Here is a 45,666-nt window from a genome sequence, read left to right on the forward strand (position 1 = left end):
CCGATGGTACTGCATGGGGGACCGTGTGGGAGAGTAGGACGCCGCCGGACTTACATATGTGGGGCCGTTTCGACTGTGGTCGGGACGGCCCCACATGTTTTTCCAGGGACGTTCCCGCCCCGGTCCGGAGCCCGCCACCGATACGGTGACCGGCACCGCCGGGCACACCCCGTACTGTGGACGTCGTCCAGTGGCGGGCGCGCCCTGGCCAGAAAGCAGACCCGCCGGGGTAGGCGGAACGAAGGGGAACGGCCGTTCATGGCGAGGGAAGACAGAGCGAACGACGACGGCCGATCCGGGCCAGCGGCCGGAGGCCGGCGGCAGCGCTCCGACCGGTCACAGCAGACCGAACGCGGTCCGTGGCGAGGCGGCGGGTCCGCGTCGGGCCGAGGTGCTGGCGCCCGCGGTTCGGGGTCGTCCCGTGGCAGCTGGTCCGGTGACTCCACCGGCGCGCCTGGCCGGTTCCGCGCCGGTCAGGGTGCCTCTGGTGCCGGCACACGTGGGGGTCAGCAGCGCGATGGTCGGCCGCGCCAGGTGCGCGGCGACGGAGCGGACGCGGCGAGCTCGACCTCGTTTCGGCGTTCCGGTGCCAGGCCCGTGGCCGGCCGGCCCGAGCGCTCCCCGTCCCGTGGCGCGGAGGACTCCGGCGGGCGCGCGGTGACAGCCGAGGCCGCCTGGCGGGCGCGCCAGGTCGGACGCACCGACGGCGCGGACGCGCCGCGTGGCAGCGGCGCGGCCCGCGGCGGCCCGCGTCCCTTCCGTGATCGCTCCGAGCGGCCCGAGCGGCCACGCCGAGACAGCAGCCCGGCGCGGAGTTCGACATCGCGCGACGAGGTCCATCCCCGGCGGGACCCGGGCGGTCGCTTCGGCGGCGCTGGGCACGGCGACCGGGACCGGACGCAACGTGGCGGGAGTTCGCAGGGCCGGGGTGGCCCTGCGGGCGGCTATCGACAGCAGAGCGGTCCGCGTCGTCAGCCTGGCGCTGATGCCCGGGGCGGGTTCGCGGGTGGCAGGGACCGTCCGCGTCCGGCCAGCGATCTTCGCCGACCGGATCGTCCCAGCCGGCCCGACTACCGCACAGGCACGCCACGCCCGGCGGGCGAGCCCGACAGGCGCCAAGCCCCCGGGATCGGACCGAGGCGCGAGCCCACCGTCGGCGAGCCGCGCCGCGCTGACCGTGACGACGCGTCGAGAAGCGCTCGCGCGACTCCGGTGGAGCGCGACGTGCCGACGGCGTCACGTCCGGCCGATGCTCGGCGGACGCGGGACGGTCGGACCTCGCGGGAACCGCAGGCCGGACCGGGCCGGGTCGATCGTGATCGCGCCCCGACCGATCGTGGCGTCGCGCCGCGAGCACAGGGGCGTCCGGGAGCGTCAACGGGATCCGGAGATCGCGGGCGCCCCGACCATGGGAAGCGGCCGGATCGACCTGGCCGCCCGCAGCGGGGCGACCGCCCGGCCGGCCCCGGCGCCCGGGCAGGGCGTCCGGAGCGCACGGACCGCCCGGAGCGGGCCGTGGGTGGCAGCCGGCGGCCGCGGGTGCAGACACCGCCGCTTCCCGACGAGGCACGTGCCGACCTGCTTGACCACGACGTACGACGGTCGCTGCGAGGCCTGCCATCCTCGATGGCGGACACGATCGCGCGCCATCTCGTCGCCACCGCGCTGCTGCTCGACGACGACCCCGCGGCCGCTCTCGCGCACGCACGGGCCGCGGCCGACCGGGTGCCGCGCCTGCCCGCGGTGCGGGAGGCCGTCGGCATCGCCGCCTATCACGCGGCCGAGTACAGCACCGCTCTGGTCGAGCTGCGCGCCGCGCGGCGCATGGACGGCTCCGCGCACAACCTGCCGCTGATGGCCGACAGCGAGCGCGGGCTCGGCCGGCCCGAGCGTGCCGTCGCCTACCTGCGTGATCCACAGATCGAGGAACTCGATCCGGAGACCCGCGCCGAGCTGCTGATCGTCGTCTCCGGCGCGCGGCGGGATCTCAATCAGCCCGAGGCGGCCGTCGTCCTGCTGCGTGATCTCGCCACCGCGAAGGGATCGCCGGAGCCATGGACGGCGAGACTCTGGTACGCCTACGCCGAGGCGCTGCTCGCCGCGGGGCGTCCCGAGCAGGCGGCGCACTGGTTCACCTCCACCGCGGCGATCGACGAGGGCGAGACCGACGCCGCGGCCCGCGCCTACCTCATCACCACCGGCGAGCCCATGCCGGCGGAGGACGACGAGGACACCGAGACGGGTCCGACCAGCTAGTCCAGCGGGCGCAGCAGGAGTCCCGTACGGGGTTTGGGCGTGAACAGGGTCGATTTGCGAGGCATGCGTTCTCCGGCCTCGGCGACCGCGGTGACGTCCGTGACCGGTGTCGGGTTGAGCAGCAGGGCCGTGCCGCCGCCCGCCGCCGCGGCGGCGATCGCGGCCGCGGCGTCGTGGTGGTAGCCGACGACCTCCACGGTGTCGGCCAGGCCCCAGACGTCGACGATCAAAGCCAGGTGGGCGACGGTGACGTCGAGGCGGCGGAAGGCCGCCGAGCGCTGCGCTGGCAGGCTGCGGGCGAGCAGCTCCGGTGACGGCTCGCTGAGCAGGTAGGCGGAGACCCCGTCGGTGACGGCGAACGCGTGCCCGTCCCTTCCCGCGTCGGCGAGCATCTCGAGCAGCCGCCGCGGGTCGACGGCCGCGCTCGAGGCCCGACCGATGCCGGTGGCGATCCCGATACCCGGGGTTCTGACCGGCGCGCCGGCGCCGGACGCCTCGACCCTCGCCGTGTCGGGACCTGCGAGGTGGCGGACGCTGAAGGCGGCGGCGGCCCGGCGTACGGCGTCGTCAAGGCGCAGGCCCGCCACCGCTCGATGTATCGCGTGCACGCGCGGGCCGGAGACGGTGGCGTCGACGAGGAACGCGAGCCCGAAGTCCCAGGGGCCCGGGCCGTCGCCCGCGGCGTGCCGCTCCGCCTGGTACTGCCGGTAGGTGGCGTAACGATGATGGCCGTCGGCGATGACGGCGTGCCGGGGCAGCAGGTCGGCGGCGACGGTCGCGAGGACCGCGGGATCGTCGATCGTCCACAGCCGATGGGTGACCCCGTCGTCGGTGGTCGTCTCCACCCGTGCCGGTGTCGTGACGAGCTCGGCGACGACCCGGCTCGTCTCGCCGCCGCCGGCATAGAGCAGGAAGATCGGCTCGAGGTTCGCCCGGGTCGCCCGGGTCAGCGCCAACCGGTCCGTGACCGGCCCGGTCATGGTGTTCTCGTGCGGCAGGATGATGCCCGCCTCGGGGTCGGCGAGTGCGACGGCGCCGATCAGGCCGCGCTGCACATGGCCGTCCTGCTCCTCCTCGCAGACGTGGAGCGACGCCGTCTCGTCGCGGAGCAGCACACCGGTGTCGAGCCATTCCCGCAGGAGGCGATCGGCACTGTCGTAGTCGTCGCCGGGCAGGATCAGCCGCACCACGTTGTGTTCGTCGCGCTGCCACAGGCTGGCCCGTTCGGCGTCGTCGATGACGTCGTAGGGCGGGGAGGTCCGTGCGGCGAGCGCCGCCCCGGACACCGGGAAGCGGGCCGCCCGCACGGGGGCCAGGACAAGGCCGGCCGGTACCGGGACGGGCGTGTCGGCGTTCTCCATGCGCGCATCGTAGGACCGGATCGCGCTCGCCCGGCCGACCCGACGCGATGACCGGCCCACCGGGCACGCCGTCTCGGCCCCATGGTGGTCCCGGCGCGCCGCGTCGCCGCCGTCCAGGCAGCTGCGGGCGGACTGCTCACGCACCGTATGGGCGTGCCTGGGACCGGCGGTGGCGCGCCGCGCCGCGCCGAAAGTGATCATTATCCGATAAGGGAGCCTCCGACAGGCCGTTGCGGCGACACTGGTACAGGCGGTCCGGTGGTCCCCCGGTGAGAGGAGCGGTTACCCAGAGCGATACGGCCCGCCGGGCCGAGGCGGAGCGCGGCACCGGGACTGATGTCACCGGCGGCGTTGTTGGCGACAGGTGTTCGGCCATGTCCTGGAGGTGAAGATGGCTGACGAGACCGGCCGCCCGGCGGAGACTCCGGACGGGGGCCACACGGTTCAGCCTGAGCCCGCGCGGACGGGTCCCGCCGGCGAGGTCTACGACTGGTACACGCGTGGCATGGCTCTGCTCGGCCATGGGAACGCCAACGCCGCCGTGCAGCTGCTCGCGCACGCGGTCGCGGCCGAGCCCGCGTCGCCAAGCGTGCGGGAGGCGCTGGGACGGGCCCAGTTCACCGCCGGCCAGTACCTGGCTGCCCGGGAGACGTTCGCCTGGATCGTCGACCGCCATCCCACCGATGACTACGCGCAGTTCGGGCTCGGCCTGTCCGCGCGCAAGATCGGCGATCTGCGCGCGGCGGTCGAGCATCTCGCCCTGGCGGTCGCGATGCGTCCGGACATCCGCCATTACGGTGTCGCCCTGCGCGGTGCCCGTGCGGCGCTGGCCCGAGCATGAACCTGCCTGACGCCGGCCTGGTGGCGCGCCCACGCGCCGCCGCCGGCGCCGAACCCCTGCGCGGCACCGACGGCCCGCTCGCCGCGTTGTTCGACGTCGCCCTGATGGATCTTGACGGGGTCGTCAACCGCGGGGGTTCGGCTGTGCCGCACGCCGCGGACGCCATCGCCGCGGCCGGCCGGCGCGGTCTGCGCACGATCTACGTGACGAACAACGCCCTGCGCCCGCCGGCCGAGGTCGCCGCGCGGCTGACCGGCTTCGGGGTGCCGGCGACGGCCGAGGACGTTGTCACCTCGGCACAGGCCGCGGCGCACGTGCTTGCCGCGCGTCTGCCGGCCGGCGCGCGGGTTCTGGTCCTGGGCGGACGCGGGCTGCGCCAGGCGGTCGTCGAGGAGGGGCTGACGCCGGTCGACAGCGCCGACGACGAGCCGGCCGCGGTCGTCCAGGGCTTCGATCCGGAGCTGACGTACGCTCGGATCGCCGAGGCGGCCTACGCGATCCGGGCCGGCGCCTGGTGGGTGCTGAGCAACGCCGACCGCACCGTGCCGTCCGAGCGGGGCATCGCGCCGGGGAACGGGTCGATCGCGGCGCTGCTGCGATCCGCCACCGATCGTGATCCTCTTGTCACCGGCAAGCCTGAGGTGGCGATGCACCAGGAGTCGATGCGCCGCAGCGGCGCCCGCCAGCCGATCATCGTCGGCGACCGGCTCGACACCGACATCGAGGCCGGCACGCGCTCGGGCACTCCGACCCTGCTCGTCCTCACCGGTGTCACCACCCTTTCGGACCTGCTCGCCGCGTCGCCCCCGCACCGGCCGACCTACCTGGCAGCCGACCTGCGTGGCCTGCTGCGTCCCGCGCCGGCCGCGGGCCGCGTTCCAGCGGCCGGCCCGCATGCCGCGTGCTGTGGGCCCTGGCTCGCCCGGGTCGAGGACGGCGTGCTGAGCTGGTCGCCCGTCACCCCGGCCGGGGGCACGCAGGCCGGGCCAGAACCGCCGGCGGACGACCTTGACCTCGACGCCGCTCGCGCTGCCTGCACCGCGGCCTGGGCCGCCGCCGACGACGGCGCCGCCGTGCACACGATCGCCGCGCAGCGCCCCGCGTGCTGCTCCGACCTGGCAGCTCCGGCCAGCCGTCGCTGACGTTGCGGTGCGCGGCCTCAGAGCAGGGAACGCACGCGCAGCAGGTCACGGACGCTCGCGTCGACCACGAGTCGACCGCTGCGCCAGGCGGTGAGCACCGACAGTCGGCCCTCGGTGAGGGCGACGAGGTCGTCGCTGGCGACGGTCAGCACGATCTGCGCGTCGTCGCGGGGGCCCTCGCCGAGGTCGCGCAGGCAGCCGTCGCGCAGCTCGCCGTGGAAGGCGGTTCCGAGATCGGGGACGCGGCAGACGATGCGCCGGTCCGGGGCGCGCGGCGGGCGCCCCTGCGCGGCGAGCACGTCCAGCCTGGTGGCGATGGCCTGGAGTGCGGCCAGGCACTGCGACCTGTCGGCCATCGGCGGATCTGGCCTCCTTCCGGTCATTTCGGATCGTTTCAGTAATTCTCGTTCGTTTCGGTCGGTTGTGGACGTTCCCGCGAGGTGGGCTCTCCCATGGTGCCTCCCCGTACCCGCACCGCGCAGCGACGAGGTCCGGTCCGGTCATGTCCAGGGCGCCGCGGGCGCGGGCGGTCCATGAGATACGTCGCACGGGGCGCGTCACGCCGGACCGTCGCATCATCGACGGAAAGTACGGGAGGCTGACAGAGTGAGCACCGACAACCTGCCCGCCGAGATCCGGGACGCCCTGACCCGGCTGGACGCCCTCGATGTCCTGCCGACGTCCGCGCACGTGGAGGTCTTCGAGGAGATGAACCGTCGACTGGCCGACGCCCTCGCCGACCTGGACGGCTCCGGCTCCACCGCCGTGCCGGCCGCTGGTGCTGGCGGGCCGCGGCCCGGGCCCGGCGCGGCCCGCCCGACCCGCTGAGCCGGGCGGGAAGATGGCGTCCCGGCGCGTACGTCTGGACAGCGAGCTGGTCCGGCGCGGTCTGGCGCGCTCCCGAGAACAGGCCGTCGACGCGATCAGCGCCGGACGGGTGCTGGTCGGCGGTATACCGGCGACGAAGGCGGCGACGGTCGTCGACGGTTCGACCTCGATTGCCCTGGCCGCCGGGGACGACCCCGGCTGGGCATCCCGCGGCGCGCACAAGCTCCTCGGCGCCTTCGCGGCGTTCGGCGTTCCCCCGTTGCCGGGGGCCACGGAACCCGACGGCGACACCGCCGAGCCGACCGCCGAGCCGGAGGAACGCGGGCAGGTGAGGCTTTCCGTGGCCGGGCGGCGCTGTCTCGACGTCGGCGCCTCCACCGGCGGATTCACGGACGTGTTGCTGCGCCATGGCGCCGCGTCCGTCGTCGCGGTCGATGTCGGATATGGCCAGTTGCTGTGGCGGTTGCGGTCGGATCCGCGGGTGCGGGTACTGGACCGGGTCAACGCCCGCGCACTGACCCCGGAGGAGGTCGGCGATCCCGCCGAGCTGGTCGTCGGCGACCTGTCGTTCATCTCGCTGGCGCTGGTGCTGCCGGCGCTGCGTGCCTGCGCGGCGCCGGACGCCGATTTCGTGCTGCTGGTCAAGCCGCAGTTCGAGGTCGGCCGGGAGCGGCTGGGCGCCGGCGGTGTCGTCCGTGACCCGGCCCTGCACGCGCAGACCGTGCGCGACGTCGCCGCTTCGGCGGCCGTGCTGGGCCTTGGCACGCGGGGGGTGACGGCGAGTCCGCTGCCGGGTCCGGCAGGAAACGTCGAGTACCTGCTGTGGCTCGCCGCGGGCGCGCCGCCCCTCGACGAGGCCGCGCTCGCCCGGGCGATCGAGGACGGCCCGGCGGGTTCGAGGGACGGCGCGGGCGCCGCGGCCGCCCCCGGGCATCGTGCCGGCCGGTCGAGGTGACGGGCATGACACGGGAGATCCTTGTCGTCACCCATCCGCGCCGATCGGTGGTGCGCGAGAGCGCGCGGCGCGTGCTCGAGGGTCTGGCCGCCGCGGGAATCGCACCGCGGGTGCTGCGCGACGAGGCCGACATGCTTGAGCTCACCGGCGCCACCGTCGTCACGAACGATGACGACGCGGCGGTCGGGGTGGAGCTGGTGATGGTCCTCGGCGGGGACGGCAGCCTGCTGCGGGGCGCCGAGTTCGCGCGCACCGCCGACGTCCCGCTGCTCGGCGTCAACCTCGGGCATGTCGGATTTCTGGCCGAGGCCGAGCCGGACGCGCTGGAATCCACCATCGACCACGTTGTCCGCAAGGACTACACGGTGGAGGATCGGATGACCGTGGACGTGACGGTCCGCCGCCGCGGTGAGATCACCTACACCGGGTGGGCACTCAACGAGATGTCGCTGGAGAAGGCCGAGCGGGCCCGGATGCTCGAGTGTGTCCTGGAGATCGATGGCCGACCGCTGTCCCGGTGGGGGTGCGACGGCGTGATCTGCTCGACGCCCACGGGGTCGACGGCCTACGCGTTCTCCGCTGGCGGGCCGGTGATGTGGCCGGGGGTGGAGGCCCTGCTCGTCGCGCCCATCAGCGCGCACGCCCTGTTCGCCCGGCCACTGGTGCTCGCCCCGAGCTCGACCGTCGCCGTGGAGGTCGTGGAGCCCGTGCCGGGGATCCTGTACTGCGATGGCCGGCGGCTCGCCGAGGTGCCGCCCGAGTCGCGGGTGGAAGCGGCTCGGGGCGCCCGCCCGGTCCGGCTCGCGGTGGTGCGCCCGCTGCCGTTCACCGACCGGCTCGTCGCCAAGTTCGGCCTGCCGGTCGCGGGATGGCGGGGACGCAACGGGCGCTGAGCCATGGCGGTGCCGCGGGTTGTCGGGTCGGACGATGTCGGGGAATGGTGTGGTGCGGCTAGAGTTCGGGGCGTGCTCGAGGAGATTCGCATCCGCGGCCTCGGGGTCATCGACGACGCTGCCCTCGACCTCGCGGCCGGCCTCACCGTGGTCAGCGGCGAGACCGGCGCCGGCAAGACCATGATCGTGCAGGGGCTCGGCCTGCTCACGGGGGGCCGGGCCGACTACGGCCTTGTCCGGCCAGGCGTCGAGCGGGCGTTCGTCGAGGGGCGGCTGGTCATCCCGGCCGACTCCGCGGTCGCCGCCCGGGTCCGCGACGTCGGCGGTGACCTCGACGACGACCCTGGCGGCGCCGTGCTGGTCGTGGGCCGGACACTGACATCCGAGGGACGTTCCCGCGCGCAGGTGGCGGGCCGTTCGGTACCGGCGAGCGTGCTTGGGGAGATCGCCGAGGAGCTCATCGCGGTGCACGGCCAGTCCGAGGCGCAGCGGCTGCTGCGCCCGTCCACCCAACGGATGGCGCTGGACCGCTTCGCCGGCGACGCGGTCGCCGAGCCGCTGGCCCGTTACGGCGTCGTCCACGCCGACCTGCACCGGGTCAGCCGGGCACTCGCGGAGATCACCGAGCGTTCGCGAGAGCGCGAGCAGGAGGCCGAGCTGCTGCGCCTCGGCCTCGCCGAGGTGGAGCGGGTGGAGCCCTCCGCGGGTGAGGACGTCGCTCTCGATGCCGAGCTGTCCCGGCTGGAACATGCCGAGACCCTGGTCCGCGCCGCGCGCACGGCGCACGCGGCGCTGATGAGCGACCCGGCGTCCGGGTCCGACGACCCCGGCGCCGGCGATCTCGTCTCCGCCGCGCGTCGGGTGATCGCCGGCGACTCCGATCTCGACGCCGAACTCGCCGCGCTCGGTGCCCGACTCACCGAGGTCGGGATGCTCCTGACCGATGTCGCGGCCGACCTCGCCTCCTACGCCGAGGGTATCGACGCCGACCCTGTCCGCCTCGCCGACGCGCAGGAGCGCAAGGCCGCGCTGACGGCGCTCACCCGCGCGCACGGCACCGACATCGACGGCGTGCTGGCCTGGGCCGACCAGGCCGGCCGCCGCCTGCTCGAGATCGACGGCGCCGGCGACAGCGCCGAGACGCTCACCGCGCGCCGCGACGAGCTGACGGTCGAGCTCGCCCGGCTCGCCGCCGCGGTCAGCGCCGCCCGCACCGCGGCGGCGGAGCGCTTCGGCGCCGCGGTCGCCGCGGAGCTTGCCGGCCTCGCGATGCCCCGCGCCCGCGTGCAGGCCGCCGTCACCCAGCGGGACGACCCGGCCGGGCTGCCTGTCGGCGAGCGGGTCCTCGCCTTCGGCCCGTCCGGCGTCGACGAGGTGGAGCTGCGGCTCATTCCCCATCCCGGTGCTCCGGCGAGGCCCGTGCAGAAAGGTGCCTCCGGCGGTGAGCTGTCGCGGGTGATGCTCGCGATCGAGGTGGTCCTCGCCGCCGCCGACACCGGCTCGACCATGGTCTTCGACGAGGTCGACGCCGGCGTCGGCGGTCGCGCCGCCGTCGAGATCGGCCGCCGCCTGGCCCGGCTCGCCCGGACCCACCAGGTCATCTGCATCACCCACCTGCCGCAGGTCGCCGCGTTCGCCGACCGCCACCTCGTCGTGCACAAGGCTGACGACGGCTCGGTGACCCGCAGCGGCGTGATCACACTCGACGATGCCGGTCGGGTCCGCGAGCTGTCCCGCATGCTCGCGGGGCAGGAGGACAGCACACTCGCCCGCGGTCACGCCGAGGAGCTGCTGGCCGCGGCCGCGGCCGACAAGTCCCGTCCGTAGCCGCGTGCGGCTGGCGGCCAGGACGCCGGCCAGCGGGCGGATCACCAGCCAGAAGCGGGTCGCCAGCAGGATCACCGGGCTGATCTTCATACCGCGACGTTAGGCGGGTCGCCCGCTGTTGTCGAACGCGTGTTCCCATCCTGTGGATAACCGTGGTCATGGGTGTCAGGGCTGGTGATCGTCGTGTGGTCAGGGTGGCGTGGGCGATGGGTTCAGCCGGGCGTCGAGTGGACCGGCGCACTGCAGGTGGTGGATGGAGCCGTGGACCTCGGCGGCAGTCCCGAGTCCGTGCCCATCCCGGCCCCGGCACACACCAGCAGGGCCCCGGCGCCCGCGAGCAGCGTCGCCGCCCCATCGAGAGACTCCTCGGCCGTGGCCGTGGCCGCGACCGCCGCCCGGGCCTGGGCCAGGGCCGGTCACGATGTCCGGGCCTGCGGGACGGTGGTTTCCGAGCGGAGGATGACGAGGTGCTGGGTCGCGCGGGTCATCGCGACGTAGCGGTCGACCACACCCGCGACGCCGGGACCGAAGGACTCGGGATCGACGAGGACGACCAGGTCGAACTCGAGCCCCTTCGACAGGTCCGGGGTCAGACACCGGACGCGAGGCCGCTGCGGGAACGTGGCCTGGAACGCGGAGTCGCCGATCACGCAGACGGTTCCCTCCGGGTGGTCGGCCAGCCATGTGTCGAGGGTCGGCGCCAGCTCCGATACCGACCCGTACGCGACGGGGACGCCGGTGCCGCGGATGGAGGTCGGCACGTTGGCGTCCGGGAGGGCCGCCCGGATGACCGGCTCGGCCTGCTCCATGACCTCGCGGGGCGTCCGGTAGTTGATGGTCAGGGCGGCGAGGGTCACCCGGTCGAGTCCGATCCGCTCGAGTCGCTCCCGCCACGACTCCGGGAAGCCGCGCCTGGCCTGGGCACGATCCCCGACGATCGTGAAGCTCCGCGACGGGCAGCGAAGGAGCAGCATCTGCCACTGCGCGTCGGTCAGCTCCTGGGCCTCGTCGACGACGATGTGCGCGAACGGGCCGGCGAGCAGATCCGCGTCGGTGCCCGGCGACGCGGCCTCGTCGACCAGGGCGTCGCGCAGATCCCGTCCGTGCAGCATCGTGATCGCCCCCTCGCCGTCGTCGTCGGCCGCGAGCAGGTTGTCGACGACTCTGGTCATGTGGTCGCGTTCGGCGGCGAGCGCGGCGTCGCGCCGGCGCCTGCGCCGGGCGGCCCGCGGGTCACCCAGGCGCTGGCGGGCCGCGTCCAGCAGCGGCAGGTCGGCCTCCGTCCAGGCGTGCGTGTGCGGGCGGCGCAACACGCGCGCCTCCTCGGGGCTCAGCCAGGGCGCGCACCTGCGTAGATAGGCGGGAACCGACCACAGGTCGGCGACGAGATCCGCCGCCTCGATCATCGGCCAGGCCCTGTTCAGGGCCGTGATCAGCTGCCGGTTGCGCCGCAGGGACCGGTGGACCTCGTCCGCCGGGACGCCGTCGGCCTCGGTCGCATCACCGAGCCTGTCCGCGAGGATCATGATCAGTTCGTCGAGGATCTGGCCACGTGCCTCGTTGTGGGGGGTGCCGGGATCCGGTGCGCCGAACGCCTCGGCCCAGTCGTCGACGCTGAGCCGAAGATCGGACCAGTCAGTGGTGACCGTCATACCTTCGCCCGGCGGCTCCTCGTAGAACAGTACGGCCGCCTCGATCGCGCGCACCAGGTCCGCGGACGACTTCAGGCGGGCCACCTCCGCGTCGGGCTCCGGCACCGCCGTCGCCCCTTCGGCGACGAGGTCGCGCAGGGTACAGGTCCGCACGCTCTCCTCGCCGAGACTCGGCAGGACGTCCGCGACGTAGGCCAGGTACGGCTGATGCGGGCCGACGACCAGCACGCCGCCCCGACGGGGGCCGAGACGGGGGTCGGCGTGCAGCAGATACGCCGCGCGGTGCAGCGCGACGACCGTCTTGCCGGTGCCCGGGCCGCCGTCGACGACGAGCGCGCCGTCGGAGCCCGCGCGGATGATGGCGTCCTGGTCGGCCTGGATGGTCCCGAGTACGTCGCGCATCCGGGACGACCGGCTGGAGCCGAGGCTCGCGATGAACGCGGACTGGTCGTCGAGCGCGGCGTGTCCGTCGAATCCGTCCGGGGTGAACACCTCGTCCCAGTAGTCGCTGATCCGTCCGCGGGTCCAGCGGTAGCGGCGGCGGCTGGCCAGGCCCATCGGCCGGGCGTGCGTGGCGCCGAAGAACGGCTCCGCGGCCGGCGCCCGCCAGTCGAGCAGCAGTCGGTGGCCGTCGCTGTCGGTGAGACCGAGCCGTCCGATGTACACCGGCTCGGGGCGCTCGGAGTGGACGATGCGTCCCAGGCACAGGTCCAGGCCGAACCGGCGCAGGGCGCGCAGGCGGGCGGTCAGCCGATGGATCTCGAGATCGCGTTCCAACGCCTGCTGGCCGGCGCCGCCGGGTGCCCGGCGCACCACGTCGAGACGGTCGGACAGGTCGGCGATCGACTGCGCCAGGGTCCTCGCGAGGGCGGCGAAATACCGCTCGTCGTCGGCGATCAGCCCCGGGTCGGCCTTGGCGGCCAGCTGGGCGGGAAGGCGGAACGCGCTGGTGGTGAGATGGTTCACACGCACATCCTGGTGCGCCCGCGGCGCGGTGCGAGGCCCGCGCGGGACCCATATGTCGACGGCGACACGTGCACGTGGTGACTCCTGTTCCGCTGGCGACGACTCTGGTTGGCGATTCTGCGGCATGCCCCGGGTCTTGCCGCAAGCCCCAGGGTGCGCTATAAATTAGAAGCGGCGGGGAGCCAGATTTGGCCTGCCCCGGGATCCCACCGCTCCTGTGATCTTTTCTCCGGCGCTTCCTGTTGATGTCGTCTGTCGCGATCGGCTTCGTGATCATGTGGCGATGCTGTCGGAAGGTCCAGCCGTGCCTGGGTGGAAGCCCTGACGGCGACGCCGGTCGACGCCGACTCCCATCCTTCTCGTCGCGGGTGTGGTCGTGTCTCACCGCCATGTGGTGACGCTCGCGAATGTTTGAGGTCGTGTTCGTCGGCTCCGGCGGAGCGCCGCCAGTGGGCGTCATTGTCAGCGGCGATTCGGCGCGCTACTATCGAACATGTATTCGAGTCAGGAAGTGCGTGGCAGGGCGGTCGATGATGCGCGGTGCGAATGCCGTCGGCCGCGCCGAAGCTCCGACAGGAGAACGTGATGCTTTCGTATTCTGGGCGCCGGTGGGTAGGCTCGATGTATCCGGACATTTGTCGCGATGATGGGAAGGGCGAGCGGTCACCCGGCGCGGCCCGAACGGTGTCGTGGCCCGGCGGCGGTGGTGCCGGTGCTGATCGACAGGTGGTCGTCCGGTCCGTTGCGCGTGGCCGTCCGCATGGTGTCCAGACTCCCGGGCTGGCCTCGGGGAGTCGGCGAACCGACGATCGGACGGCAACGGACCACTCGGAAGCTGTTACCGTGAAGACCCGTGGAGGCGTCGGGTCCGGACCGGCGGCGTGACCACGGGAGTTTCGCGTGGGCCAGGTGCATGTCACCAAGCACATCTTCGTCACCGGCGGGGTTGCGTCGAGTCTCGGCAAGGGACTGACCGCCTCCAGCCTCGGTCGACTGCTCAAGGCGCGTGGTCTGCGTGTCACGATGCAGAAGCTCGACCCGTACCTCAATGTCGACCCGGGCACGATGAACCCGTTCCAGCACGGTGAGGTGTTCGTCACCGACGACGGGGCCGAGACCGACCTGGACATCGGTCACTACGAGCGGTTCCTCGACGTCAACCTCGACGCGAGCGCGAACGTGACGACCGGCCAGGTGTACTCGGCGGTCATCGCCCGCGAGCGCCGCGGCGACTACCTCGGCCAGACGGTCCAGGTCGTCCCGCACATCACCGACGAGATCAAGGATCGGATCCGCCGGCTCGCGGGCGACCACGTCGACGTCGTCATCACCGAGGTCGGTGGCACGGTCGGTGACATCGAGTCGCTGCCCTACCTGGAGGCGATCCGCCAGGTCCGCCACGAGGTCGGCAGGGACAACGCGCTGACCGTGCACGTCAGCCTGGTGCCGTATCTGGCGCCGTCCGGCGAGCTGAAGACCAAGCCGACGCAGCACTCCGTCGCCGCGCTGCGCAGCATCGGTCTGCAGCCCGACGCGGTGGTCTGCCGCTCCGACCGGCCGCTGCCGGACTCGCTGAAGAAGAAGATCGCGATGATGTGTGACGTCGACGACGAGGCCGTCGTCGGCGCGCCCGACGCGAGTTCGATCTACGACATCCCCCGGGTGCTGCACCGGGAGGGGCTCGACGCCTACGTGGTGCGCCGGCTCGGGCTGTCGTTCCGCGACGTCGACTGGACGGAGTGGGACACGCTGCTGCGCCGGGTTCACCAGCCGGCGAACACGGCGACCATCGGCATCGTCGGCAAGTACGTCGACCTGCCCGACGCGTACCTGTCGGTCACCGAGGCGCTGCGGGCCGGCGCGTTCGCCACGGACACCCGGGTCGAGCTGCGCTGGATCACCTCCGACGAGTGCGCCTCGCCGGAGCGGGCCGCGGCGCTGCTCGACGGCGTCGACGGGATCATCGTCCCAGGCGGGTTCGGGGTGCGGGGCATCGAGGGCAAGCTGTCGGCGCTGCGCCACGCCCGCGAGAGCCGGATCCCGACGCTCGGGATCTGCCTCGGCCTGCAGTGCATGGTCATCGAGGCGGCGCGGGACCTCGCCGGACTCGCCGGCGCGAACTCCACCGAGTTCGAGCCCGACACCCCCCATCCGGTGATCTCCACGATGGCCGATCAGCACGAGGTCGTCGCCGGCACCCGGGACATGGGCGGGACGATGCGCCTCGGCCTCTACACCTGCGCGCTCGGCCCGGGCACGGTCGCCCGGCGCGAGTACAACGCGCCGGAGGTCGCCGAGCGCCACCGGCATCGGTACGAGGTCAACAACGACTACCGCGACCGGCTCGCCGCCGCCGGCCTGGTGTTCTCCGGCACCTCGCCGGACGGCCGCCTCGTCGAGGTGGTGGAGCTGCCGGCGGACGTGCATCCCTACTACGTCGGTACCCAGGCGCATCCGGAGTTCCGCTCCCGGCCGACGCGGGCCCATCCGCTGTTCCGCGGCCTGGTCGCGGCCGCGCTCGTCCACGCCGACCGGCGACGCGGTGTGCTGCCGGTCGACCTGTCCGACGCGAGCACGGTCGCGGACGACACCCGCGGGGACGGCGGCGACGGGCACACCGTCGACCATGAGGCCGTGAGCGACGGCGCCAGGGCCGGCGGCAAGGCGCCGAAGAGCGCGCGGGGCAGGAACGGCTCCGCGGCCGGCGGAACGAGGGACGAGGCCCACCCGGGGCCGACCGCCAACGGCACCGCGGCCCTGGTGTCGCCGTGACCGCCGCGGGGCACCGCTACGAGGTCACCGAGAGTACGCTCGGCTACCAGGGACGGATCATCGCCGTGCGGCGGGATCTCGTCCGCATGCCGGACGGTGACGTCTCCCAGCGCGACGTCGTGGTGCACCCGGGGGCGGTCGGCGTGGTGGCGCTCGACGACGCCGGCCAGGTCGTCCTCGTGCACCAGTACCGCCATCCCGTCGGCGGGCCGCTGTGGGAGCTGCCCGCCGGCATCCTCGACGTGCCCGGAGAACCGGCGTCCGTCGCCGCCGCCCGCGAGCTCGCCGAGGAGGCGGCTCTGCGCGCCGGCCGGTATGACCTGCTCGTCGACGTGTGGTCGTCGCCTGGCATGACCAACGAGGCCTACCGCGTGTTCCTCGCCCGCGACCTGAGTGAGATCCCCGCGGCCGAGCGTTACGTTCCGGAGCACGAGGAGGCCGAGATGAGTGTCGCCCGGTTCGACCTCGACGAGGCCGTGGCGCGGGTGCTGCGCGGCGAGATCACCAACGCGATGGCGGTCGTCGGCCTGCTCGCGGCCGCCCGCGCCCGTGCCGACGACTTCGCCGGGCTGCGCCCGCTCGACGCCCCCTGGCCGGGCCGACCCGCTCACAACGGCTGAGCCGCGGCCCACGAGCCGGGCCCACGACAGCCGGGGCCGCCGGGCCTCCGTCAACCAATGACCCGGTCAGCCGGTCAGCCGGTGAGCTGGTCAGTCGTTGTGGACGAGGACGCCGGATGCCTCGTTGACGACGAGGGGCTGCGCGGCGGCCAGGTTCACCGCCTCGAGCGGGAACGCCTGCGCGACGCCCGGCAGTGTGAACGTGCCGTTCCAGGTGACCGTGAGCGTCACCTGGAACTGGCCCGGCCGTGCGTAGCCGTGGGTGACGTACGCGTCCGGATGGTCCCGCGGGGAGATCGCCGCATCGTACGGACGGCCCGGCGCGTCCGGACCGGTGGAGCCGTCACCGAAGTCCCAGTGGTAGTGGGGCACCGCGCTGATGGTCGCCACGACCGGCTGGTCGACGTTGAACGTGTAGGACGGCGGCGTCGGCGAGTACAGGATCGTGGCCAGGTTGGCGATACTGCGCCCGGACGGCGCGATGACGATCGAGGGCTTCGGCAGCAGCCTGTCCCGCAGGTAGGCGGCCAACTCGGCCTGCACCTGGGCGAGGGGGATGCCGGCCGCGTCGGGCAGCAGGTAGTTGTTGCATCCCGCCATCGTCTGGTCGAACTGGGCACGCTGCTCGGGGGTCATCGCCGGGTCGGGGCCGACGAGCTCGTACAGGTCGCAGACGGCGGCGGGGTCGTCCGGGCAGTTCTGCCCGCAGGAGGCCGCCCGGCCGCCGCTGCGGCCGGTGGCGCCCACGGGAACGCGCGCCAGCATCCCGTTGCGGTACTCGTACTGGTAGCCGTCGGCGGTGGCGCGGGTGTCGCAGCTGCCCCAGAGCACGCCCGCGCACGGCACGACGGTCCGGCCGTCGGGCGCCGCCGCCGCGGGGCGCGCCCCGCCGAGGCTCGCCAGGCCGAGGACGCCGACGAGCAGGATCGCGGCGGTGAGGACGGAGCCGAGTCGCCGTGCGGACGCGCTCATGCCGGCGCCGGGGCGTAGCGCAGGGTCTGGACCCGCCAGCCCCGCTGGGTGAGGGCGAGCTCGGCCGTGGCGGCCCGGGTGGGCACGCCCGGGGCGTCGCCGACGTGGCGCCCGGCGGCGTCGAGCAGGCCGACCGTGGTTGTCCGCAGGGTGAAGGTCACGGTGGCGACGAGGCCGACGCGGGGCTGCGCGGACACATCGGCGAGCCCGTAGGCGGGACCGTCGGCGTGCAGCCCGCGCTGCTGCAGGGAGCGGCTCACGCCGACGTCCAGGGCGCAGGTCTGGCAGCCGGCGAGTGCCGTCGCGCTGATCGCGGCGAGCCGGCCGCCTCGGGTGGCGTCGTTGATCTCACGGAAGTAGGCCTCGACGGTCGTGCGGGCGGCGGCCGGGGAGTCGTCCGCGCCGGGCACGCCGGCTTCGCCGGTGGCCGTCACATCGCCGCCGGACGTGCCGGGACGAGCGGGCAGCGGGGCGCCGCCGGCGCTGCCGCCGGAATCATCGCAGCCGGCGAGCACGCCCATCCCAGCCAGCATGGCGAGCCCAGCCAGCAGAGCGAGCCTGACCAGCAGGGCGAGCCTGACCAGCAGGGCGCGGCCCGGCGGGCCCGCGGGCCGTGCGGGGAGGCGTGACGATCCGGTGTCCGTCCGCCCGGTGTCCGTCCGCCCGGTGTCCGTCCGCCCGGTGTCCGTCCGCACAGGTCGCCAGAATAGCCATGAAAACGCGGCATGTGGATAGGGAGCCACCGACAACGGTGGGCAGGTCCTACTATTCGTTTGATGATGGAAGTGACCGGCGGCGGCGAGGCCTTCCGGATGCGCTCCTCCGGCGACGGGGGAGCGGACGGCGAGCCGGCCGGGCCGGCGGACACCCCGTGCCCGCCGGCGAACGTCGTCGCTCGCTATCTCCATCACCTCGAGGGCGAACGCGGACTCGCCCACAACTCGGTCCTCGCCTACCGTCGGGATCTTCGCCGCTACCTCGACCATCTGTCGGCGCACGGCCTGTGCTCGTTGGACGCGGTGGGCGAGGCGGAGGTTGCCGGTTTCGCCGCGGCGCTGCGTTCGGGTGACGACACGCACCAGCCGCTGGCCGCGGCCTCGGTGGCGCGCATGCTCGTGGCGGTGCGCTCGCTGCACCGCTTCGCCGCCGACGAGGGTGACGTCAGCGAGGACGTGTCGCGGCCGGTGCGCCCGCCCGCGCCGCCGCGCAGGCTGCCGAAGGCGCTCACCGTCGACCAGGTCGGCGCCGTGCTGGCGGCGGCGATCGCCGGGCCGGCGGCCTCGGCGGAGGCGGACGTGACGGAGGTCGCGCGCCGGCTGCGGGCCAGTGCGCTGCTGGAGCTGCTCTACGGCACCGGGGCGCGCATCTCCGAGGCCGTCGGGCTCGACGTGGACGACCTGGATCTGGACGGCGCCGCCGTCCGCCTGCACGGCAAGGGCGGGCGGGACCGGGTCGTCCCACTGGGCCGCTGCGCGGTCGAGGCGATCACGGACTACCTGCGGGCCGGTCGGCCGGCGCTCGCGGGGCCCCGCTCGGGGGCGGCGGTCTTCCTGTCGCGCCGCGGCAACCGGTTGTCCCGGCAGAGCGCCTGGACGGTGCTGCGCACGGCCGCCGCCGCGGCCGGCGTCGAGGGGGTGTCGCCGCACGTGCTGCGGCACTCGTTCGCCACTCACCTGCTCGATGGCGGGGCGGACGTTCGGGTGGTCCAGGAGCTGCTGGGCCACGCGTCCGTGAGCACGACCCAGATCTACACGCTGGTGACCGTCGACCGCCTGCGGGAGGTGTATGCGACGTCACACCCGCGCGCGCTCACCGCGCGGCCACCCGCGGCGCCGACACCGGGCGGCGGCTGGATCCCCGGCGCCCGGGCAGCGAGCGGGGACCATACCCGCCTGACGGAGTCATTCCCTCTGCGCTGAAGCCGGCGGCGACCGCCGGCGGGTCCGCTCAGGACGGTGTGTACGGCCCGAGGCTCGGCATGCCGTTGGACGGCGCCGACGTCGGCACTCCGCCGACTCCGCCGACTGCCTGCGTGCTGCGCTCGGCCAGTGTCTCGCCCACCTTGCGGGCGATCGCCTCCATCAGGCGCAGCGCCTGCGGCAGCGACAGGTTCAGCACCACTTCGCTGTCGTTCGTCATCGCGAAGCGAACCGATACGTCCGCCATTGCTCGACCTCTCTCGCCTGACTCGGAAGATCTGCTCGATGCGTGTGAAACCGAACGGTACGGCCCATCTGCGACCAATGCACGGCCGGGGTTGCCGGACGCACCCGAGGTCTCGCTGGACGTACTCGATCGCTCACCTATGGTCGCTGCCCATGGGCTGTAGCTGTCTGTCACGTGCGCTGCTCCTCTGCCGGTAGCGACGTGTGTGGGATCCCGCCGACCCGGTCGGAGGCGTGCCCGGCCGGAGGTGGATCAGTCGGACACGTAGCTGTCCCGTTGTTCATGCATAGTCCCTCATTGCCCTCGGCTGTCCGCGAGGGGGTAGGTGCATGGTGGGTCGTCACGCCAGAGGGTGAACAGCCCGGCTCCCACCGTCCGGGCCCCGTATGAGGTCAGATGTACGCGCGGTCACCGGATCGGGCGCCATGGCGTCGGGTCGGGCAGGATGACAGGGTGACCGCGACACAGCACGTCCCGCCGGACGTCCCCGCCCTGACGATTGGCATCCTCGGTGGTTCCGGGCCGCAGGGGGGAGGGCTCGGCCTGCGCCTGGCGGCAGCCGGGCATCTCGTGCTGATCGGTTCCCGGTCCACCGAGCGTGGCCAGGAGGCCGCCGCCAAGCTCGCCGGGCCCGGCAGGCGCATCGAGGGCGCCGACAACGCCACGGTCGCGGAGCGCGCCGACGTGATCATCGTCGCCGTGCCGTGGGAGGGCCACCGGGAGACCCTCGAGGCGCTGCGCGCCCCCCTGGCCGGGAAGATCGTCATCGACTGCGTGAACCCCATGGGCTTCGACAAGGGCGGCGCGTTCGGCCTGCAGGTACCCGAGGGCAGCGCCGCCCAGCAGGCCGCGGCGGTCCTGACGGACAGCACGGTCGTGGCCGCCTTCCACCACGTCTCGGCGGTACTGCTGGCCGACGAGTCGGTCGAGACCATCGACACCGACGTGCTCGTGCTCGGCGACGACCGGGCCGCCACCGACCTGGTCGCGGCGCTGGCCGAGCGGATTCCCGGCATGCGCGGCATCTACGCCGGCAAGCTGCGCAACGCCGGCCAGGTCGAGGCGTTGACCGCCAACCTGATCTCGATCAACCGCCGGTACAAGGCGCACGCCGGGCTACGTGTCACCGACGTGTGACCGGTACGGCATGTCACGGGACGACCTGGGGCTGCTCGTGGCGGTCCCCGCACGGGTGGAACGGGTCGTCTCGCTTGTGCCCAGCCTGACCGAGTCGGTCGAGGCGACCGCCCCCGGGCTGCTCGTGGGCGCCACCCGCTGGTGCACCCACCCGCCGGACCTCGCCCTCGCCCGGGTGGGCGGCACCAAGAACCCGGACCTCGACGCGATCGTCGCGCTCGAGCCCGACGTGGTGTGCGCGAACGCCGAGGAGAACCGGGCGGCCGACCTCGACGCCCTGCGCGCCGCGGGGCTCGCGGTGTGGGTGACCGCCCCCGTGACCGTCCCCCAGGCGCTCACCAGCCTGGACCGGATGCTCCGGCTGGCCTGCCGCCGCCCGCGGCCCCGCTGGCTGGACGAGGCCCAGGCCGTGTGGGCCTCGGCGGCACCTCCCGGCCCGCGGCGGCGTGCCCTGGTGCCGATCTGGCGCCGCCCGTGGATGGCCGTCGGCCGGGACACGTTCACCGGCGACGTGCTGCGCCGCCTCGGCGTGGACAACGTGCTCGCCGACTCGCCCGCGCGCTATCCGCGCTTCGACCCGGCGGATGTCGCGCCGCACGACCTGGTGGTGCTGCCCGACGAGCCGTACGCCTTCGGCCCGGATGACGGGCCGGAGGCGTTCCACGCGCCGGCGGTGTGCGTCAGCGGGCGCCTGCTGACCTGGTACGGACCGTCGCTGGTGACGGCCCGGGGGCAGTTGGCGGCGGCGCTGGCCCAGGTGTGAGATCGGCCGGCACGGCCGTGCCGGATGCTCGGGCTGGCCCCTCGTGGCCTTCGTGGCCTTCGTGGCCCGAGGGGTCAGCCGGTCATCCGATCAGTCGCCGAGCTCGAGTCAGTAGCTGTGCTCGACCGTCGGGTAGTGGCCGTCGCGCACCTCGTCGCGGTAGGCGCGAGCCGCGGTACCGAGGGCGGTGCGCAGGTCGGCGAAGCGGCGCACGAAGCGGGGCGTGCGACCGCCGCTGAGCCCGGCCATGTCCTGCCAGACCAGCACCTGGGCATCGCAGTCCACGCCGGCGCCGATCCCGACCGTGGCGATGCGCAGTTCCTTGGTGACCCGGGCGGCGAGATCCGCCGGCACCACCTCGAGCACGACGGCGAACGCTCCCGCCGCCTCGATCGCCCGCGCGTCGGCGAGAAGCACCTCGCCGGCCTCGTCACGTCCCTGGACCCGGTAGCCGCCCAGCGTGTGGATGCTCTGCGGGGTCAGGCCCAGATGCCCGATGACCGGGATACCCGCGCCGGTCAGCGCCTCGACCGCGGGGGCGACCCGCGCGCCGCCCTCCAGCTTCACCGCGTGCGCGCCAGCCTCCTTGAGGAAGCGGGTGGCCGTCTCCAGAGCCTGGACGGGCCCGGCCTGGTAGGAGCCGAAGGGCAGGTCGGCGACGACCATCGCGTGCGGCGCGCCGCGCACCACCGCGCGGACCAGCGGGATCAGTTCGTCGACCGTGACCGGCACGGTGGTGTCGTAGCCGTAGACGACATTGGCGGCCGAGTCGCCGACCAACAGGACGGGGATCTCGGCGTCGTCGAACACCGAGGCGGTGGTGAAGTCGTAGGCGGTGAGCATCGCCCACTTCTCACCCCGGCTCTTCGCGGCGGCGACGTCACGGACGGTGAATCGCGAGCGGCGCGGCTGGCGGGGTTCGGCCGGCGCGCCGTACAGCGTCGCCGCCGCGTCCGCGGGAGCCGTCGGGTGGGATGGGGCCGATGTCTCGGGGGAGTTGGTGCCTGACGACGTCATGAGCACTCCTGAGGGGTCCGTCCGGGCGCTGGGCGTCCCGGCGTGCTGTCCATGCTGCCACCGTGGCGCCACCCATGCCGGGCCGCGCCGTGGGCCCGCTGCGGCCGCGCGACCTGGCGGATGGACCCCTCCCCGGGGCGACCCGATCGCCCCACCTGGGCAACCACGGGGCACGACACTCCCGCTGCCATCGACAACGGATGCGTCTGCGGCCGGAGGCACGTATGCTGATCTTGAAATGCGACAGGAACGTGCGGCGCGAACAGGTGGCGGGTGGCCAATCCATGCGGATGCACCGGCATGGCGATGGGACGGGCAGGGCGAGCGGGCGGCGCGTTCCATGACGCTCCAGGACGCGCACCCGCCGCAGCCGCGCCGGCCGTCGGATCGCGCGCCGTCCGGCGTGCGCGGATCGCGGGCGCCCGGGCGGCCCCGCGATCCCCGCTGTGACGAGGCGATCCTCGACGCGGCGCTGCGGGAGCTGGCCACGGCCGGGTTCACCCGGCTGTCGATGGAGGCCGTGGCGGCCAGCGCCGGGGTCGGCAAGGCGACGGTCTACCGGCGCTGGCCGACGAAGGACGCCCTCATCGCCGACGCGCTGGACACGCTGGCCGACGACGTCGAGGCGGTGGAGACCGGCTCGCTGCGCGACGACCTGGTGGCCTGGCTCAACGCGCTGCGCCGGCGCAACATCCAGACGCTGGCCGGGCTGATCATGCCGAAGCTGGCCGCCGAGCGGTCCGCCCACCCGGAGCTGTTCGCCGCCTACTCCCAGCGGGTAGTGGAGCCGACCCGCCGGCACGCGGCCGAGCTGCTGCGGCGCGCCGTCGCCAGCGGGGAGCTCGCCGCCGACGTCGACGTCGACCTCGTCGTGGACATGCTCGTCGGCCCGGTCGTCTACCGGCAGTACATGAGCGGCGACCGGGAGGTGAGTGGCACCCGCATCGGCCGGATCGTCGACGTGCTTCTCGACGGCATCCGCGCCCGTGACGGCGCCGCCCGCGGCGGTGCGGGCGACCCGCCGGAGGGCGACCGTCAGGATGGCGATCCGGGCGAGGACGGTCCGGTCACGGATGGCGGCGCGGGCGAGGGCGGTTCCGGGGAGGACGGCCCAGGCGAGGGCGGGCCGCGCGCGGACGGCACGGTCGACGGTGCCGGGAGAGCCGGTGTCGCGTACCGGGTGGGCGGGCCGTACACCGTCGGTGGCCCCTACCCGGTCGGCGGGTTGTACCGGGTGGGCGATCCCTACCCGGTGGGCGGGCAGAGCGGCGCGGGTCTCTCGTCCGACAACGGCCGGGACGCCGCGGGCTCGTCACCCTGAGTACAAATCCGATGGGAGTCGCGCGCGGGCACGAGTAGCATCGCGGTCGGGCCAGGAAGGCCCGCCGTGGGGCCGCCCGCCGGCTGGCGACACGCCACCCGCGGGGCGAACCCCGCGCACGCGTCCTACCGCATACAGGAGACTCTCGGTGTCCGACGTCCGCGTTACCGTCCAGCATGACCAGCGCAGTGAGTCGCGGGTGGTGCCGACCGGGACGACGGCCGCCGAACTGTTCGCCGAGGACCGTGCCGTCATCGCCGCTCTCGTCGACGACCAGCAGCGTGATCTCGCACACGTCCTGGTCGACGGCGCCGTCGTCGAGCCGATCGCCGTCGACTCGCCGGCCGGCCGCGCGATCGTGCGCCACTCCGCCGCGCACGTCGTCGCGCAGGCGGTACAGGAGCTGTTCCCGGCGGCGAAGCTCGGCATCGGCCCGCCGATCGAGAACGGCTTCTACTACGACTTCGACGTCGAGACCCCGTTCACCCCGGACGACCTGAAGGCCATCGAGAAGAAGGCCCAGGCCATCATCAAGGCCGGGCAGCGTTTCTCCCGTCGGGTCGTCACCGACGAGCAGGCGCGCGCCGAGCTCGCCGACGAGCCGTACAAGCTCGAGCTCATCGGGCTGAAGTCGAGCGCCGGTGACGACGCGGAGGCCAGTGTCGAGGTCGGCGGCGGTGAGCTGACCATCTACGACAACCTCGACGCGAAGACCGGCGAGCAGTGCTGGAAGGACCTCTGTCGCGGCCCGCACGTGCCGAGCACCCGGTCCATCCCGGCGTTCGCCGTGCTGCGCTCGGCCGCCGCCTACTGGCGGGGGAGCGAGAAGAACCCGCAGCTGCAGCGCATCTACGGCACCGCCTGGGAGTCGCGCGAGGCGCTCAAGGACTATCAGACCCGCCTGGCGGAGGCCGAGCGGCGCGACCACCGCCGCCTCGGCGCCGAGCTCGACCTGTTCTCGTTCCCGACCGAGATCGGCCCGGGTCTGTCGGTGTTCCACCCCAAGGGCGGCGCCATTCGCACCGCCATGGAGGACTATTCCCGCCGCCGGCACATCGAGGCGGGGTATTCGTTCGTGAACACCCCGCACATCACCAAGTCGGATCTGTACGAGATCTCCGGGCACCTCGACTGGTTCGCCGACGGCATGTACCCGCCCATGCAGCTCGACGGCGGCACCGACTACTACCTCAAGCCGATGAACTGCCCGATGCACATCCTGATCTACCGGTCGCGCGGCCGGTCGTACCGGGAACTGCCACTGCGGCTGTTCGAGTTCGGCACCGTCTACCGGTATGAGAAGTCCGGCGTGGTGCACGGCCTGACCCGGGTGCGCGGGCTCACCCAGGACGACGCCCATCTGTTCTGTACCCGCGAACAGCTGCCCACCGAGCTCGACAGCACACTGACCTTCGTTCTCGGCCTGCTGCGCGACTACGGCCTCGACGACTTCTACCTGGAGCTGTCGACTCGTCCCGAGGGCAAGGCCGTCGGCACCGACGAGGAATGGGCCGAGGCGACCGACCTGCTACGTGAGGCCGCGCAGAAGCAGGACCTCGAGCTCGTCATGGACCCGGGCGGCGGCGCGTTCTACGGCCCGAAGATCTCCGTGCAGGCCCGTGACGCGATCGGCCGCACCTGGCAGCTGTCCACCATCCAGGTCGACTTCCAGCTGCCGCAGCGCTTCGACCTGGAGTACCAGGCCGCCGACGGCACCCGTCAGCGCCCGTTCATGATCCACCGGGCGCTGTTCGGGACGATCGAGCGCTTCCTCGCGATCCTGCTGGAGCACTACGCCGGCGCCCTGCCGCCGTGGCTCGCCCCCGTGCAGGTCGTCGGCATCCCGATCACCGACGAGCACGTCCCTTACCTGGACGACGTCGCGGCGCGCCTGGCCGCCCGCGGCATCCGGGTGGAGGTCGACGCCTCCGACGACCGGATGCAGAAGAAGATCCGCACCGCGCAGAAGCAGAAGGTCCCCTTCATGCTGCTGGCCGGCGACGACGACGTGGCCAAGGGCGCGGTCTCCTTCCGCTTCCGCGACGGCTCCCAGCGCAACGGCGTCCCCGTCGACGACGCCGTTACCGAGATCCTTGACGCCGTCGACCGCCGCCTGCAGGTCTGACCGCCGCCTGCAGGTCCGACAACGGTCCTGACTGGACGCCGCCCGCAGGGTTCACAGCGCCGTGGCGCCGGCCGTCAACCGAACCAGTGCGTGCCGGCTGCGGGCTGCCCAGTGCGGGGCGCCCAACCGCGTGGCGACCGCGACCGCCCGCTGGAAGTGGTTCACCGCGCTGGACGGCCAGCCACAGAACGCCGCCAGCTGGCCGAGTGTGTGATCGACGGGGCCGACGGCGACATGCCCGTGCACGAGCTCGGGAAGGTGACCGGCGTAGCCGGTCAGGCTGTCGTAGCAGGCGGCGGCCACGTTGCGGACGCCGAGCAGGACCGCGTTCTCGGCCCGGAAGACCATCCACAACAGCCAGTAGTAGTCCCGTCGTACGGGGATCTGGGGGGTCCAGCAGGCACGGGCCTCGGCGAGGCGGCCGGCTCCGATCAACAGGCGCGTGTAGGGCTCGGCGATGGCCTGGCCCAGCTGGTCGTAGACCGGCCGGGCCTCGTCGGCGAGCGTGCTCATCCGGGCCGCCGACCCGGATCCGCCGCGCGCATGCTCGACGCAGAAGCGCACCAGCAGGTCGAAGGTGTGGGAGTTCGGGTCGCCGACGGCCCGCAGCGCGGCCGAGATCCGAGCGTAGGCATGGTCCGCCTCGTCGAACCTGCCCGCGATCAGCGCCCGCAGAGCCTCGTACATCGCCAGGATGCCCAGGGCCAGCTCGAGCTGACCGCTCGTCGCATGCTCCACGGCTCGGTCGACGTGCCACTGCGCTCGTTCGAGTTCATGGCGGTCGAGGGCGGCCATGAACAGAATCTGGTGGCCCTGGGCCTGGTAGCCGGTCAGCCCCGCCGCGGTCGCGGTGGCGAGCTGCTCGCGGCCGACAGCCTCGAGGTCGGCACCCCCGTCCGGATCAAGGGTGGTCGCGATGTAACAGGCGTTCAGCGCGCGGCACAGCACCAGCGGGTCGTCCAGCCGGCGGGCGATGGCGGTGGCCTGTGAGCTGGCCAGCTGGGTACGGTCCGGATCGCTCGCGTCGACCTCGAACGCCAGGGTGGTCAGCAGGTGGCAGCGCAGGCGGTCGTCCTGCCCTGCTGGTCCGGCCAGCGCCCGCTCCAGGCCCGCGACCAGCGCCGCATCCACCTGCTGGTAGGCGTGCACCGTCCACAGCGCCGGGGCGTCGAAGGCCGCGTAGGCGCGTGCGATCTCACGCGGGTCGGCGGCTGCCCGCGCCGCCTCGACCGCGCGCAGCCGGGTGACCCTCGCCGCGATCACATTGCCGGCGTGCGCCTGCGCGGACACCAGGGAGCGGAGCAGGTCGAGGTGAAGCGCCTGGTTGGTCGTCCCTGGGGCGCCACTGGTGAGCTCGAGGACGGACAGGGCACGCGCCAGCAGGGCAGAGGCTTCCTGATAGGCGGCCAGCGACGACGCGACCCGGGCGGCCCGCCCCGCGAGGATGGCCGCCGCGCGGGCGGTCGAGGGGGTGGCCGCGGCGAGAGCGTGATGTGCCAGCGTGGCAGTGTCGGCGCCAGCACGGTGAAGCACCTCGGCCGCCCGGCCGTGCAGGTGGACCCGCCGCGCCAGCGAGATCTCCTCGTAAAGCACGTCGCGGACCATCGCGTGGGTGAACCGGACCTGACCGGGGCCCGGCTCGTACACCAGGCCCGACCGGAGCGCGGCCTCCACGGCGTCGATCACCGCTGGCACCGCGGTCGGTCCGAGCTCCGCCAGCACACCGACATCGGCATCCAGACCCAGGATCGCCACCGAGCTCAGCACCGTTCTGGTCCCGGGCATCAAGCTGGCCAGCCGAGCCCGAAGCACCTGGCGGACGCCGGCGGGGACCGTCCGGGTGGCCGCTTCGATGCCGTCGGCCCGGATGAGGCGGCCAAGCTCGGACACGAACAGCGGGTTGCCGCCGGTGCGGACGGCGATCGACTCGGCGACGTCCCCGCCGACCTCGCTTCCACTGGTGCGTTCCAGCACGGTGGCCACGTCGGCGGGCGAGAGCCCGGGCAGCTCGACCAGGTCACTGCGGGAACCGGCCAGCGCCCCCTGCGTGGCCCGCAACTCGGCGGTGATCTCCGTCGCGCGGTAGATCGCGAGGACGAGGACCGGACGTCCGATGAGCTCGGCGTGCAGGTAGCGCAGTAGCTGCAGCACCTCGCCGCGGTCCCGGTGGAGGTCGTCGAGGACGACCAGCTGTGGGCACCGCTCGATGGATCGGGCCACCAGGTCGCCGACCGCGCGAGCCGCCCAGAACAGGGCCTCGGGCACGGCGTCCGGCCCCTGGGCGTGGTGACGCGTGAGCGCGGCGAGCGGACCGCCGTCGGACGCCGCCGCGGCGGTGCCGGCCCCATCCGCCGCGGACGCGGTCAGACCCAGCAGCGTGCCCGCCACCTGCGCCCACGCCCATGCCGGCGGGGCCCCGTCGACCTCGGGGCAGCGCCCCCAGGCCACCTGCCATCCCCACTTCGCCAGGATCCGCGCGCCGGCCCGGGCGAACGTCGTCTTGCCGCCGCCGGCCTCGCCCGTCACCCACAGCACCCGCAGGCCGTTTGTGAGCGCGGCGGTCGCGGCCGCGGACAGGCTGGCCAGTTCCGGGTCCCGCCCGACGCATGCCGCCGTCTCGGGAGTGCCCTCGGCCGGGAGCTCGAACCCGCCGCGCTCACCGGCCCGGTGGTATGAGCCGGCGGCGGCGGGCTCCGTTGCCGGTTGCACCGAGCCCTGCGCCAGCAGGCCGACCAGCGTGCCGCCGGTCCGCAACGCCTGGTCACACTGGCGGGCGACACCTGGCGTGAGCGGCTTCTCGCCGTTCTCGATCTTACTGAGGTATCCCTTGCTGTAATGCGTCATCCGCGCCATCGCGGCGAGCGAGACCCCGCGCTCGGTGCGCAGCCGCCGCAGCTGGGCCCCGGCGTCCGCGTTCTGCTGCTGCGTCATGGTGTCCGGCATCCTCCGCCGGGAGACGGTGCGCCGCGCCAGCCGGATCCGCCCATGAACCGCGACGTCGCCCAGACGGTGTATGCGTCACCAGATGACCACTGATCAGGTATGTGTGACACCGATTCTGTCGAGTCATGTCCCGCCAGGGACTGGATGGTCGTAGAACGGCACTGTCGTGATGCGGACAGGGCGGCGGATCGGGACGGCCTGTCCGGCGACTCGGCCCGCTCGGGGGTTGCCCCTCCGGTGGGGTTTCCCGGGGCACCGGGCAACCGGGAAACCGTTGATCGACCAGACCGGCGTCGACAGGCTGAGTCACGGCGCTCCACTCGCGGCCGTACGCGGGCCCCGGACTCGAACCACGCGCGCCGCTTGTTCGTGACCGCCCAGCGGTCAGGACATCGTCCTCTCCGAGGAAAGGAATTCGAGCTGTGAGGTCAAGACGCTTCATGGCGGCACTGGGTGCCTTGTCGGTACTCGCCGCCCTCTTGTTGCTGAATCCGGCGAAGGCCGAGGCGGCGGTCTGCTCCCAGGCCACCATCGAGGCAACATTCAGTACTGGAACCCTGTACGTCTCGACCGAGATCGGCGGGACGGGCGACCGCCAGAACCTTCTTCGCGCCCGCGCGGGCGCCGTCGGACCGTGGGAGAAGTTCAACATCTGCTTCTACGACGGCTACGAAACGATCGCGTCGGTCGCGAACAACAGGTATGTCTCGGCGGAGAAGAACCTGACCGGGGAGTACTATCGATCGCTTCGCGCCCGGGCGACCGAGATCGGCCCCTGGGAGAAGTTCACCATCTCATGTCCTGGAACAGCTGCTCCCCGGGACTGCACGATATTCTCCCAGGCGACCCAGCGGTACGTCTCCGTCGAGAAGTCGGGCGTCTCCGGTCAGAACCAGGGGGTGCTGCGCGCGCGAGCGTCCTCGGTCGGCCCCTGGGAGATCGTGCGGATCTGGGGTGTGTCGGAGTCGTCGTCGAGACGGCTTGAACCATGAGCTGATGGAGATCGCGGGCTGCGCTCGTCGAGAGGCCCGGGAACGGGCCGGGATCGTCCCGGCGTCGCGTTTCCGGGCCTCTCGGTCGTTCGGTCATCCCTGCGCCTCCACGCCTCCACCCGCGGTCGGTGGCCACCCGGCCTCACCGGGCGGGCATGAGGTCGTCGCGGGCACGTCGTGGACGTTCGCCTGAGGACCTCCGCCTCCCTGGTCGCGGGTGGGCTGTCGGTGGGCCGCCGGCGGCGACATCGGGCCACGTTGGTGGGGTGGGGTCGCTATGGTCGGGTGAGGGGTACCACGTGGGCGGGCGGCCCGTATGGTCGAGTCCTCACCTCAGCGTGGAGGCGTCATGGACAAACAGCAGGAGTTCGTACTGCGGACTCTGGAGGAACGGGACATCCGCTTCGTGCGGCTGTGGTTCACCGACGTGCTCGGCTACCTCAAGTCCGTGGAGATCGCGCCCGCGGAGCTGGAGGGGGCGCTCGCCGAGGGCATCGGGTTCGACGGGTCGGCGATCGAGGGGTTCGCCCGGGTACACGAGGCGGACATGCTCGCCCGGCCCGATCCGTCCACGTTCCAGGTGCTGCCGTGGCGCGGGGAGCATCCGCTGACCGCGCGGATGTTCTGCGATCTGGTCATGCCGGACGGGGCGCCCGCGGCGGCCGACTCGCGCTGGGTGCTGCGCCGGGCGCTGGCCCGGGCCGCGGACGCCGGCTTCACCTTCTACACCCATCCCGAGATCGAGTTCTTCCTGCTGAAGGAGCCGCCGAAGCGCGGCGGCCCGGTGCCGCCGCCGGTCGACGAGTCGGGCTATTTCGACCTCACACCGAACGACATCAGCCACGACTTCCGCCAGCAGGCCATCAGCATGCTGGAGCGGCTCGGCATCTCGGTGGAGTTCAGCCACCACGAGGTCGCGCCCGGCCAGCAGGAGATCGACCTGCGGTACGCGGACGCCCTCACCATCGCGGACAACATCATGACGTTCCGCCAGGTGGTGAAGGAGGTGGCGCTGCGGCAGGGGATCTACGCGACCTTCATGCCGAAACCGTTCGGGGACCAGGCCGGTTCCGGCATGCACACGCACCTGAGCCTGTTCGAGGGCGACCGCAACGCCTTCCACGACCCGACCGACGAATACCAGCTCTCGAAGGTCGCGAAGGCGTTCATCGCCGGACTGCTCGTGCATGCCGCCGAGATCACCGCCGTCACCAACCAGTGGGTGAACTCGTACAAGCGCCTCATCGGCGACCAGCGGCTCGGTGAACTGCTGGAGGCTCCGGCGTTCGTGTGCTGGGGGCACAACAACCGCTCGGCGCTGGTCCGAGTTCCCCTCTACAAGCTGCACAAGTCCCAGGCCACCCGGGTCGAGTTCCGGCTGCCGGACAGCGCGTGCAACCCGTACCTCACCTTCGCGCTGGTGCTCGCCGCGGGCCTGCGCGGCGTCCAGCACGGTTACGAGCTGCCGCCGCCGTCGACCGACGACGTGTGGACGCTCACCGACGAGCAGCGCCGCGAGCGCGGCATCACCGCCCTGCCGGGCTCGCTGGCCGACGCGATCACCGTGATGGAGCGCTCGACGCTGGTCCGCGAGACCCTCGGTGACGAGCTGTTCGAGTTCTTCCTGCGCAACAAGCGGGCCGAGTGGCAGGACTACCGGCGGCAGGTCACCCCGTTCGAGGTCGACCGGTACCTGCCGGTGTTGTGAGCGTGCCGCGATGCGCGCTGTCGACCTCTGGAGCGTGATGGACGGCGGTCCGCGCGCCGAGCCGCCGGTGGACCATCCGCGCGGCAGCTCGGTGTCCGCGCAGCTCGCCCGGCTGGGCTTCACCGAGGTCGACCGAGCGGCGGCGGCGCTGGGCAGGATCGGGCTGGCGAGCGCGGGACGCGTCACAGATCATCCCGTGCTCGCCGAGCTGGCCGCGGCGGCCGACCCTGACCTGGCCCTGGCCGCGCTGGAACGCCTGGTCGACGCCCTCGGCCCGGCCGAGGGTCCGCGACTACTCGACGTGCTGGTCGCTCAGCACGGTCTGCGGCGCCGGCTGTGCGCGGTGCTCGGCGCCAGCCGGGCGCTCGGGGATCACCTGGCCCGTCATCCGGCGGACTGGGCGGTGCTGGCCCCGGACACGCTGGCCACCACCCGGCTGGACGCGGGCGACGCGCGGGCGACGTTGCTGCGGGCGGTCGGCGCCGATCCGGCCGGTCCCGCGCCCCGGGCCGTCGACGACAGCCCGGCCACCCTCGACCTGCTGCGGGTCGCCTACCGACGTGAGCTGCTCGTCGTCGCCGCCCGTGACCTGACCGGCGCGGTGGCTCTCGACGACGCCACCGCCGAGCTCGCCGACCTGGCCGGTGCCGCGCTCGACGCGGCGCTCGCCATCGCCCGCGCCGGCGTCATCCCCGCTGGCATCACCCCTGCCGGCACCGATCCGGCGCTGCCGCCGGTGCGCCTCGCCGTCATCGGGATGGGCAAGTGCGGCGGGCGGGAACTCAACTACGTCAGCGACGTGGACGTGCTGTTCGTCGTCGAGCCTGCCGTCGTCGAGCCTGCCGTCGCGGAACCGGCTGTCGCCGGGTCGGGCGGAGTGACGGATTCCCCGACGGCGGGCGGTCCCGCGGGACCGGAGCGGGCGCTGTGGGTGGGGACGCGGCTGGCCGAGGGGCTGATGCGGGCCGCCGGGCTCGTCACGTCCGCCGGCGCGCTGTTCCAGGTCGACCCCAACCTGCGCCCGGAGGGACGCGACGGCGCCCTGGTGCGCACGCTCGACAGCCACCGCGTCTACTACCGCCGCTGGGCGCGGACCTGGGAGTTCCAGGCGCTGCTCAAGGCCCGGCCGATCGCCGGCGACCTCGCGCTGGGGGCCGAGTTCTGCGCGATGGTCGCTCCGCTGGTGTGGACGGCGTCCTCCCGCCCGGGGTTCGTGGCCGACGTCCGGGCGATGCGCCAGCGGGTCGAGTCGACGCTGTCGCGGACCGAGGCGGAGCGCAATCTCAAGCTCGGGCCGGGCGGGCTGCGCGACGTCGAGTTCGCGGTGCAGCTGCTGCAGCTCGTCCACGGCCGGGCCGATCCGAAGCTGCGGGAGAACTCCACCCTCGCCGCGCTCGACGGCCTCGCCCGCGGTGGTTATGTCGGCCGGCGCGACGCCGCCGGGCTCGCGGAGGCGTACCGCTTCCTGCGGGGCGCCGAGCACCGGCTCCAGCTGCTCCAGCTGCGCCGGGTGCACACCCTGCCGCGCGAACCGGCGGAGCTGCGCTGGCTCGCCCGGTCGATGGGGATGCGCACCGCCGGCGAGTTCGAGGATGCCCGCGCCCGGATCGCGCGGACCGTCCGGTCGCTGCACGAGCGGCTGTTCTACCAGCCGCTGCTGGAGGCGGTCGCCCGGCTGTCGACCGAGGAGATCCGGCTGTCGCAGGCCGAGGCGGCGCACTGGCTCGCCGCGCTCGGCTTCGCCGAGCCGGACCGGTCGTTGCGGCACATCCAGGCGCTGACCAGCGGGGTGAGTCGCACCGCGGCGATCCAGCGGCATCTGCTGCCCACGCTGCTGCCGATGTTCGCCGACGCCCCCGACCCCGACGCCGGCCTGCTGGCCTACCGGCAGGTCAGCGAGGCACTCGGCCGGGTGCCCTGGTATCTGCGGCTGCTGCGGGACTCCGCCGGCGCCGCCGACCGGCTCGCCCGGGTGCTCGCGACCAGCCCGTACGTGGCGGACCTGATGACGCGGGCGCCCGAGTCGGTGCGGCTGCTGCGCACCGAGGCCGATCTCGTCCCGGTGCCGCGCGAGTCGCTGTCCCGTACCCTGCTGGCGATCGCGCACCGCAACCCGGACTGGGAGGACGCGGTCGGCCGGGCGCGGGCGGTGCGCCGTGAGGAGCTGGTCCGGGTCGCCTGCGCCGACCTGCTCGGACTGCTCGACGTCGCCGCCGTCGGGCGGGCGCTCGCCGACGCCGCCGACGCCACCGTCGCCGCGACCCTGCTCGTCGCCCAGCGCCGGGTCGCCGGCGGGGATGACCCGGACGCGCTGCCGGCACGCATCTCGGTGATCGCGATGGGTCGCCTCGGCGGTGCGGAGATCTCCTACGGCAGCGATGCCGACGTGCTGTTCGTGCACGAGGCGCGGCCGGGCCACGGCGCGCAGGAGGCGCAGCGCTCGGCGAGCGAGGTGGTCGGGGAGCTGCACCGGCTGCTCGCGCTGCCGGGCCCGGATCCGGCGCTGCGGTTGGACGCGACGCTGCGGCCGGAGGGGCGCAGCGGTCCGGTGTCGCGCACCCTCGACGCCTACGCCGCCTACTACGGGCGATGGTCGAAGGACTGGGAGTCGCAGGCGCTGCTGCGGGCCCGGCCGCTGGCCGGCGATCCCGACCTCGCCTACCGGTTCTGCCGGCTCGCCGACACGGTGCGTTACCCCTACGCACTGCCGGCGGCAGCCCTCGACGAGATCGTGCGACTGCGCGGAAGGATGCGGGTCGAGCGAGTGCCCCGCGGGATCAGCCCGGAACGCCATCTCAAGTTCGGCCGGGGCGGGCTGACCGACGTGGAGTGGGCGGTGCAGATCCTGCAGCTGCGCCATGCCCGGCAGCTTCCGTCGCTGCGCACCACCTCGACGCTGGACGGCCTGCGGGCGGCGGTCGTCGCCGGTCTGCTGGGTGAGGGGGAGGCCGGGGACCTGCAGGCGGCGTGGCTGTCGTCGTCGCGGATCCGCAATGCCGGCGCGCTGGCCGGGCGCCGGCAAGCCGACGTCATACCGGCGGCGCCGGCGGAGATCGAGGCGACGGCGCGCGCGGCGGGCTGGCCGGCGGGTCAGGCGGACGAGCTGTTCGCCGAGCACCGGCGGCTGGCGCGGCGCGCCCAGACGGTCGTCGAGGACGTGTTCACCCGGGAGCGGACGTCCTGCTTCGGCTGACGGACGTCGGCGGACAGGCCGCGGGCCGGCGCTCACCGAGATCGCGCCTCGGCGAGCGCTGGCCCAGGACTGTCACCTCACGTCGCGGCGTACGCTCCGTTACGGCGTCGCTCAGACCGTCGCGGCGACCGGGGTCGCCGCGCCCTGCTGCTCGGGCACGAACAGGGTCGGCTTGTCGCCGGCCAGCGCGCTGCAGCAGGTGTCGATCATGAGAGCGGAGACCAGGTACGGGTCCATGTTGGCGTTCGGACGACGGTCCTCCAGCCAGCCCTTCTTCGCCTTCTCCACCGCCCACGGGATGCGGATCGACGCGCCGCGGTCGGAGGCGCCCCAGGAGAACTTGTTCCAGGGAGCGGTCTCGTGCTTGCCGGTCAGCCGGTCCTGGATGCCGACACCGTAGTGGGTGACGTGCTCCATGACCCGGGTGCCGAGCGCCTCGCAGCAGGCCACGATGGCGTCCCAGCCGGCCATCGTCTGCTTGGTGGAGAAGTTGGTGTGCGCGCCGGCGCCGTTCCAGTCACCGTCGATCGGCTTCGCGGCGAACGACACCTCGACGCCGTAGTCCTCGGCGATGCGGTGCAGCAGCCAGCGGCCCAGCCAGATCTGGTCGCCGATGGCGGGCGCCGGCACAACGCCGATCTGGAACTCCCACTGGCCCATCATGACCTCGGCGTTGGTGCCCTCGATCGCGAGGCCGGCGTCGAGGCACGCCTGGGTGTGCTTCTCGACGATCTCGCGACCCGGCATCTTCGAGCCGCCGACGCCGCAGTAGTACGGGCCCTGCGGGGCAGGGAAGCCGACCTCGGGCCAGCCGTAGGGACGGCCGTCCTTGAAGAAGGTGTACTCCTGCTCGATGCCGAACATCGGCGACATGTCGGCGTACTTCTCGGCGACCGAGCGGCTGAACGCCCGCGTGTTCGTCGGGTGGGGCGTGAAGTCGGTCAGCTCGACCTCGCACAGCACCAGGATGTTGTCGCCGCCCCGCAGCGGGTCGGGGGTGACGTAGACGGGACGCAGCACGCAGTCCGAGTTCGATCCCGGGGCCTGGTTGGTGCTCGAGCCGTCGAAGCCCCAGATCTCCGGCTCCTTGCCGTCCTTGATGATGCGCGTCTTGCTGCGCATCAGCGGCTCGGGCTCGGTGCCGTCGATCCAGATGTACTCGGCCTGATAACTCACTCAATACTCCCCGTTGTTGGTCCTGCACGGTACGGAGCGACTTCATGATCGGCCGGGGGGAGGCCGACCCGGGCCGCGATGACGGGAGGGTTCGGTCGGAGCTTTGTCGGGTCGCGTTACCGAGTCGTTCCACGATTGTTAATTCTTCGTCTCTCGCAGGTCGCCGGCGGTAGCGGTCCCGGCACCGGGCCGGCACCATCGGGATGCGCTCGGCCGGGCTGTACCAAAGTGGCGCGCGGGCATTTCCGAAAGCCTCCCGTGGCCCCGTGCGAAAGGCCCCTCACCGCACGACGAAGGCCCCGTTCCCATGATGCCGGAACGGGGCCTCGGCCTCGTGCGGCGGCCCGGTCAGATGTCGTAGTAGAGGGTGAACTCGTACGGGTGCGGGCGCAGCCGGATCGCGTCGACCTCGTTACGCCGCTTGTAGTCCAGCCAGGTTTCGATGAGATCGGTGGTGAACACGTCGCCCTCGCGGAGGAACTCGTGGTCCGCCTCGAGCGCGTCGAGCACCTTCTCCAGCGAGCCGGGAACCTGCGGGACGGCGGCCAGTTCGTCCGGCGGGAGCTCGTAGAGGTCCTTGTCGATCGGCTCCGGCGGGTCGATCTTGTTGCGGATTCCGTCGAGGCCGGCCATGAGCATGGCCGCGAACGCCAGATACGGGTTGCAGCTGGGGTCAGGGACCCGGAACTCGACCCGCTTCGCCTTCGGCGAGTCGCCGCCGAGCGGGATCCGGCAGCACGCGGAGCGGTTACGCGCCGAGTACACCAGGTTGACCGGCGCCTCGTAGCCGGGAACGAGCCGGCGGTAGGAGTTCGTCGTCGGGTTGGTGAACGCGAGCAGGGCCGGCGCGTGGTGCAGCAGGCCGCCGATGTAGTAGCGCGCGATGTCGGACAGGCCGCCGTAGCCGTTGGCGCTGTAGAACAGCGGCTCGCCGTCCTTCCACAGGCTGGAGTGCACGTGCATGCCGGAGCCGTTGTCCTCGAACAGCGGCTTGGGCATGAACGTGACGGTCTTGCCGCGTTCGCGGGCGACGTTGCGGATCACGTACTTGTAGAGCATCAGGTTGTCGGCGGTCTTCAGCAGCGTGTCGTAGCGGATGTCGATCTCCGCCTGGCCCGCGGTGCCGACCTCGTGGTGCTGCATCTCGACGGTGATGCCGGTCTCGTAGAGCACCCGGGTCATCTCGGAGCGCAGGTCGGTGAAGTGGTCGGTCGGCGGAACGGGGAAGTAGCCGCCCTTGAACCTGGGCTTGTAGCCGAGGTTGCCGCCCTCCTCCTTGCGCGCGGTGTTCCACGCGGCCTCGACCGAGTCGACCTGATGCAGCGACCCGTACGGGTTGTAGTCGTACCGGACGTCGTCGAAGATGTAGAACTCCGCCTCCGGGCCGAAGTACGCGGTGTCGGCGATGCCGGTGCCGCGCAGGTAGGTCTCGGCCTTCTTGGCGATGTTGCGCGGGTCGCGCGAGTACTGTTCCTTGGTGATCGGGTCGTGGATGAAGAACGTCATGGCGAGGGTCTTGTGCTCGCGGAAGGGGTCCACGAACGCGGTCTGCGGGTCCGGCAGCAGCAGCATGTCGGACTCGTGAATGGCCTGGAAGCCGCGGATCGACGAGCCGTCGAACATCAGCCCGTCGGTGAAGACCGACTCGGCGAAGACCTGGGTCGGAATCGTGAAGTGCTGCATGATGCCGGGCAGGTCGCAGAACCGTACGTCGATGAACTGAACTTTTTCGTCGCGGATATAGCGGAGCACGTCCTCGGCTTTGGTGAACATTCGTCCTCCAGCGTTCCCGTCACGCTTCTGGGCCTGTGGGTCACGGCATGTCGGGGTGTCTTTCGTCACGTCCGGGCAGGCATATGACATCACAAAGCCGTTTCGGTCATGTTACAACGGCCGACGTTATCACCCTTGGTGAGCTGTTGGGTGCAGCTTGGTGTGGCGCATAAGCTTGCGTCGTGGGACGAGCACTAGGTGGCTGGCTCGAAGGACCGGGTCTGCCGCGTGACACGCCGCCCGGGGCCCGGCTGGGCCTTCCGGAGCACGGCCGGGGATCCGTCGTGGGCTTCGGCCCGCGGCTCGGCGCCTACCTGATCGACGCCGTCGTGGCGAACCTGATCGTCGGCGTGCTGTTCCTGGCCGGCGTGCGCTACTCCGCGGACGTCCGCGGGCTGGCGATCTACCTGGTGTTCCTGCTCGAGGAGTTCCTGCTCGTCAGCACCACCGGCCAGACGATCGGAATGCGGCTGCTGGGCATCCGGGTGATCCGGGTGCGGGATCGCGGGTTGCAGTCGTGGCCCTGGATCGGAGTGCGCACGCTGCTGCTTGCCCTGCTGGTCCCCGTGGTCGTCTGGGACCGGGACCTGCGCGGTCTGCATGACCGGGCGGCCGGAACCGCGATGGTGCGCGACCCCGTCCGCTCCGGCCAGTCCGGCGGCTGACGGCCGGGGGCCGGGGGCCGGGGGCCGGCCTCCGGTTCGGCTGCGCGGGTCGGCGGGTCGGCCAGGCTGGGCGCACGGCGGACCAGCCTGGCCGGATGGACTGTCTCGTGACCTGGATGGATGGTCTCTCGACGGAGCGAGCCGGCCGCTCAGCGCGGGCGGCCGCCGCGGGGGATGTTGCGGGGGATCGGGCCCTTGGGGATCGGCAGGGCGGCGCCGCCGATGGCGCGCAGCCGACGGTCCAGCGCGTCCACCTCGCCGCGGGGCAGGACGCGGCGCATCCGCATCAGCGTGGACTGCAGCTTGGGCAGGGGCGTCTCGCCCTCGCCGGTGCCGATGACGATGTCGGTGACCGGGGTGTCGCCGACAACCCGGCGGATGCGGCGCTTCTCGGCCGCGAGCAGTTCCCGGGGGCCGCGGCCGCGACCCTCGGCGATGATCACGACGCCGGCCCGGGACACGACCCGGTGGACGACGTCCTGATGCCTGTTGATGCCCACCGCGGGGGTGATTCGCCAGTCGCCGCGCATCCGCTCGACCACACCGGCGGCGGCGCCGGGCTTGCCCTCCATCTCCGCGAACGCGGTGCGCTGGACCCGGCGGCTGAACAGGTTCAGCGCGATCACGGCACCGAGCAGAACGCCGATCGGGATCCACAGGTACAGCGGTCCGACGAACAGGCCGAGCACGACACCGAGCACCAGGGGAACGCCCAGACCCGCGAGGGTGATCCAGAGGACCTGCGGATCACGCTGACGAGTGATCTTGAAAACCAGCCAGAGCTGAGCGAGACGGGCCCGGAACCCGGTGCCCTCCTGCGCCGCGGCGCCGCCGCGGCCGTTCGACGACGCGCCGTTCTTCGCCGCTGCGGGTGCAGCGTCCCTCGGCTGTTTCCTCAGTGCCATGTCCGCGAGCCTACGGCCTCGGGACCTCTTCCAGCAGCGACGGTACCGGGGGACTCAGCTTCGCGCGGCGACGACGCTGGCCAGTGCCCGCGGCCCGCCGCGCCGGCCGCGCCGCCGGGCGAGCCGGACCGGTTCGTCGCCGGCCGGTTGGGCGGCGGCGGGCGCCGTGGGTCGGGGCGGGGTGATCTGGACCGGGTCGACCCATCGATAGCTCGTCGTGACGTGCAGGCTGGCGGCCGCTTTCCAGGCGTTGCGCCGGGCGGTCTTCTGACCCCCGTGCGGCAGCACCAGGAGGGTCACCTCTTCAAGGACACTGAACAGTGAGCGGAGCACGGGCGCACACCTCGTGGCTGGAGTCGACAGGTGACGCTACGAGGGGAAGCCTAGCCCGTCCGGGGGAGGGCCACCAGCGTGTCCGTCACTGCCCGTGAGAGTTCTCGGGCACACTTTCGGGGACATCGGACATTGCGCCGTGAGCTGCGTCACGTGCGGTGACAGCCTGCTGGTAGAGGCGCCCCGCACGGTAAGACGAGCGGACGAGCGGGCCGGACATGACGCCGGAGAAGCCGAGCTCGGCGCCCGCGCGCTCCCAGTCGAGGAACTCCTCGGGGCGCACCCAGCGCTCTACCGGGTGGTGACGTGGGGTGGGCCGCAGGTACTGGGTGACGGTGAGCAGCTCACAGCCCGCCGCCCGCAGGTCCCGCATGGCCTCGTGGACCTCGTCGGGGGTCTCGCCGAGTCCGAGGATCAGGTTCGACTTCGTGACGAGGCCGGCGGCGCGGGCCTGGCGCAGCACGTCGAGCGAGCGCTCGTAGCGGAACGCCGGCCGGATCCGGCGAAAGATGCGCGGAACCGTCTCGAGGTTGTGGGCGAGGACCTCGGGCGCGGCGGCGAAGACCTCGTCGAGCTGGTCAGCGTGGCCGCCGAAGTCGGGGATGAGCACCTCGACCCCGGTGCCGGGGGACAGCGCGTGGATCTCGCGGATCGTCTGGGCGTACAGCCAGGCGCCGCCGTCGGCCAGGTCGTCCCGGGCGACGCCGGTGACGGTGGCGTAGCGCAGGCCCATCGTCCGCACCGACTCGGCGACGCGGCGGGGCTCGTCCTGGTCGAGCGGGGTGGGGCGGCCGGAGTCGATCTGGCAGAAGTCGCACCGGCGGGTGCAGACGTCGCCGCCGATCAGGAAGGTCGCCTCCCGGTCCTCCCAGCACTCGAAGATGTTCGGGCAGCCGGCCTCCTCGCAGACCGTGTGCAGGCCGGCGCCGTGGACCAGGCTTTTGACGTCCTGGTACTCGGGGCCGGTGCGCAGCCGGGTGCGGATCCACGGCGGCTTGCGCTCGATCGGGGTCTGCGCGTTGCGGACCTCCAGGCGCAGCAGGGGCCGGCCCTCCGGCACGACGGAGGTCATCGGGCCAGCTCCACACGTCCGACGCGGGCGTGGCCCGCCGGTTCGACGCGGGCGCTGACCCGGTCGCCGAGATGGCGCCCGCCGAGATAGTGGCCGAGCACGTCGAGGGTGTGCCGCTCGACGACCGGGCGGGCGTCGGCGACGGCGACCGGGCGACCGAGCTCGGCGGACAGGCTCGTCACCCCGGCGTCGGCGATGCCGCAGGGCACGATCCGCCCGAAATCGCCGAGGTCCGACGAGCAGGTCAGCGCGAAGCCGTGCGTGGTGACCTGGCGGCGGACCCGCACGCCGATCGCGGCGACCTTGCGGCGGCCGTCCGTCGTCCACACCCCGGTGCGCTCGTCGACGCGGCGGGTCGGCAGGCCGAGCTCGGCGCAGGCGTCGATGAGCGCGTCCTCGAGGGCGCGGACATAGGCGACCACGTCGAGCGGTCGGGGCAGCTTGATGATCGGGTAGCCGACGAGCTGCCCGGGGCCGTGCCAGGTGATCCGCCCGCCGCGGTCGACGTCGACGACCTCCGTGCCGTCGACGGGCCGCTCGAAGGGCTGCGTGCGCCGGCCGGCGGTGTAGACGCTGGGATGCTCGACCAGGATGAGGGTGTCGTCCACCTCGTCGTCCACCCGGGACTCGGCGAGCGCGCGCTGCATGTCCCACGCCTCGCGGTAGGGAACCACGGAAAGCCTCAGAACATCCACGACGGAGAGCCTACGCTTCCCGGCCCGGCAGAAGCCTGGGAACGATCGCGGTCTCCACGGCGCCGCCGTCGGCCCCGCGCTCAACCCGCCAGGCGCGCGCCCCGGGCCGGTCCGCGACGGCCTCGACCAGCTCGTCGCCGCGGAAGTGCAGGCCAACCCCGTCGTCCGTGGCCCAGCCCGCCGGCAGGGTGCCGGCGGCGACGAGCCGCTGGAACAGGGGACGGCGGCCCGCCTCCGAGTCGTAGTGCGGGGTGTTGCTGAACGGCAGCAGCCCCAGCCCGTTCGTCACCGGGCGCAGAACCGGGCCGAACGAGTCGGTGGTGCCGCCGACATGCCAGCACAGCGAGCCGGCCGAGACGCCGCCGAGCACCACGCCGGCCTCCCAGGCCTCCCGCATGATCTCGCCGAGGCCGTGGGCGGCCCAGACCGCCAGCAGGTTCGCCACGCTGCCGCCGCCGACCCACACGACGTCCTGGGCCAGCAGGTGGGCCCGCACGTCCGCGACGCTCGGCATCGGGAACAGGGCCAGGTGCGACACCCGCACGTCGGGGCGATCCCGGTTGAGCGCCGCGTACCCGCGGGCGTAGGCGGCCTGGTCGTCGCCGAGAGCGGTCTGCAGCAGGCAGACGCGGGGACGCGGGCCGGCGGCCGACAGGGCGATCGCGTGGGTCAGGATCGGGCCGACCCGCGCGCCGTAGCGGCCGTCGGGAAGGAATCCACCGCTGGTGGCGAGGATCTGCACCTGCGCATCACTCCTTCGGTCGGGCCACGCGGCCGGGCGGGTCGTAAAAAGTTATCCACAACCGGAGAAAGACCAATGCAACCTCACCCGTTTTGAGCCTAGCGTCGCTACTTGTGACCTTCTCCGACGATTCCGCGGACAGGCCGGCCCGGCGCGTCGGCGGCGCCCCCGAGGTACCGGGGGTGAGCGTGCGTTCCCGCCTGCGGGACGCCGGCGCCGGGGAGATGTGGGCCGGGCAGATCGATCAGTCCGGGGTCGAGTGCGTGGTGCGCCGGGTGCGCCTCGCCCCCGACCCGGTGCTGCGCTCGGCCGCCCTCGGCGCGGCCCGCACACTCGCCGAGCTGGAACACCCGCATCTCGTGCCGATCCTGGCGGTCGTGCCCACCCCGGACGGGCTCGCCCTGCTGACCGAGCCGGTCGTCGGGGCAGTCAGCCTCGCCCGGCTGCTGACGGCCCGCGGCAACCTCGATCCGGGCGAGGTCGTGACCGTCGGCCTGCCGATCGCCCAGGCGCTGGCGGCCGCGCACGCGGCCGGCCTCGTGCACGGCCGGCTCGAGCGGGAGGACATCCTGCTGGAACCGACCGGGCGGCCGGTCCTCGTGGGTCTCGGGGTGGCCTCGCTCGCCGAGGCGGCCCGTCCGGATCCGATCGCGCCCGGCGCGGCCGCCGCGGATGTCCACGATCTCGCCACCCTCCTGTTGGAATCGATGCGGGAGGCGACCGGACCGGACGCGGCCGCCGTCGCCGTGGCGGTGGCGACGGCGCTGATCGACGATCCGATGCGCCGTCCCGCCGCCGGTGATCTCGCCTCCGCGCTGGCCCGCAGCGCGACCCCGCTGCCCGTGCGCTTCGCCGGCGACGCGCACTCCGCCCGCCAGTCCGGCCCGCCGACGGCGCAGACACTGCCGCGGATCGACCGGGTCGACCCGGCCGCGGCCGGGTCGCGGGACCTGCCGGTGGATCCGCCGCGGGACACGCCGGATCCCGGCGACGCCCGACCGAGGCTGCTCGCGGGCGCCCGGCTCGATCCACCGCCCGACGACGCCGACGAGCCCGAGACGACGGCGCCGCGGCGCGGCGTGACCGGGGCCACGGCGGTCGACGCCCGGGAGCTGCTCGACTCCCTGCCTCCGCCGCCGCGGCGCTCGACCTCGCCCCGGCGGTCGCCGCGCGCCACCGGCCGCCCGTCCGGGTCCGCGCCGAGCGGCGCGCCCACCGCCCGCCCCGGCGGATCGTCCCCGGTGGACTCGCTGCTGGACACACCGTCCGGGCCCGGGGCGTCGCCGGACTCGAAGCCGTCGGCCGGCCAGGGCGCGACCGCGAAGCGCCCCGCCCGGCCGGCGGACGGCAGGCGTACCCCCCGGCGCATCGGCGCCCGGCGGCGTCGCTGGCTGCTCCCGGCCACCGCGGGGGTGGGGCTGTTCGCGGTCGTCGTCGCGGCCGTGCTGCTGCTGACGAGCCCCCCCAAGGACCAGGCGACCGAGTCCGCGGGCGGCTCACCACGGCCCACCGCCTCCGCGGCCGGTGCCGCCGGCACCGCGCCCGCGCGGGATCCGACCGCCTCACCGGTCGCCAACCAGACGCCCGAGCAGATCTGGCGCGGCGTGCTCGCCGCGCTCAACACGGCGCGCAGCCGCGCGTTCGAGCAGGCCCAGGAGTCCCTCCTGGCCGAGTCCGACGCCCCCGGCAGCGAGGCGTACAACGCCGACGTCGCCCTGATGCGCCAGGTCGTCGCCCAGAAGGCGCACACCTCGCCGTTGCGGACCGACATCGTCGCCCTCGAGGTGCGTGAGGACGGCGCCGACCGGACCGTGCTGCGCGTCACCGACCGGCTTCAGGCCTACGACTACCTGGACGCGCAGGGAAAGCTCCTCCAGCACCAGGCGGCGCGGGAACCCGAGCAGCACGATCTCGTGCTGGTCCGCACCCAGTCCGGCTGGCGCGTCTCGCAGACTCTCGACGTCACCAGCGGCTGAGCGTCACCAGTGGCTGAGCGCGGCCCGGCCGTCGGGTCCGGGTGCACGGCCGGTCACGAGCGGGCGGCGAGGATCGCCCGCAGCGCCTGGTCGAGGTCGGGGTGGGTGAACGGGAACCCGGCGCCGGTCAGGACGGCGGGAGCGATGCGCTGGGAGGCGAGCGCGACCTCGTCGGCGAAGCCGCCGAGCGCGGCGCGCAGGGCGAGGCGGGGCACCGGCGCGAGCGCCGGGCGGTGCAGGGCGGCGGCCAGCGCCGCGGTGAACCGCGCGTTCGTGACCGGTGCGGGAGCCACCAGGTTCACCGGTCCGCGCACCGACTCCGCCGTGAGCAGGAAGCGAATCGCGTCGACCTGATCGCGCAGGCTGATCCAGCTCAGCCACTGCCGCCCGGATCCGAGCCGGCCGCCGAGGCCGACCCGAAACAGCGGCAGCTGGCGGCGCAGAACCCCGCCGCGCGTCGACAGCACGACACCGGTGCGCAACGTGCAGACCCGCAGGCCCGCGTCGCGGGCCGGCGCGGTGGCGGCTTCCCAGCCGGCGACCAGGTCGGCGATGAAACCGGTGCCCGCGGGCGCCGGCTCGTCGACCGGCCCCGCGTCACCACCCGCCCGCGTGCCGTACCACCCGAGGGCGCTGCCGGACAGCAGTACCCGCGGCGGCGGCGTCAGCTCGGCGAGGGTGCGAGCGAGCAGGTCGGTGCCCCTGATCCGGCTCTCGCGCAGCTCACGCCGGTAGGAAGCGGTCCACCGGTGGTCGCCGATGCCGGCGCCGGCGAGATGGATGGCGGCCTCGGTGCCGGCGAGCGCCGCCGCATCGAGCCGGCCGGCGGCGGGATCCCACCGGATCTCGTCGCCGGCCCTGGGAGGCCGCCGGACCAGGGCCGTCACCTGGTGCCCGTCGCCGCGCAGCGCGGGCACCAGAGTGGAGCCGATCAGACCCGAGGAGCCAGTCATGACGATGCGCATGGTGCACCATCGTGACGCACGCTGGGCCGCCACGGCCGGTCGACGTCCCGGGGCGCGGGGCGCCTGACCGGCCGGGTACGTGCCTCGGCCGGGGCTACAGGCCCAGGTCGGCCTCGAAGGCGCCTTCCTCGAGCCGCCGCTTGATGAAGGTCAGGAAGCGGGCGGCGTCGGCGCCGTCCACGATGCGGTGGTCGTACGTCAGCGACAGGTACACCGACGAGCGGACCGCGATGATCTCGCCGAGCTCGGGGTCGTCGATGACGGCCGGCTTCTTCACCACGATGCCGGTGCCGAGGATGCCGACCTGAGGCTGGTTCAGGATCGGCGTGTCGAACAGGGCGCCGCGGCTGCCGGTGTTGGTGACGGTGAAGGTGCCGCCGCCGAGCTCGTCCGGGGAGATCTTGTTCGCCCGGGTCCGGCTCGCCAGATCGTCGATCTTGCGGGCCAGGCCGGTCAGGTTCAGGTCGCCCGCGCTGTGGATGACCGGCACGACCAGGCCGCGCTCGGAGTCCACGGCGATGCCGAGGTTCTCCTCGCCGTGGTAGGTGACCGTTCCGGCCTCGACGTCGATGCTGGAGTTCAGCTGCGGGAACTCGCGCAGCGCCTCGCAGGCGGCCAGCGCGAAGAACGGCAGGAAGGTCAGCTTGAGGCCCTCACGCGCCTGGAAACCGGCCTTGGCCCGGTCCCGCAGCCGCGCGATGCGGGTGACGTCCACCTCCACGACGGTGGTGAGCTGGGCGCTGATCTGCAGCGACTCCACCATCCGCCGCGCGACCAGGGCGCGCAGCCGGGACAGCTTCACCGTCCGGCCGCGCTCCGGCGTGGAGCTCGCCCTGGCGGCGGGGCTGGCGGCAGGGGGGGTGCTTGTGCGTTCGGTGATGGGCGGAGCCTCGGGCCGGGCGTCGAAGATGACG

Annotated in this window: 36 protein-coding genes; 19 read left to right on the forward strand and 17 right to left on the reverse strand. The window is 73.2% G+C overall.

Going from position 1 to position 45,666, the window contains the following annotated elements; all coding sequences use genetic code 11:
• Nucleotides 1-1,515: 1,515 nt before the first annotated feature.
• A complete protein-coding gene (locus C1A33_RS17125) occupies nucleotides 1,516-2,256 on the forward strand; it encodes a hypothetical protein (protein ID WP_243407643.1) in 741 nt (246 codons plus the stop codon).
• Here the strand turns inward: C1A33_RS17125 and C1A33_RS17130 are convergent.
• On the reverse strand, nucleotides 2,253-3,617 hold the full coding sequence (locus C1A33_RS17130) for a DUF1015 family protein (RefSeq protein WP_101832517.1): 1,365 nt from the start codon (nucleotides 3,615-3,617) through the stop codon (nucleotides 2,253-2,255). The genes C1A33_RS17125 and C1A33_RS17130 overlap by 4 nt on opposite strands.
• Before the next feature lie 391 nt (nucleotides 3,618-4,008).
• Between C1A33_RS17130 and C1A33_RS17135 the strand changes: the two genes are divergently transcribed.
• Together C1A33_RS17135 and C1A33_RS17140 are read left to right on the forward strand one after the other, a co-directional pair.
• Complete coding sequence (locus tag C1A33_RS17135; protein ID WP_101832518.1) at nucleotides 4,009-4,458, forward strand: tetratricopeptide repeat protein; 450 nt, start codon at nucleotides 4,009-4,011, stop codon at nucleotides 4,456-4,458.
• Nucleotides 4,455-5,600 (forward strand): HAD-IIA family hydrolase, encoded by a 1,146-nt coding sequence (locus tag C1A33_RS17140; RefSeq protein ID WP_101832490.1) that lies wholly within the window; start codon nucleotides 4,455-4,457, stop codon nucleotides 5,598-5,600. The genes C1A33_RS17135 and C1A33_RS17140 overlap by 4 nt, the downstream gene beginning before the upstream one ends.
• A gap of 17 nt (nucleotides 5,601-5,617) precedes the next feature.
• On the opposite strand, the gene C1A33_RS17145 is transcribed toward C1A33_RS17140, so the two are convergent.
• Nucleotides 5,618-5,956: an SCP2 sterol-binding domain-containing protein gene (locus C1A33_RS17145; protein ID WP_101832491.1), complete on the reverse strand. Its 339-nt coding sequence runs from the start codon at nucleotides 5,954-5,956 to the stop codon at nucleotides 5,618-5,620.
• 250 nt (nucleotides 5,957-6,206) lie between these two features.
• Here C1A33_RS17145 and C1A33_RS17150 point away from each other — a divergent pair, with 250 nt between their 5' ends.
• The 4 genes from C1A33_RS17150 (at nucleotide 6,207) to recN (ending at nucleotide 10,103) form a co-directional block, all read left to right on the forward strand.
• Nucleotides 6,207-6,428: a hypothetical protein gene (locus C1A33_RS17150; RefSeq protein WP_101832492.1), complete on the forward strand. Its 222-nt coding sequence runs from the start codon at nucleotides 6,207-6,209 to the stop codon at nucleotides 6,426-6,428.
• Between the two features lie 13 nt (nucleotides 6,429-6,441).
• Nucleotides 6,442-7,383 (forward strand): TlyA family RNA methyltransferase, encoded by a 942-nt coding sequence (locus tag C1A33_RS17155; RefSeq protein WP_101832519.1) that lies wholly within the window; start codon nucleotides 6,442-6,444, stop codon nucleotides 7,381-7,383.
• A gap of 5 nt (nucleotides 7,384-7,388) precedes the next feature.
• Nucleotides 7,389-8,276: an NAD kinase gene (locus C1A33_RS17160; RefSeq protein ID WP_101832493.1), complete on the forward strand. Its 888-nt coding sequence runs from the start codon at nucleotides 7,389-7,391 to the stop codon at nucleotides 8,274-8,276.
• A gap of 72 nt (nucleotides 8,277-8,348) precedes the next feature.
• Nucleotides 8,349-10,103, forward strand: a complete 1,755-nt coding sequence (gene recN, locus C1A33_RS17165) for a DNA repair protein RecN (protein ID WP_101832494.1) — start codon at nucleotides 8,349-8,351, stop codon at nucleotides 10,101-10,103.
• 416 nt (nucleotides 10,104-10,519) lie between these two features.
• Here the strand turns inward: recN and helR are convergent, their stop codons facing one another.
• Nucleotides 10,520-12,721 (reverse strand): RNA polymerase recycling motor ATPase HelR, encoded by a 2,202-nt coding sequence (gene helR / locus C1A33_RS17170; protein WP_101832495.1) that lies wholly within the window; start codon nucleotides 12,719-12,721, stop codon nucleotides 10,520-10,522.
• A 900-nt stretch (nucleotides 12,722-13,621) separates the two neighbouring features.
• Here helR and C1A33_RS17175 point away from each other — a divergent pair.
• Both C1A33_RS17175 and C1A33_RS17180 read left to right on the forward strand, forming a co-directional pair.
• On the forward strand, nucleotides 13,622-15,493 hold the full coding sequence (locus C1A33_RS17175; protein ID WP_101832496.1) for a CTP synthase: 1,872 nt from the start codon (nucleotides 13,622-13,624) through the stop codon (nucleotides 15,491-15,493).
• A complete protein-coding gene (locus C1A33_RS17180) occupies nucleotides 15,490-16,113 on the forward strand; it encodes an NUDIX domain-containing protein (RefSeq protein WP_101832497.1) in 624 nt (207 codons plus the stop codon). The genes C1A33_RS17175 and C1A33_RS17180 overlap by 4 nt, the downstream gene beginning before the upstream one ends.
• Nucleotides 16,114-16,203: 90 nt before the next feature.
• Here the strand turns inward: C1A33_RS17180 and C1A33_RS17185 are convergent, their stop codons facing one another.
• Together C1A33_RS17185 and C1A33_RS17190 are read right to left on the reverse strand one after the other, a co-directional pair.
• Nucleotides 16,204-17,085 (reverse strand): PKD domain-containing protein, encoded by an 882-nt coding sequence (locus C1A33_RS17185; protein ID WP_101832498.1) that lies wholly within the window; start codon nucleotides 17,083-17,085, stop codon nucleotides 16,204-16,206.
• The gene (locus C1A33_RS17190) at nucleotides 17,082-17,780 is read right to left on the reverse strand and encodes a hypothetical protein (protein WP_243407644.1); all 699 of its coding nucleotides are present in this window, start codon (nucleotides 17,778-17,780) and stop codon (nucleotides 17,082-17,084) included. The genes C1A33_RS17185 and C1A33_RS17190 overlap by 4 nt, the downstream gene beginning before the upstream one ends.
• An 81-nt stretch (nucleotides 17,781-17,861) precedes the next feature.
• Between C1A33_RS17190 and C1A33_RS17195 the strand changes: the two genes are divergently transcribed.
• The gene (locus C1A33_RS17195; protein WP_207770350.1) at nucleotides 17,862-19,004 is read left to right on the forward strand and encodes a tyrosine recombinase; all 1,143 of its coding nucleotides are present in this window, start codon (nucleotides 17,862-17,864) and stop codon (nucleotides 19,002-19,004) included.
• Between the two features lie 28 nt (nucleotides 19,005-19,032).
• Here the strand turns inward: C1A33_RS17195 and C1A33_RS17200 are convergent, their stop codons facing one another.
• The gene (locus C1A33_RS17200; RefSeq protein WP_009742848.1) at nucleotides 19,033-19,251 is read right to left on the reverse strand and encodes a hypothetical protein; all 219 of its coding nucleotides are present in this window, start codon (nucleotides 19,249-19,251) and stop codon (nucleotides 19,033-19,035) included.
• Nucleotides 19,252-19,704: 453 nt separating this feature from the next.
• Between C1A33_RS17200 and npdG the strand changes: the two genes are divergently transcribed.
• The gene (gene npdG, locus C1A33_RS17205) at nucleotides 19,705-20,388 is read left to right on the forward strand and encodes an NADPH-dependent F420 reductase (protein ID WP_101832499.1); all 684 of its coding nucleotides are present in this window, start codon (nucleotides 19,705-19,707) and stop codon (nucleotides 20,386-20,388) included.
• Between the two features lie 10 nt (nucleotides 20,389-20,398).
• Nucleotides 20,399-21,151: a helical backbone metal receptor gene (locus tag C1A33_RS17210; protein WP_101832500.1), complete on the forward strand. Its 753-nt coding sequence runs from the start codon at nucleotides 20,399-20,401 to the stop codon at nucleotides 21,149-21,151.
• A gap of 108 nt (nucleotides 21,152-21,259) precedes the next feature.
• On the opposite strand, the gene panB is transcribed toward C1A33_RS17210, so the two are convergent.
• The gene (gene panB, locus C1A33_RS17215; RefSeq protein WP_101832501.1) at nucleotides 21,260-22,168 is read right to left on the reverse strand and encodes a 3-methyl-2-oxobutanoate hydroxymethyltransferase; all 909 of its coding nucleotides are present in this window, start codon (nucleotides 22,166-22,168) and stop codon (nucleotides 21,260-21,262) included.
• A 340-nt stretch (nucleotides 22,169-22,508) separates the two neighbouring features.
• On the opposite strand from panB, the gene C1A33_RS17220 reads away from it, so the two are divergent.
• Both C1A33_RS17220 and thrS read left to right on the forward strand, forming a co-directional pair.
• The gene (locus tag C1A33_RS17220) at nucleotides 22,509-23,489 is read left to right on the forward strand and encodes a TetR/AcrR family transcriptional regulator (protein WP_101832502.1); all 981 of its coding nucleotides are present in this window, start codon (nucleotides 22,509-22,511) and stop codon (nucleotides 23,487-23,489) included.
• Between the two features lie 148 nt (nucleotides 23,490-23,637).
• The gene (gene thrS, locus C1A33_RS17225) at nucleotides 23,638-25,614 is read left to right on the forward strand and encodes a threonine--tRNA ligase (protein ID WP_101832503.1); all 1,977 of its coding nucleotides are present in this window, start codon (nucleotides 23,638-23,640) and stop codon (nucleotides 25,612-25,614) included.
• Nucleotides 25,615-25,665: 51 nt separating this feature from the next.
• Here thrS and C1A33_RS17230 read toward each other — a convergent pair whose 3' ends face one another.
• Entirely contained in the window at nucleotides 25,666-28,545 is a 2,880-nt protein-coding gene (locus tag C1A33_RS17230) for a helix-turn-helix domain-containing protein (RefSeq protein ID WP_165818444.1), read from the reverse strand.
• 452 nt (nucleotides 28,546-28,997) lie between these two features.
• Here C1A33_RS17230 and C1A33_RS17235 point away from each other — a divergent pair, with 452 nt between their 5' ends.
• The 3 genes from C1A33_RS17235 (at nucleotide 28,998) to C1A33_RS17245 (ending at nucleotide 34,450) form a co-directional block, all read left to right on the forward strand.
• Nucleotides 28,998-29,549: a fascin domain-containing protein gene (locus C1A33_RS17235; RefSeq protein ID WP_101832505.1), complete on the forward strand. Its 552-nt coding sequence runs from the start codon at nucleotides 28,998-29,000 to the stop codon at nucleotides 29,547-29,549.
• Between the two features lie 349 nt (nucleotides 29,550-29,898).
• Complete coding sequence (locus tag C1A33_RS17240) at nucleotides 29,899-31,257, forward strand: glutamine synthetase family protein (protein ID WP_101832506.1); 1,359 nt, start codon at nucleotides 29,899-29,901, stop codon at nucleotides 31,255-31,257.
• Between the two features lie 37 nt (nucleotides 31,258-31,294).
• Complete coding sequence (locus C1A33_RS17245) at nucleotides 31,295-34,450, forward strand: bifunctional [glutamine synthetase] adenylyltransferase/[glutamine synthetase]-adenylyl-L-tyrosine phosphorylase (protein ID WP_243407647.1); 3,156 nt, start codon at nucleotides 31,295-31,297, stop codon at nucleotides 34,448-34,450.
• Between the two features lie 111 nt (nucleotides 34,451-34,561).
• Here the strand turns inward: C1A33_RS17245 and glnII are convergent, their stop codons facing one another.
• Together glnII and glnA are read right to left on the reverse strand one after the other, a co-directional pair.
• Entirely contained in the window at nucleotides 34,562-35,626 is a 1,065-nt protein-coding gene (glnII, locus tag C1A33_RS17250; protein ID WP_101832508.1) for a glutamine synthetase GlnII, read from the reverse strand.
• Between the two features lie 348 nt (nucleotides 35,627-35,974).
• The gene (gene glnA / locus C1A33_RS17255; protein ID WP_101832509.1) at nucleotides 35,975-37,399 is read right to left on the reverse strand and encodes a type I glutamate--ammonia ligase; all 1,425 of its coding nucleotides are present in this window, start codon (nucleotides 37,397-37,399) and stop codon (nucleotides 35,975-35,977) included.
• Between the two features lie 182 nt (nucleotides 37,400-37,581).
• Here glnA and C1A33_RS17260 point away from each other — a divergent pair, with 182 nt between their 5' ends.
• Nucleotides 37,582-38,064, forward strand: a complete 483-nt coding sequence (locus C1A33_RS17260; RefSeq protein WP_101832510.1) for an RDD family protein — start codon at nucleotides 37,582-37,584, stop codon at nucleotides 38,062-38,064.
• Nucleotides 38,065-38,213: 149 nt separating this feature from the next.
• On the opposite strand, the gene C1A33_RS17265 is transcribed toward C1A33_RS17260, so the two are convergent.
• The 5 genes from C1A33_RS17265 to C1A33_RS17285 all read right to left on the reverse strand — a co-directional run bounded on the left by C1A33_RS17265 (nucleotide 38,214) and on the right by C1A33_RS17285 (nucleotide 41,811).
• Nucleotides 38,214-38,969 (reverse strand): DUF4191 domain-containing protein, encoded by a 756-nt coding sequence (locus C1A33_RS17265; protein WP_101832511.1) that lies wholly within the window; start codon nucleotides 38,967-38,969, stop codon nucleotides 38,214-38,216.
• Nucleotides 38,970-39,023: 54 nt separating this feature from the next.
• Complete coding sequence (locus C1A33_RS17270) at nucleotides 39,024-39,302, reverse strand: hypothetical protein (protein WP_101832512.1); 279 nt, start codon at nucleotides 39,300-39,302, stop codon at nucleotides 39,024-39,026.
• Between the two features lie 85 nt (nucleotides 39,303-39,387).
• The gene (gene lipA / locus C1A33_RS17275; protein WP_101832513.1) at nucleotides 39,388-40,374 is read right to left on the reverse strand and encodes a lipoyl synthase; all 987 of its coding nucleotides are present in this window, start codon (nucleotides 40,372-40,374) and stop codon (nucleotides 39,388-39,390) included.
• Nucleotides 40,371-41,069, reverse strand: a complete 699-nt coding sequence (gene lipB / locus C1A33_RS17280; RefSeq protein ID WP_101832514.1) for a lipoyl(octanoyl) transferase LipB — start codon at nucleotides 41,067-41,069, stop codon at nucleotides 40,371-40,373. Before lipB ends, lipA begins: the two co-directional genes overlap by 4 nt.
• A 10-nt stretch (nucleotides 41,070-41,079) precedes the next feature.
• A complete protein-coding gene (locus tag C1A33_RS17285) occupies nucleotides 41,080-41,811 on the reverse strand; it encodes a Type 1 glutamine amidotransferase-like domain-containing protein (protein WP_101832515.1) in 732 nt (243 codons plus the stop codon).
• 182 nt (nucleotides 41,812-41,993) lie between these two features.
• On the opposite strand from C1A33_RS17285, the gene C1A33_RS17290 reads away from it, so the two are divergent.
• Complete coding sequence (locus C1A33_RS17290; RefSeq protein ID WP_243407645.1) at nucleotides 41,994-43,787, forward strand: protein kinase; 1,794 nt, start codon at nucleotides 41,994-41,996, stop codon at nucleotides 43,785-43,787.
• A 53-nt stretch (nucleotides 43,788-43,840) separates the two neighbouring features.
• Here the strand turns inward: C1A33_RS17290 and C1A33_RS17295 are convergent, their stop codons facing one another.
• Entirely contained in the window at nucleotides 43,841-44,752 is a 912-nt protein-coding gene (locus C1A33_RS17295) for a TIGR01777 family oxidoreductase (protein WP_101832516.1), read from the reverse strand.
• A gap of 94 nt (nucleotides 44,753-44,846) precedes the next feature.
• Nucleotides 44,847-45,666: 2-oxo acid dehydrogenase subunit E2 (locus C1A33_RS17300; protein WP_243407646.1), on the reverse strand; the 820-nt coding region annotated here is incomplete at its 5' end.

The sequence above is a fragment of the Frankia canadensis genome, assembly GCF_900197875.1.
GTDB lineage: Bacteria > Actinomycetota > Actinomycetes > Frankiales > Frankiaceae > Frankia > Frankia canadensis.

Coding starts and splice junctions, on each gene's coding strand:
- glnA (WP_101832509.1), bottom strand. CDS start 37,399: ATGTTCACCAAAGCCGAGGACGTGCTCCGCTATATCCGCGACGAAAAA.
- C1A33_RS17230 (WP_165818444.1), bottom strand. CDS start 28,545: ATGACGCAGCAGCAGAACGCGGACGCCGGGGCCCAGCTGCGGCGGCTG.
- panB (WP_101832501.1), bottom strand. CDS start 22,168: ATGACGTCGTCAGGCACCAACTCCCCCGAGACATCGGCCCCATCCCAC.
- C1A33_RS17240 (WP_101832506.1), top strand. CDS start 29,899: ATGGACAAACAGCAGGAGTTCGTACTGCGGACTCTGGAGGAACGGGAC.
- C1A33_RS17220 (WP_101832502.1), top strand. CDS start 22,509: ATGACGCTCCAGGACGCGCACCCGCCGCAGCCGCGCCGGCCGTCGGAT.
- C1A33_RS17235 (WP_101832505.1), top strand. CDS start 28,998: ATGGCGGCACTGGGTGCCTTGTCGGTACTCGCCGCCCTCTTGTTGCTG.
- lipA (WP_101832513.1), bottom strand. CDS start 40,374: ATGACCTCCGTCGTGCCGGAGGGCCGGCCCCTGCTGCGCCTGGAGGTC.
- C1A33_RS17160 (WP_101832493.1), top strand. CDS start 7,389: ATGACACGGGAGATCCTTGTCGTCACCCATCCGCGCCGATCGGTGGTG.
- C1A33_RS17265 (WP_101832511.1), bottom strand. CDS start 38,969: ATGGCACTGAGGAAACAGCCGAGGGACGCTGCACCCGCAGCGGCGAAG.
- C1A33_RS17295 (WP_101832516.1), bottom strand. CDS start 44,752: ATGCGCATCGTCATGACTGGCTCCTCGGGTCTGATCGGCTCCACTCTG.
- C1A33_RS17185 (WP_101832498.1), bottom strand. CDS start 17,085: ATGAGCGCGTCCGCACGGCGACTCGGCTCCGTCCTCACCGCCGCGATC.
- C1A33_RS17210 (WP_101832500.1), top strand. CDS start 20,399: ATGTCACGGGACGACCTGGGGCTGCTCGTGGCGGTCCCCGCACGGGTG.
- C1A33_RS17145 (WP_101832491.1), bottom strand. CDS start 5,956: ATGGCCGACAGGTCGCAGTGCCTGGCCGCACTCCAGGCCATCGCCACC.
- C1A33_RS17130 (WP_101832517.1), bottom strand. CDS start 3,617: ATGGAGAACGCCGACACGCCCGTCCCGGTACCGGCCGGCCTTGTCCTG.
- C1A33_RS17195 (WP_207770350.1), top strand. CDS start 17,862: ATGATGGAAGTGACCGGCGGCGGCGAGGCCTTCCGGATGCGCTCCTCC.
- C1A33_RS17155 (WP_101832519.1), top strand. CDS start 6,442: ATGGCGTCCCGGCGCGTACGTCTGGACAGCGAGCTGGTCCGGCGCGGT.
- C1A33_RS17200 (WP_009742848.1), bottom strand. CDS start 19,251: ATGGCGGACGTATCGGTTCGCTTCGCGATGACGAACGACAGCGAAGTG.
- C1A33_RS17135 (WP_101832518.1), top strand. CDS start 4,009: ATGGCTGACGAGACCGGCCGCCCGGCGGAGACTCCGGACGGGGGCCAC.
- C1A33_RS17245 (WP_243407647.1), top strand. CDS start 31,295: ATGGACGGCGGTCCGCGCGCCGAGCCGCCGGTGGACCATCCGCGCGGC.
- C1A33_RS17140 (WP_101832490.1), top strand. CDS start 4,455: ATGAACCTGCCTGACGCCGGCCTGGTGGCGCGCCCACGCGCCGCCGCC.